Raw genomic sequence first — 57,671 nt, 5'->3', positions numbered from 1 at the left:
TGGGGTCAACGAGTACAAATTTGAGTTGAGAAGGATGCTTTTTATATAATAATGATGTTAGAATCACATTCAAACCTACCGATTTACCTTGTCCGGTTGCTCCAGCCATGAGTAAGTGAGGCATTTTAGCTAAATCTATTACAAAAATTTCGTTTGTAACAGTTTTTCCAAATACTATGGGCAAATCCATGGTGCTATTCTTGAATTTCTCATGAGCAATGAGACTTCGCATGGCTACAAGTTCACGTTTTTGGTTAGGAACTTCAATACCAATTGTTCCTTTCCCAGGGATAGGAGCAATAATACGAATACCCAAAGCTGCTAATGAAAGAGCAATATCATCTTCTAAATTCTTAATTTTAGAAATACGAACCCCTGCGTCTGGTACAATTTCGTAAAGTGTAACAGTAGGTCCGATAGTTGCCTTGATAGAGCCAATACCAATTCCATAATGCCCTAAAGTTTCAACAATTTTGTCTTTGTTGGCTTCAAGCTCTTCTTTGGTTACTTGGACGGCGTTTTGAGTTGGTTCTCGGAGTAACTCAAGTGTTGGATAGACATATCTACTCAAATCGAGTGTTGGGTCATAATTTGTCGAAAATCCAGTTTCCAAATCACTACTTTCATCATCTTCATCAACATTCTCTATTTCTACATCAGGCATAACTACATTTGTTGGAATAGGAGTGATGTTTTCTATCTCTAAAGAAATTTCTTTATTTTTTGATGTGTCTTTTGTTTCAACTCTTCTTTCTTTTATTTCTAGTTCAAGAGACTCTTCTTTGGCTACATCTTTAAGATTTATAGGTGTTTCCCATTCTTTTTCGTTGAGTAAATCATCTTCATCCAAAGCATCTGTATTTTCTTCTATTCTGCGTTCTTCAACAAGAGGTTCTTTAATTATAGTATTTTCTACTTTATCTTTTTTGGAAATGAGTTTAATACCCATTTTCTCTAGTTCATCATCTATTTTATTTTTATCCTGTAGAATATCACTAGAAATTTTAGCCTCATCTACTTCTATTTCAATAGGTTCTGTATTTTGTAAATTACTTGATTCTTCTTTGATAGATTTCCTTTTAACTTTTTCGGTTTCTTTAGGTGCAGTGATAGGCTCTTCTTCAGCGGTATTATTTATCTTATTGCTTTTCAAAGAGGTGACATTGAAAAAATAAATCACAAAGGCTAATAAGCAGAAAATCAGTAATAAAATTGTTCCCCAACCCAAAAGAGCTTTGACTGTAAGGGCTATCTCAAAACCTGTAACTCCTGTAATACCATGTAGCCATGTATTTTCGGGCAGATTAGAGGCTAAATAGCCAAGCAACGTACTAAGCCATAATACTATAAAAATACCTAGGCCCCAAACTTTTCCTGCTGGTAGTAAGTGAACTCTAAAAACAATCCTAAACCCATAAAGAAAAAGTAACATAACCAGTAGAAACGCCCCTATTCCAAACCAACGATAGATAAAGTAATAAGAGAAAATGGCTCCATAAATACCCAGCCAATTTTCTACTTCATCACCAGCTTCACGTGTTCCAGTGTCATGAAATGCTTCAACAATACTTTGATCTGCTTGTGCAGTAAACAAATAAGATGTAAATGCAGTAAAGAGATAGATAGAAAAAAATATAAAAAAGAAACCAATAATTAACTGAACCCTACGGTCTTGAAGAGGCTTGAAAATTAATTTCTTCTTTTTTTTCTTTTCTGTGGAAATAGGTTTGTTTTGAATATAGGTATTCTCTGCCATGTATCAGATATAAATTTGGGTAATTATGCAAAAATACGCAATTTCTGAAAAATACTATAATTTTAAGATGCCTTTCCCAATTTTCATAACCAAAATAGCTTTTTTTTGCTCATATAGTTCCTTTGTAGCCCTTGTAATGGTAGACATTACTTCATCTATATCACCAAATATTTGTGTACTCATACCATTCGTAATAACTTCAAGGCTTGAGTTTTTTTTGAGAGATTCAATAAAATCTAAAACGATTTGTATGTAATCATTATCCAAAGGATATAAACTTAATTCGGCACTAATTTTCATGATTTTAAAAGTTTGGTTTATTTTTTGTATATTTTTTTTTGCAGTCTTGCAACCCTTCAGAAAAATCGAGGGTCTTGTATATAGAAATGTTAAATCTTAAACGAAATGAAAATTTCATTATCTACTAATCATCAAAAGTCTATGACTATGAAAAAAATATTAGATTTTGTAGAAGTAGCTTTATTATTGGCTATTGGCTTTACAATGATGTCATTTTTGCCCTCATAAAATAATTTTATAGAGGAAACTTTTGTTAGCCTAATTCCTAAACTTTTGGTTTGGGAATTTTTTGCGTTTTTAAGCTTGCTCCCAAAAAGCGACTAATGGAAGTAGATAGTAAAAATAATAACAAGCCTAAGGGCTTGACAATCAATGCACCTTGTCCCCCACTAGCATAGATATCTATAAAATTGCGAGTAAAGTCATTAGATACAGAATCCATAATTCTTTGTCCAACACGTTCATCATAAATATCACCAATATAAATACCCATTCCAATAAAACTTAAAATAGTTCCAATTAAAAAAAATGGAAAAATTATATCAAATATTTTATTGAGTAAGGGTAGAGGAGGAGACTGCTTTTTTCTGAGTATATAAAAAAGTATAATTTGAGCAAGAGCAAGAACTCCAAAAAGAATTCCAAAAATTAAAGACTCTACTTCAAACTTACTGCCTACAAAATTGTAGTCTAACCAAACAGCCAATATGTAAGATGATAATAATGAAGCTATTACATCAAAAATGATTTTTTTCCACATAAATAAAATTATATTATTAGATTTCTGACAAAAGAAGGCATTTTTTGTGAATTTTATTTTAAAAAAGTTTATAATCTTATTTTTTTTTTTTAAGATTGTGTAACCTTTAACCACTAAATATCGTAACACCATTTAAGGAATTCTAAATCTTTGTTTATTATGTCTTGGTTAAACATCTTCCGCAGCAATAACGCTAATGGTAAAAATCAAACACGTAGTCATTTGCAAAATTTAATTGAAATGGCTAAGGCTGATGGTTATTATGATCAAGTGGAAAAGGATTATTTGCTCAAAATTGCAAAAAGCTATAACATCTCTGCAAAAAACATGGATGAAATAGAGAAATTCTCAGGGCAAATAGCTATGGCTCAATCTGGCAATGCAGATATGATATACAGACAATTATATGAATTGGTAGGAATGATGCTTGCAGATGGAATTGTACATAATAATGAGATTGAATTGTGTGTTCGCTTTGCTGAAGAAATGGGAGTGGCACAAGGCAATGGCTCTCTTTTTATTGGTAAATTGGTAAAAGCTATTGAACAAGGTGCAAACGAAGCCGATGTAAAGAAAATTTTTGCATAATATAAATATAAAAGACAATATAAAGAAAAAGCCTTCTAAATTTTTAGAAGGCTTTTTCTTTATTGTACTAAGCTTCTAGTTTTGAAGCATTTTAATGTCATTGATATTATCCATAATAATAATATAACGGTTATTACTCATACCAATACCCAAAGATCCAGCAGAAATTTTAACAAGTAATTCATCTCCACTTTTGGCTTTGATAGTAGTCATACCACTCCAATATTCCCCTCTGCTCAAATTAACTTTCATTTCCTCAAATTTAGCATCAGAATAAAATACCTCTGTCATGTTTAAACCTTCAAACTCATTAGGAGCATAGTATAAAAGTTGAGAAGCAAGTTCATTAGCAGAATTAATAGTAAATTTCCTACTTAAGTAGAAAATCAAGTTGTTGGCATTGAGCAAGGCATCTTTTTCAAGAGCAACAATTTGTGAACGTTCCATCTCTTCTTGTGTTGCCTGCAACTCTTCCATGTTTTGAATCATTTCTTCTTCTTGAGCTTTCATTTGTTCTGTAAGCATTTTAGATTCTTCAAGAAGTTTGGCAGTTTGCTCAGTGTTTTTCACAGTTGCAATGGTAGAGGCGATGGATTCAGCTACACGCTCAACGAATTGTATTTGATAATTTTCTATTTCTGAGATACTTGCAATTTCCACAACTCCAAATACTTCATCATTTACTTTGAGAGGTACAATCAGAATACTACGTGGATTGGTTTTTCCTAAACCTGATGTAATAGTGATGTAATCATTGGGAACTTCAGTAAGATAAATGGTAGCTTGTTCTTGCCATGCTTGTCCTGTAAGCCCATCACCTAAATACACTTTTTGTTCCAAATATTTCTTTTTATCCCAAGCATAACAAGCCTCCATTTTCAAATATTCCTCACTTCCATCTTCATCTTTATTTACAATAAATAATCCTCCTTGGTTTGCATTAAGCTTTTTAACGAGTTCGGAGATAATTACATCTGCAAGGCGATTGATATCATCATTGTTTTTACGTAAAATATCACCAAATGTGGCAAGACCTTCTGTAGCCCAGTTACGAATACGGTCTTCATAATCTACTTTTTCCAAGTTGTCCCTCATCTCTATCAAGGCATTTCCTAATACGTCGTTTTCAGAAAGAGGCTTATACTCTGCATTATAAATACCACGACCAATACTTTCGGCAAACTGAGATGTAGAGCGTAAACCATTAATTAGGTTATCCACTGAAGAAGCAATTTGCCCAATTTCATCTCGTCTAAATTTCGTTTTCTTGTCTTCAGGTAATTCTCCTTTACCAAGTTGGGAGATAACCTTATTGATATAATTAATAGGTTGTACAATGTTATTGGTAAGCGTGAAGGCAATGGAAATACCAAGCAAGATAACCAAACCAATTAAGATGATAATTTGAAATTTCAAGCTACCAAATGATTTGATAATACTAATCTGAGCTCTATCTTTTTCTGTTCTTTTGAAGTCTTCAATTTTATCAAGTTTTTCGATAATATTCTTTGCTGTAGGGTTGATATCAGTTTCAGCCACGTTATTCATCTCCAAAAGTTTTTGTACCCTATCTTCCTCAGTAATAATCTCTTCCATTACTTTTTTCTTCTGGTTTTTTATAAAATCCTCAAATTGTGTAAATACACTATCTACTTTTGCTTTTTGTGTAGTATCAGTCCACTTTGTCATCAAACCTTTTAAATTCTCCTTGAGCTTAGGATATTGTATATCCTGAATTTCTTTTAACTTTTCTTTATCTTCTGTGAGAATAGATGAAAACGCCCATGCAATTGTAAGCCTTTGAGAGCCTTCAACCATGAGTTTGAAATCTTTGATTACATCAAAAGAAGGGTCAATAATTACTTGAGTATTTTCAATACTTTTTTCATTATTGTTGATGATATAAATGTTATAAACACCGTATCCTGCAAATATCAAAATCAAGGCAAAGAAGCCAAGAAGGATTTTCAGACGGATGGTAAGACCACGTTTCATAAGAATTTACACATTAGTTTCGGATAAAAATATACAATAAAGATGAAAAAAAAAAATGTATCAGAATATTTGTTCATCTTCAAAATATTCTAAAACCTGATTTTTAAGTAGTTTTTCTTGTTCGAGCAAATCAAATTGGGGTAAAGGCTTTGCAAGCTCCCAATGAGGCCAACCCTCTTGATCTGTTCCTACAAGTGTATAAAAACCCAATTTGCTCAATACTCTGCAAATTGCAATGTGCATCAGGTCTTGTTTTTCTTCTTTAGTAAAGTTTTTATGTCCTTTACCAAGTTCTTGAACACCTATTAAAAAAAGAACACCGTTTAAATCTTTGGGTCTTTGCCCAACAGTCTTTTGTATTTTATTTAACAATTGTCCCCATCTAAACTCTAGCTCTAAATCTTCTGGGTTTACTTTATTTGCATTCATCTTTTAAGCTGCTCCTTTAGTCATGGTTCTGAATATAAAAACAGTCGCATAAAATGCTGAAAAAACGATATGTAGGTCATCAAGAATTTTCTTATCCAAGACCTGAATATCATATTCATAAGCCCATTTACTCCACTTAAAACTTGGATTAAATTCTAATAAAGGCTCTTTTTTACTATCAAAAAGAACAAATTTAGAATTCCAGAAGCCTTTATGTTTAATAGAATACTCAATACCATTGTTGGTTTTGATAGATACCCCGCCCATCCAATTCATAGAAATAGAAGCTAAATGCTTACTATTTTCTTGTACTTCAATGCTTGTACCCCAAAAACCTTCGGGCTTGAAATAAAGAAGGTTATTGTCAAATGTTGCTTGGGCTTTCTGAGAAAACCAACCCTCATAACTAAGTGTTCCAATGGATTTTCCAGCATTATCTAACAACGAATACTTTTTATTACCAATAGATTCTGCTCTCATAAAAATAGAATTATTCTGTACTCAAAAATACAAAATAATTCCATTTGATGATTAAAAAAGCAATATTAAATAGCGTTACTAAAAACTTTTGCATTTTCTTGTTTCGCCCAATAACGTTTATCTATTTGTAGTGCAATGTTTCTCAAAAACATTTTACCCAAATCTGTTACCTGTAAATGAGGGTGTTTGTAAACAATCAAATGGTTTTTTATCAAATCATCAAGATACTCTTCTAACTCTTTTTCATCCATTTCTTTTCCAAAGGTAGTCTGGTAAGAACACATAATATCTAAAATATATTGACGAATCAGTTTATCTTCTTGAGTAAGCAAATGCCCTTTGAAAATCGCAAATTGTTTTTGCTCAATAGCCTTTTGATAAGCCTCAATTTCTTTGATATTTTGCATGAAAGCATCACCTGTATCACTGATGGATGAAGCCCCTAAGCCAATCAGTAAATTACCTGTTTGGGTAGTGTAGCCCATAAAGTTCCTGTGTAAAGTACCATTTAAAGACGCTTGATAGAGTGTGTCTTGTGGGAGAGAAAAATGGTCTAAACCTATATCTACATAACCAGACTCTTTGAGTAAGTCTCTGCCCAATTCGTATAAGGCTTGTTTTTCTTGTGCTTGAGGCAAATCATCTTCTGTATAACGCCTTTGGGCTGGTATTTTCCAAGGAACATGAGCATAACTATAAAATGCAATGCGTTCGGGTTTCAAAATCTTGATGTATTCAATAGTTTTTTCAATGGTTTGAAGACTTTGAGCTGGTAAGCCATAAATAATATCAGCATTGATAGATGTATAGCCGATTTTTCGGGCTTCTTCAAATATGGTTTGAGTTTGCTTAAAACTTTGTGGGCGATTGATTAAAAATTGAACCTTTTCGTCAAAATCTTGAATACCTACACTCAAACGCCTGAAACCTACATCATAAAGTGCTTGTAACTGCTTAGAATTGGTATAGTTGGGGTGAACTTCTACACTCAATTCTGCCTCAGGAGCTAAATAAACAGATTCTAAAATGGTTAAAATTAGGTAACTTAAGTTTTCTGCTGAGAAAAAAGTGGGTGTACCACCTCCCAAATGAATTTCCTTGATAATGGGTTTTTCAGGAAATAAAGCCAAATACATTTGCCATTCTTGCAAAAGAGTTTCTATATAAGGAAGTTCTACAGCATGGTTCTTTGTAATACGTTTATTGCAACCACAATATGTACACAAACTTTCACAAAAAGGTAAATGGACATATAAACTGATACCTTCATCTTTCTTAAAATTGTTTTGAATAGAATTTATCCAAGTATTTTGATTCAAATTATCTTCCCAATAAGGTACAGTTGGATAGCTCGTATAGCGAGGTACTGCTACATTGTATTTGCTGATAAGTTCTGAAATAGGATTCATGATTTAATATTTTTCAAAAAAAGTATAATATTTTAAAATTTAATATGATTAAAATCAATGATTTGCATAATTTTTGATATATGTATTGCCTCTATGAAACAACTTATTAAATTTATTTAAACTGAAAATTAACTCAATATGAACACACCTATAAAAATACAATTTGTAGTCAATCCAATTTCTGGAGGAAAATCTAAGAAAAAGGTAGTAGATTTGATCGAAAGCCAATTTCCTAAAAATCAATTTGATGCATCAGTTTCTTTTACTGAAAGGGAAAATCATGCAACTGAACTTACTCTCAAAGCTGTAGAAGAAGGTAAAGATTGTGTGGTAGCAGTAGGAGGAGATGGAACTATCAATGAAGTAGCTCAAGCTCTGATAGGAACTCAAACAGCCTTAGGTATTATTCCTTATGGTTCGGGAAATGGCTTGGCAAGGCACCTCAACCTGTATCAATCGCCTGCAAAAGCAATTGAAAGAATTAAAACTTTTAAGAAAGAAATTATAGATACTTGTCTTATCAATGAAAAACCATTTTTTTGTACGTCAGGAGTGGGTTTTGATGCTTATGTAAGTAGTCTTTTTGCACAAGCAGGCAAAAGAGGATTTAAAACTTATGTAGAAAGCACTTTGAAAGCATTTTTTGGCTACAAACCAGAAAGATATATTTTAGAAACAGATGAAGGTAAAATGGAATTAGAAGCATTTTCTATTACATTTGCCAATGCTTCCCAATATGGAAATAATGCTTATATTGCCCCACAAGCTGATATTCAGGATGGCTATATAGATGTATGTATCTTACAACCTTTTCCTAAATGGCAAATGCCAAAAATAGGCTTAGACTTATTTTTGAAACAGCTTCCTAAAACAAAATACTACCAAACATTTAGAACTAAAAAAGTGAGTTTAGAGCGTAAGAAATCGGGTTCAGTACATTTAGATGGTGAAAATTTTTCTTTGGGAGAAAAGCTCAATGTATCTATTCAGCCAAGTAGTTTGTACGTTTTGGCAGGATAATTAAAAACGCCAAGCATAATGCTTGGCGTTTTTATATTTAAACAGATTTTATTTATTGAGAATCTGTGCAGGGTCGTTTTCTTTGTGTAAATGCTGATTACGAAGTTGAACAGGTGCAACAGCTTTCTTTCTTAAACGCATATTGACAGCCTCAATCAAAATTGCAAATGCCATCGCAAAATAGATATAATCTTTATCTACATGAACATCAAAGGCCTCAACCATGAGTAAGAATCCAATCATGATCAGGAATGCCAAAGCCAAAATTTTAAATGTTGGATGGCGATTGATGAAATCGTTGATGGACTTTGCAAAAATAAACATGATAGCTGTTGAAATAACTACAGAGGCTACCATAATCGGAATCTCTTTTACCAAACCAATGGCTGTCAGGATACTATCAAAAGAAAAAACTAAGTTGATTAGTACAATCTGAATTAAAATCCATGTAAATACTCCAGATGCTTTGGATGTTTTTTCTTGATCCATTTCAACAGCTTCCAATTTTCCATGAATTTCAGAAGTGCTTTTTGCCATCAAAAATAAGCCTCCAATAATCAAAATAATATCCTTGCCATCCAAGTTGTGCCCCCAAAGCGAAAAGAGGGTTTTATCCATTTTGATAATCCAAGAAATACAGCCCAATAAAGCCAACCTAAGAATAGCAGCCAAAATGAGTCCCCAATTTCGGGCTTTTGCTTCCTGACTTTTGGGGAGTTTTCCTGCTAGTATTGAAATGAAAATAACATTATCAATACCTAATACAATTTCTAAAACAGAAAGTGTGAGTAAACTGATAAGATTTTCGAGAGATAGTAAGTCTTCCATACAAAAAGGATAATTTTAATAGTAAAACTATCTTTTTTGAAAAATGTTTATAAATGTTATTTTTTATTTATATTCTGAAATATATTGTTGATTAATCCTCTCGATACTCCAATATATCACCAGGTTGACAGTTTAGTACTTTACAAATAGCCTCAAGAGTGCTGAAGCGAATAGCTTTGGCTTTTCCCGTTTTGAGAATAGAAAGATTGGCAAGCGTTAAATCTACTTTTTCTGAAAGTTCATTCAATGACATTTTGCGTTTTGCCATCATCACATCAAGATTTACGATTATAGGCATAATTTAGACAGTTAATTCGTTTTCACTTTGTAATTCGAGTCCTTTCTGGAAAATTTGAGCAATGATAAAAAGAATTGCAGCCATCATCAAAAATGCTGCACTATCATTCCAATATTTTTCTATGATATCCACATCATACCCTCGATGAATAAACCTTTTGGTAAACTGATGAGCAATAATGCCTAAAATACCCACTGAAAAGGCATGATAACTCATTTTAGAAATTAAAGACGCAATTTTTTCACTAAAAGGTTTAACCATATTGAGCTTTAAAAAAATTTCGATAATTAGGTAAAATATAAAAGCTTTAAGCCCTGAAATAATGATAGCAAAACTAAAGAAGGCTGTATATGTAATTTTGTTTTCTCTGTAAATCTCTGAAAGATTAAGCCCCATATATGAGTGCTTGGCTATAATGGGTTTAAATAAACTATAAACATAATTAAATGTAAGACCTCCTGTTTCTATACAAAGACCAATAAAGATAATCCAAGAAACAACATGCAATACCTTGATGATAAAATCTGTTTTTAAAGACATAATTTTAAAGTTTAGAATTATGTCGTAAAGATAAATAATTTATTGATAAACAATAAATTTTTATTGAAAATTATTTTTGAAATAAATAATATTGATTGATTTTTATTTTTAAAATAATAATATTTAGTAAGACTACAAGAATAAGCCACAATACATACCCCAGCATTGTAAATTTCCAAAAAGTTTTCCATCTATTAAAATGCCCTTTTAAAACAAACCCATTGAAAAATATGAAAAAAGTGAACACAAGAATGATATGAAAAAATGGTGCAAATATGGTTATTAAAACCGTTCGAAAGAATGTAAGGTCATTAAACGAATAAGTTAAATGGTGATATTCTTCTTCCAGCGTCTTTTTATCTTCTGATGAAAATTTTCTTCGCCTGAATTCCTGAATCACTTGTTCTTTTACATCTGATGATAAACGTTTGTTTTGATACAAAGTATAAACCTGAAAATCAGATAATTCTTTTAATTTCATGGTATTATTAGATTTACAAAATAAATGCCTCTCCAATATTTAATACTTTTAAATTCCCTTGAATTTGCTTTTGTTCTTCAAGGTTTTTAATGATTTCTAAAGGTTTGTATAGAGGCTCATCAGCCAAATCGAAAGTTCCATAGTGCATAGGAATCATGGTTTTGGCTTTCAAATCGTGGAAGGCTTGCACAGCTTCGTCTGGGGCTGTATGGCTTTGTCGCATAAACCAACGAGGCTCATAAGCCCCAATGCCTAAAATGGCATAATCAATATTTGGAAAAAGGCTTGCAGCTTCTTTAAAATGCTCATCATAACCACTATCACCACCAAAATAAATGGTAATATTCTGATATTGAATGATAAAAGCTCCCCAAAGCATTTTATTCAAATCCCATGTGTAACGAATAGCCCAATGGCGAGTAGGAAGATAGTAGATTTTCAAATCGGCAGTATCATTGAATAACTGATACCAACCTGCCATTTGTATAGATTGCTTGTTAAGCCAAGGTGTAAGTAAAATATCATTTTTAAGTCCTGTAAGAACTTGCATACGAGGATTTTGCTTGCTAATAAGTTTGATAGACTGCTCATCAGCATGGTCTCTATGGTTATGAGAAATTAACAAATAATCAATATCTCTGAATTTTTCAGGGCTACAAGGTAGCTCCGAAAATTTTTTCATCAGAGGTAAAGGATACAAAATGGGGTCAATGAGTAATCTTTTACCGCCTAAACACATCAAAAATGAAGCATGCCCAAGCCAAGTGATGGAATTAACCTGATTATCAAAAAAATCTTCATTCTTTTTGACTTCTAACCTCCATGTAGAAGATTTTTTTTCTTTTTTATGGGGATTGGCAGTCGTTTGCCACTTCAAAACATCTAAAAATGAATATCTGAAAAGTGTATGTAAATTTATAAATCTGTCTTGAGAGTTAAGAGGTGTTCCTTTCCAGTCATCAGGTGCAAATGTTTCTAAATCAGGGTTTTGTATGTAGGACATAGGAGAATGATAAGTTATGAATGATGAATGATAAGTTTATTGGTTGTGAAAATTATAAAAAGGTATAATATTTTAAAGCCCAATGGCGAATCAATAACATAAAAATAATACTTTTTACAAAAAAATATTATTTTTGCGTATCTGCTTTCAACAAGTTATGGCTTTTTTACTGATTGTATTACTTACACCTTTTTTTACATTTCTTACACTTTTCTTAAACCAGAAGAAAACTCAAAAATGGGCAGCATTGGCAAGCCATGTTTCATTTTTAGTAAGTTTGCTAACAGCAGGTTATATCTTTTTATTTATCTCAAAACCATTTTATGAAGTTTTTGAGTGGGTAAGCCTTTCAAAAATACGTTTGGGTTTTGAAATCAAGAATTTAGAGAGCTTGATGCTACTCTTGGTGCTTTTTGTAGCATTGATGGTAAGCATTTTTTCGAGTGTGTATATGGCTCAAGAGAAAAATTTGAGTCGTTATTTTGCTTATTTACAATTGTTTACGTTTGCAATGCTCGCCTTGATAGTATCTTCTAATTTACTCCAAACATATGTTTTTTGGGAAATAGTGGGTTTTACATCTTATTTACTTATTGGTTTCTGGCAAGAACGCCCCGAAGCTGTTTGGGCATCTAGAAAAGCGTTTTTAGTGAATAGAATAGGAGATATTGGTTTTTTGATAGGTTTGATACTTATTTTTACAAATTTTAAAACCCTCTCATTTTCAGATTTATTTACACTAAAATTCACTACTGAGCAACACACATTACAAACTTGGATTGGGATATGTATATTTTTGGGAGCTATGGCAAAATCAGCACAGTTTCCATTGCATATTTGGCTACCCAATGCTATGGAAGGGCCTACGCCTATTTCAGCACTCATACATGCAGCTACCATGGTTGCAGCAGGTGTGTTTTTGATGGCTAAAATGTCTTTCTTTTTAACTCCTGAAACCAAAACTTTTATAGCTATCATTGGAGCAATAAGTATGTTTTTAGGGGCTTATTGGGCTGTATTCCAAAAAGATATTAAAAAGGTACTTGCTTATTCTACGATTTCGCAATTAGGTTTGATGATACTTGGAATAGGGGTAGGAGGTTATGAAGCAAGCTTGTTACACTTATTTACACATGCATTTTTCAAAGCAGGGCTTTTTTTGTGTGCTGGAGTGATTATTCATCAATTACATCAAGTAGAAAAACAATATCATCTTCATTTTGATGTTCAAGACATGCATAATATGGGTGGTTTGAAACAAAAAATGCCTTTTGTATTTGTGATTTATACTCTTTGTATGTTTGCTCTTGCAGGGTTACCACTTTTTTCAGGATTTCTGTCAAAAGATGCTATTTTTATACATATTTTTCAATACAATGCAATGTATAAGAACTTTTTAAGTTGGGTGCTTTTGATTCTGCCTTTGCTTGCATCTTTTCTGACAGCATTTTATATGGCTCGTCAGTGGGCGTTGGTGTTTTTTGGAGAATTTAGATTAGAAAAGTCTCAAAATGAAACTATTGAATTTGAAAAAACGCCATTAAATTTTAAAATTCCATTGTTGTTTTTAAGTATAGGAACATTAGGCATATTTTTTTCATTGAACCCTTTTGTTGCTGAAAAAAGCTGGTTGTGGGAACTCTTGAAATCTAATTTACCGCAACCCAATCAAGTTTCTCATATTGAAGTGGCTCTCATCACATCTTTTTTAGCTGTTTTAGGAATTCTATTAGGTTTTTGGCAAAAAACATCTGTAGCAATCACACAAATATTGAAAATATCATTTGAGATACCTCCTATTATTTTTAGAATACCAAGAACTATAGCTCAATTCCTTTTTAAAAACTATCAAATCCAAAGGATAGAAGGTATAAGTATGCTCATTGAGCCTATTATGTGGCTTGCTCATGTTAGTACACATATTGAAAAGAAAATAGATAGCTTTATCAATTTTATACCTAAATTGAAAGTGGTTTTAGCTCATATCATTGCTTGGATAGATAAAATAATTGTAGATGGACTCATTCATTTTATATTATGGATTGGGAAATTTTTGGGAGGGATTTTAAGAGAAACGCAAGGAAAGTACATTCAGGCTTATTTTGGGTTTACCATTTTAGCTGTCTTAGCGTTATTATTTTTTGTAATTCACTATTTCAATTAAATACACAATGAAACTTTTAGATATTGTTTTGCTTTCAGCCTCTGTGGGCTTTCTAATTATTGGGATTTATGAAGTAATGAAAGGTAATTTTGCTAATAATTATTGGATACTCATGATGATGTTGATATGTTTGTTTGTTTATGGGTATCGTAAAAATTTGCGATTAGAGCAAGAAGGAAAAAACAAAAAACAACCCCAAACACCTAAAAAAAATATCAAAAAATAAGTTTTAAAACTATTTGTAAATGTTATTTTTTTAAGTATTTTTCTGAAAATTTATTCACTTTAAAAACGTTATCATTATGTTCGACTTAAATGACATTGCAGGACAAGCTATTAAAAAACAAGTAGAAGAAGCTATTTCAGATAAAATTGACAATTTGGAAGTAATTGTCAATGGCACAGAAGTGACAGTTAGAGGTGAAGTCGAAACAGCAGACGATAAAGAAGAAGCACTTGCTCTGGTACAAGACATACCAGGCATTTCTAAAATTATCTCTGGAATAACTGTAAATGAAGAAGAAGAAGAGGAGGAAGAAGAAGAAGGGGACGGAGATGTATATGTAGTGCAACCTGGTGATACTCTTTGGGGAATAGCTCAAGAGCAATTGGGTAATGGTGCATTATATATGGAAATCTATAATGCCAATAAATCAGTTATTGGCTCTAATCCTGACCTTATCAAAGTAGGTATGGAATTAGTAATCCCTAAATAATCTTAAATTCAATAACTTTTTACTAGAACTTATTATTTTTGTGAAACTCTTTGTAAAGCTTTTATAAAGAGTTTCTCTATTTTACCTATGTTATGAAAAAAATACTTATTAGCGGTCTGTTTATTCACCCAGGAAGAGTAGGAGGGGCTGAACAATATTTTTACAATATCTTAAAAGGAATACAAAAACAAACAGATACATCAGTATTTACAATACTTCTAAATTCTGAATACAAATCTGACTATGATGAAATTATCAATAAATATAATATAGAATGGGTTGAGATGAAGCGTAATAGAGCATTGTATGATTACGCTTTAGTCATGAAAAACTATCATAGAGATGCTCAAACAATTTTTAATCCTAATTATATTACACCTTTACAGTTTTCAAGTAAACCATCGCATATTACTACTATACATGATTTACAATATCTGAATTATCCTGAGTTTTTTTCAAAAACTAAACGCCTTTTTCAATATTTATCGCATCAATACACACTATTCAGAGCAAAAAATGTAGTATGTATTTCAGAATTTGTACGCCAAGATATTATCAAACATTTTGGTAAAAAATATGAAGCTAAACTTGCAAAAATTCATGTTCCTGTAGAGTTTTCACATCTAGAACAAGAAACCCAGCCTTTCTACCCATTTGAATACATTTTATCTGTAAGTGCTTGGTTTCCACATAAGAACTTAATGACATTGGTAAAAGCTTTTCAGCTATTTCAAAAAGAAACCAACAGCAATTTAAAACTAGTACTTGTAGGGCAAAACAAAAACTTACAAGGAGGGCAATATGGCGAATATCAGGAAAAATTAAAGGCTGAAATCAGTAAAACTGAGAATGTATTATTTACAGGTTATGTATCTGATAAAGACTTAGGAATGTTATACCAACATTGTTCTTATTTTGTATTTCCATCTTTGTTTGAAGGTTTTGGTATACCTGTCATAGAAGCTATGGGCTTTGGGAAGCCGACCATTACCACTCGTTGTGGTTCTTTGGAAGAAGTAAGTATGGGGAAAGCAATTTATGTGGAAGAGCCTAAAAATGAAAGAGAATTAGCAGAGAAAATGATAGATACTTATCAAAACATGGCTAATCAAAAACAATATTTTCAAGGTTTAAAAAATGAGGTTAGAGAGCAATACAGTCCTGTCAAAATCGCATCTCAATACTTAAACTTGTTCTAAAGACTTTTTGCGTTTTTCTATTGCTTGAGCTACTAAACCTAACCCCATCCAATATAATGAAGCTCCTGTAGGGCTTTCAAGTACCAAATTGAATAATCCTACAATGCTTACAGATAAAAAACTAATTATGAGCCAGTAATCACCAATATTTTGGTTGTAATAAGAACGATATTTGTAGAAGTCTTTGAAAACGGAACGATACATGTATATCAGGAATATCCAAAATAAAATCCCCATACGAGTAGCAACTGTTAGGTATGTATTATGGCAACCCATCACATGAATGTCATGTTCATCATCAAAATCACTTTCAACAGAGTCTGCACCTTTTTTATATGCTAGGAGAGGTGTTCCAAATCCAATTCCTACAACATTTTGCGGGAAATTTTCAACAGTTATTCTATACCAAAAAACAGCTCGCCAAGTAGAATTACCGTCTAATCTCAGTAAAAAATGTTGATCTGATACTTGTCTAATACTTCCAAATAATGAATAATGACTAGTTTCATATTTTTTGAAGGCAGGAATAAATGCAATGAAAAATATTAAAAAACAGGTAGTAACAGCAATAGAAAAGGCTTTAAAGTATGTATAGTTAGGTATAAAAATGAGAATCAGAAGTAAGAATGTTACAATTACTACAGTAAGCGATTCGTAACGAATAGCGAGTAAAATGTCTAAAATTACCAGTAAAATAAGGCTTATAAAGCGTTTGTTGGTAAACCAGAAAGGGAAAAAAACTGTTCCCATAAAACGCTCAAGCAAAAGAATAGAAGGAAATATCAAGGCATAAGACATGTAAAGAATTAATAAACGTCTAATTTTAATAATAAAACCTTCTAAATATGGGTATAAATAAAAACCAACAAAGAATGAAAAAATAGAATAGAAAATAACACTACTTCTAAAATAAAAATACCAGTTGGTTTTGGTAAAAATGGAAATAAGTAAGTGGAAACAACCCAATAAAATGGTATAAACAATTAACTTATAAATAGGAGAAGTTGGAATCCTGATAACCCCATTCTGTTGCTTAAAAAGGACTTCTTTTGCAAAAAAAATTACTCCTAACAAAGATAAGATTTCATTAAAAAAGAATTGCCTCTCAAAAATGAAATTATCAAGTCCATACACAAAAAACATCAATAAAATAGTATATGCAATATGTTTTTTATGAATCTTCATACATGCGTTTAGGGTTAAATAAAATTTTCAGAAGCATGGGGATTCTATTAAATTGCTTTCTGCGAACTCTATTCAGTAAAATAAATATAAAACTCAGATAAACAGTCATCAAACACAAACCTTTATGAAATTTTTTAGTAAAAATGACTTTGCTACGAGCATAATAAAAATCCGATAAAGCATTGATACTATTGACTGCAAGCTGGTTACCCCCAACAGTACTACCTTCTTTATGATAAATAATAGCTTTGTGAGTATAACCCAAATGAAACCCTTTTCTTTTTCCTCTCTCAGCCCAGTCTTGTTCTTCAAAATATAAAAAATAATCTTCTCCTAAAAAACCAACTTTTTCTATAAAATTTCGACTCACAAATGTACAAGCCCCAATCACTAAATCAAATTTAAAATCTTGATTATCAAATTGTCCTATATCTTTTTGTCCATTTCCTATTTGTCTGCTATGTGCAAGCCACTTATTATAAGTTGCACCTGCTGCACATTGTAGTGTATCAGGTTGTTGATAATAACGCACTTTTCCGCCTAAAATCCCTAAACCTGTACTCTTATGTACCTCATAATATTCTACCAAAGCCTTTAAACTATCTTTTTCTACAACAGTATCATTGTTAAGTATCCATACATACTCAAAATCAGCTTGTTGCATACAATAGTCTAAGGCAATATTATTTCCTTTGGCAAATCCTTTATTTTCTTGAGCCTGAATCAGTATCAGATTGGAGGAACCATTCCCTTGAGCCTTTTTTTCTTCAATATCTTGTTGAGTAAAGTATTGAAAAGATATGGGCTTTTGAATAGACGGGCTACTCAAATATGATAGAGCATTTTGAGGAAAATCAACAGATAAAGAGCCTTCTGCCCACTGACGTATATGAACAAGAGAATCGTTGGCTGGTTTGGTAGGATTATCTACAACAATTACCTGATAATTAGGATAATCCAATTTATACAAACTCTCCAAACACTCAATTGTATCTTTCCAAATTTTATAATTTAAGAGTATGATATATACTTTAGGAGGCATCAATTAGCTGTTTTTTTAGAAATTACGAGATGTTGGAATGTAAGGAAATTTTGAAATAGTCCTAATGTAAGCATATTCATAATTTTTCTGCTTTTTTGGCTAGGATTATATTTAAAACTGGGACAGTTATAAACTGGCTTTAATTTGGCAGTTGTAAGTAAATTCAGAATATTTTTCTTGCAAAAAAACCTCAAATGTGTTTTATCCAAAACACCACCTTCTTCTTTGTATCTAAAGTCGCCCAACATAGCAATTTTGATGAGTGTATTCATCTCTCGAACATTCGGAAGGCTGGCAATCATGACTCCACCTACCTTTAAATATTTAGTAAGTTTTTCTACGACAGCCCAAGGGTCTATCAAGTGTTCTAAAACATCACCACAAATAATTACATCAAAATAATTTTCCTCAGCAGGAACGTCCATTTGCTCTATATTTCCTAGAACAAATTTATCAATGGCAGGATTGGATTGATTTGAATTGGGAATTTCAAAAAGCTCCAAACCCATTACTTCTTTTGCTAAATTATTTTTTTTGATGTAGGTAATAGTATCACCGCCACCAGCTCCAATCTCAAGAACTTTTTGTTCAGGATTATTAGGCAATAGCTGAATTAAATCTATACGAGTACCAGTAAAATAATCTTTGTCTTTGATGTCGTAGTAATGCATATTGTAAGAGCGTGTTGAAAATTTTGCCAAAAATACATAAAAAAATTACAAAAATACATTTTAAGCAAATAACCTTTCTTTTGGATGATTTTTGTGCAAAATCCAATGCAAGCCTATTGTAATAAAAGTTTCTGTAATGATAATAGAAATAGCTGTACCATCTGCCTGAAATGCCCAAGATAAACCCAAATTTAGAAATACACTCAATAGAGAGCCTAAACTTAAAATCATCATATAGCTTTTTTGATGTTCATAAGCGAGTAATGTTTGGTATGCAGGAATATTAAGCCCCACAATAAAAGGAGTAAAACACAATAATCGTAAAAGATGAGTTGCTTCAGGAATGTGTTTTTTTGCTAGAATAAAAACTGTAAAATCAGCAAATAAAAATACTGAACAAGAAAAAACTAAGTATAATCCAAAAAAAGGAATAAAAAGTTTTTTATAAAAATTTCTTAAGCCTTGATGCGATTCTTGGGCAAACTGACATATTTTGGGATAAATAGCTTGTGATAAGACAACTAGAATTTGTCGCATGGCAAGAACTGTTTTTTCAGCAATACTATAAATTCCTAGAATATAGTCGTTAGCAAATAGACTTAAGATCAGTAAATTGCTGTGAATGTAGCTCATAATCGAAAAATTAGCAACAAATAAATGCCAACCATCTTTTAGTTCTTTTTGGATAATAGTTTTGGAGGGTAATTTGAGAGAAGGTTTTTCTAATTGTTTGTAAGCAAGTAAAATACCTAAAATGCCAGATACAATATTTCCCAGTCCAAAAAACAGCAAAACCAGTAGATAATCGTCTGGCTGTTTGACAAATACAAAAATAAGAATGGTAAAAACAATTTTAGCAATTACATTCAGATAGGTGAGATACTTCATCTTCTCGATACCCTGAAAAAACCAGACAGGTAATAAAACTTGACCCAATACTATCGAAAAGCCTAAGATATAACCCCAAAAATCTTTGTAAAATTTAGGAATAAGTAAAGCAAGTATCATTAAAACAATGAAGGCAACCAAACACAATAAAAGTTTGATAACAATCACTTTGTTGAAAATAAAGGCAGTATGTTCTGCATTATTTTTATGAATGGATATTTCACGAGTTGCAGATAGATTAAATCCAAAATCGGTAAATGTCCCCAAAAAAATCATCACCGTTTGGATGAGACTTACTACCCCAAACCTATCAATACCAATAGAACTATTGAGATAAGGCATTAAAATTAAAGGTAATAAAAAATTAGTACCCTGAATAATAGCCAACGCCAAGAAATTTTGAATTAAGGTTTTTCTTCCTGATGCTGAAAGCATGAATAAACTATTTACAAATGAGTGCAAATGTAGAAATTAAATTACTCTCCTTGTATAAAAAATTAGATGAACTTCATAAAATACTAAATTTTAAGCTATATTTCGCCAAAAAACAAAAGCGTTTTATGCGTTCATATCGTTTTCAGGCTGTTTTTGCTTCTTTGGTAGCTGTGATTATCAGTATTATTTATATGTTGTATCGAAAAGGTTTTGATACAGATAGTATAGCTATATTAAGAATCTTGGGGGTATCTCTATTTATTCAGTTCACATCATTGTTTGTACTTGCTAAAAAGAAAGAAAGAAACTGGTGGCAAACAGATAATTTAATAGTCATCTATACACTTTTAGGGGTTGGTTTAGTAGGCTTTTTAGTACGTTTTTTACCTTTTACACAAATACTAGTTTGGGGCGTAGCTGGTTTGGGTTATCTGATGGCGTTATGGGTTTATAAAGATTTTTTCAAAGAAGCTAAACGTTCTCAAATACTAATATGTTTGGTGGCTTCGATTCTGATAGGAGCATATTTTATCAATGAACATTATGCAAAAATTGGCTATACACATGCTTTTCAGGAATCCATTGCAATTGGTTCACAAAAATATAAGTTTGAAACCATAGATATTAGTTACCATTCTGTATTATCCAAAATGTATCAAACTTACCAAACACCTACAACAGGAGTAGATGGAGTGTTTTTTATGCACTATAATACTGCAACCCATTGGCTAACAGCAAATTTATCGCTATTACTTGATATACCAACATGGTTGTTTTATAACTTGGCTTATCAAGTGATTTTTTTTAGTTTGTTTTTCAGATTGTTATCTTCTTTGGCTTCTGACCTACAATATTATTTTGCAATCAAGAAAAACATACAACCAAGTTTTGGGATTGACTCATGGCAGTTTTGGCTTTTGGTCATTATTTTGTTTGTTCCTGTACCCAACAATATGTATATGGCAGGCTTATTAGGGTATCACTTTGTAATGAGTTCACCTTATACTATAGCATTGTGTTTGGTTTGGGCTTTTTTGACAAGTGTTATCAGATTTGCAGAAACAAAAAACTATCAAAACCTATTTTTCTTTCTATATCTTCCCATTATGCTATTTATAATGGGCTTTAGTCATGTAGCTACCATAGTCATATTTACAGCTTGTATTGGGTATTATTTCCTTCGTTTTGAGTGGTATAAAAAAATGCAAGGATGGATGGTTATGGTTATGACAATTACAATTTTATTTAGTTGTTATATGCTAACAGCCGAAACAACCTTTACAGGACGACAACACTCTTATGAAGGTTCTTGGGGCTGGTTCTTTTTCTTTAAACAACATGAAGCTCAGTATTTTACATTGATATTTATTTTCTATGCTGTCTTGTATACAGCAACATTTTTATACCTTAAAAATGAAGGGCTAACAATCAAAAATGTTATTTATGAAAAAAAGGCTTTTGTTGTAGAATGGTTGTGGATAGCTGCATTGGCTGGTTTAGCTCCCAACATAATTTTACAATTGTATGGCTCTACAGGAATGTATTTCTTGGGTTTGCATAAATGGCTTTGTGCTGCTTTTATATTGGGTTATGTTCCTTTTGTAAGAATCAATTATGAAAAGTATTCATGGGTAAAATATGTAAGAGTAGGAGCGATTGGAGTGGTTATATTTATTTTCCTAGGGAAGTTTTATAAAAATGTAGAAGCTACCTTCCAAAAAGATTTAACACTCAGAAGTGCTATTTTGGGAATTGATAAAATGGATTGGAAACTTCACCATTTTATCACAAAATTTACTTGTTGCCAAGAAAACTGGAATACTTTTAATACAATGTATAGCTCTAAAATCCAAGAAAAACTAAATCAAAATGAATTTTATCAAATTATTAAAAGTTGGGAAAAATTAGATAAACAACCTGTAAGTATCAAGAAAGAATCACTTTTATATATTGCCTATAAAGATGTAAGTATTTTTAGAAATCCCATTTTTAGTCAAGGAGAAATCTTAATGATAGCCCCCTATACCACTGGTATTGCTACCATTAGGGGTTTGCCACCTTCCGAATCAGCTATTGGAGCTTACGGGTATTCCTACTTCGACCATTCCTCAAGAGAAAAAACATGGAAAGAAGGCTACTCAGTAGAAGAGTTGAAGCAAATAGCCAGAGCCCAGAATGCTAAATATCTGTGGATATACTCTTTTAAAACCAAAGATTTTGAAAAAATAACGCTATAATCTACACGATTATAGCGTTTTATATCTTACTTCTAAAACTTCTATTACATTCTTTCAGGTACATCAATACCTAATAAAAGCATTCCTTTTTTAATGGTTTTAGCGACTTCTTTAGACAATACTAAACGGAAATTTCCAGCCTCCAAACTCTCAGCTTTGAGAATAGAACACTCTGCATAAAAACTGCTAAATGTTTTACTCAAATCATAAATGTATTGTGTAAGAATATAAGGAGCGAATCTTTCAGTAGCTAACTCTATAGTTTTGTTGTATTGACTAAGCAAGTTAATCAGAGATAATTCTAAAGGATGTAGCGTTTTATAACCATTTTGCCAATCTGCCTTTTCTATTTCAGAACCTTTTCTGATAACAGAACAAATACGAGCATGCGTATATTGAATAAACGGAGCAGCATCACCTTCAAAACTTACAGATTCATCTGGATTGTAAAGCATTTTTTTCTGAGGGTCTATTTTAAGCAGGAAATACTTCAATGCTCCTAAACCTATCATTTCATAAAGCTGTTCTTTTTCTTCTTCACTAAAAAGCTCAAAAGCTCCTGAAGCCTTCAGTTTTTCAATACTTTTCTCTTTAGCTATTTCAATCACCTCTTCCACCAAATCATCTGCATCTACAACAGTACCCTCTCTCGATTTCATTTTACCCGAAGGAAGTTCCACCATGCCATAACTCAAATGATGTAAGCCTTCTGCATAACTTCTGCCAAGTTTTTTGAGAATCAAAAATAAAACTTTAAAATGATAATCTTGTTCATTACCAACCACATACACCATTTTTTGCATTTGTTGGTCTTTAAAACGCAATTCGGCTGTGCCCAAATCTTGAGTGATATATACAGATGTTCCATCTGAACGCAAGACCAATTTATTATCTAAACCATCTTCTGTAAGGTCTATCCACACAGAACCATCTTCTTTTTTGTAAAAAACACCTTTTTGTAAACCTTCTTCCACAATGTCTTTTCCCAGAAGATAGGTGTTGGATTCGTAGTATTTTGAATCAAAACTTACACCAATTTTTTTGTAGGTGGCATCAAAACCCTCATATACCCAACCATTCATTTTTTTCCAAAGAGCAACTATTTTTTCATCTCCACTTTCCCAGTCCAAAAGCATTTTTTGTGCTTCTTGAATTGCTGGTGCTTGTTTTTCAGCATCTTCTTGACTTACACCTTTGCTTTTAAGAGCATCAATTTGTGATTTGTATAAGTTATTGAATTCCACATAATATTTACCCACCAGTTTATCACCCTTCAAGCCACTACTTTCAGGGGTTTCTCCATTGCCAAATTTTTCGTAGGCAAGCATCGATTTACAGATATGAATACCTCTATCATTGATAATCTGTGTTTTATGGACTTCATAACCAGCCTCTTCAAGAATCTGAGCTACTGAATAACCTAAAAAGTTATTTCTCAAATGCCCCAAATGCAGAGGTTTATTAGTATTAGGAGAGGAGTATTCTACCACAACCTTCTGATTTTTAGTAGCTTTGGGTGTTTCTTGAAGAAGTGTATCAAAGAACTGAATCCATGTTTCAGCTTTGATAGAAAGATTCAAAAAACCTTGTACAACATTAAATTTTTCGACAATTGGGCAATTTTGAGCCAAATATTCTCCAATTTTTTGAGCAATATCAGCAGGTTTTTGCCCTAATTCTTTGGTATATGGAAAAACTACAAATGTATGTGAACCTTCAAACTCTTTTTTGGTTTCTTGTAAAGCTATATTTGAAATATTTTTGTTAAAAACCGATTCAAAGGCTTTTTCGATGTATTCAATAAGTGTATTTTCTATATGCGACATAGTTGGCAAAGGTTGATTTGAGCCTGCAAAAGTACAAAAAAAAGAGGATGCTCAAAAATTTTCTTGAATGCTTTGTTTTTTTGTAAAAAAATTAAAAATATTACAGCATCATTTAACAAAAAATTAACAATTAAAAAAAATTAGCAAGGAATTTGCTTGTAATCTATGCAAAAGGATTTGACCTTTCGTATATCTATGAAAAATTATAACCCAAATAGATTGTATTATTTCGTGGCATCTCTAACAGTGCTGATAGCAGTTGTTGGAGCTTTTTTATATATTGATAGAAACGAGCAAGTAGCAACACTCCATGAGCCAAATAAATTAGATTCTACAAATGCTTACTATTACAATACAGAAACAACCTCTGCCACTGCACCTATATCACCTACAACCATTACAGATTTGAGAGGAGTTAAAACAAAAACTTCTATCATTGCAGACTGGCAGGTAAAAGGCTGGAAGTTAAATTGCTCCATCGAACCATTACTCAATGCTTCTGAACGAGGTAAAGTTGTTTTCAAAGTTAAAATTGATGACAATGGACATCTAGTAGCTTTAGAGCATCTTCCTAATTTATCAAATCTTTCTGAAGAAAGTGTGCAAAGTTTTAAAACTAATATTGAGCTTCAATTAGAATCTTGTTTAGAAAGAAAAAATGTAAAAGTAGAATCTATTTCAAGTGGTACGGTTACTTTTTTTGTAAACAAACTCTAAAAAAATAGAAATTTCTTGATTTTTCCTCCAAAAAAATAGTACTTGCAATGTTTTTCGCAAGTACTATGTCCAAATTATTTTTAATTACACCCGTTCTTTTCAGTTTTATTTTATTGTCTTGTAGTACCCCAACCAAGAAAGGAAAAGAACAAGTTGTCAAAAAAGATGACTCAACAATAGTCATATTAGATACACTAACTCCCACTATAGGTTCACCAATTGTAGAAGAGGAGTTATTCAGAATCAATTTCCCTGAACCTCCTGAAAAAGATGTAGATACAACAGACCAAGCTGTACAATACATTGTTTCACAACAAGGAGATTCAGTTCGTTATATGCTCTATTATAGAGACTATGAGCCAGGGAAAATTCAAAAATATGGAGAGAAAAAATTCCTCGAAAATCAAGAAAAACAAGTAATAGACACCCATAAATTTACAGAAAAACAAATTATTGAAAACAAAGATATTACATTAGGTAGTTATAAGGGTATATCTTTAAAAGCAGGAGCTTCTGGCAATTTTTATTTAGTATATAGAATTTATTTGGTAGAAAACAGAGCCTATCAAATGAGTATATCCAGCGTGAAGGGATATCCTTCTGAAAAAGATATTAAATTATTTTTTGAATCATTTCAACTTAAAAGTCCACCTAAAAAGACTGTAAAATCGTAATAATTATTATGCAAACTGAACTTTCGGCACCTAAAATTTTTAACAAAACGATTATCAATATCCTTTCTGTTGCCATTCCTGTTGTAGTGGGTATTTTATTGGGTATTAGGGTAAAAGTAAATTTGGGTGAATGGACAAAAATGTTACCTCATGTAAATGCTGTAATTAATTCACTTACAGCTATTTTATTGATATTGGGCTTGGTTTTCATCAAACAGAAAAATATTAAAGCTCACCAAAATACCATGCTTGCAGCCTTTTCATTAGGAAGTTTGTTTTTGGTAACGTATGTGTTATATCACTTTTCTAATGAAAGTACCAAATATCCTGAAAATGGCTATAGAATGATTTATCTTTCAATTCTTGTAAGTCATATTTTACTTTCAATGGTAGTGGTACGTTTTGTGTTGCTATCCTTGTATTATGCTCTTAATAAGGATTTTGTGAGTCACAAAAAGATGACCAAAATAGCTTTTCCTATTTGGTTGTATGTTTCTATAACAGGTGTAATTGTGTATCTCATGATTAGCCCTTATTATACTTAAAACTTTAAAATTGATTTGTATGAATATTCTCAACATCATGGGCAAAGTGAAAGAAATGCAGTCTAAACTGAAAGAAGCCCAAGACGAACTCAAAAATATTACAGCAACTGCCGAAGCAGGAGCAGGTATGGTAAAAGCTACTGTCAATGGCAAAAAGCAAGTCATTAAAATAGAGGTAGATAGCGATATTATAAAGCCTGAGGATAAAGAAGTTATGCAAGACTTGATTGTAGCTGCTATCAACAAAGCCATAGAAGAAGTAGATGAAAAAGCTGCTGCTCACATGCAAAAAATTACAGGAGGTATCATGCCTGATATCCCTGGGTTAGATTTTAGTAAGTTTGGTTTATAAAATACAATGCCACAAATAGACGTTTGCCTTTCGCCAGAATTATTACATTTATATCAATTAGAAAATACAATTGTTGTTGTAAATGATATTTTAAGAGCTACCTCATGTATGGTTACAGCACTAGTTCATGGAGTAGCATCCATTGTTCCTATTAGAGAGCTTGAAGATTGCCTGAAAATGCGAGAAAAAGGCTATTTGATTGCTGCTGAACGAGATGGGAAAATGGTAGAAGGTTTCGATTTAGGAAACTCTCCTTTTAGTTATATGGAACAGGCTGTGAAAGGAAAAAAAATAGCTTTGACAACTACCAATGGTACACAAGCCATCAAACTCTCAGAAAAAGCTGATGAAATACTCGTAGGAGCTTTTTTGAATAAACAAAGTGTTATTGATTATCTAAAAGAGACCCAAAAAGATGTATTAATAGTTTGTTCGGGTTGGAAAGGTAAAGTGAATTTAGAAGATACCCTTTTTGCAGGAGCAGTAGTAGATGGACTTTCTGATATCTTTGAAATCAGTAATGACTCAGCACTGATTTCAAAAGTCTTGTATCGAGATAGTAAACCTAAAATGCTTGAAACCGTTCTGCAATGCTCCCATGTCCAAAGGCTTAAAAAGCTTGGAATTGAAAAAGATATAGAGTTCTGTTTGACAGAAAACCTGTATAATGTCTTACCTAAAATGCAAGGAGAGGAATTGGTGAATGTATTATGATAAAAAAACTATTCTATATTATTCTTTTTCTTTTGGCAAATGTAGTTTGTTTGGCTCAAGAAGATAGCGTAGTTATTCAGAAAGATACTTTTAATAATTATCGTTTACATAAATTGTGGGAAATAGGAGTAAGTGCAAATTCGTACAAGGGCGACTTGTCCAATTCGTATGGTTTGTGGAGTTCTTCGGTGCATTTAGGGCTTAAATTTGCGAAAAAAAAACGCTGGAACGGACATTTTAATCTAAGTGTCGGCAATGTACGAGGTGAAAATTATACCTACGAATTTTCTAATACTACTACCCCCAATCAGTTTTTTAGAACCAATTTGGTTACTTTTCAATTTGATTTACAATATAATTTTCTCAGAAAAAAACACTGGATAGCTCATATCAGTCAGGGAATCGGTTTTTTGCGTTTCTTACCAAAAACTGAAACAGGAGAGCGTTTGCAAAACGAACTCCAAACACGAGCAATATCTGAAACGTATGGCAATGTTTCGGCTATTTTTCCAACATCTTTGGCTATAACTTACTTGCTCAAAAATGGTTATGGTTTAGGAATAAACACAACTCTTTTAAGACCAACTTCCGATTATATTGATAATATTTCTTTGTGGGGACTTAAAGAAAGCAAAGACCAAGTACTTATAGTGAAGTTTTATATCAGCATTCCTGCTTGGAAAATTAGAAAATTCTTGTTTCAAGAAGATACAACGAAACCCAGTTCTCGATAAATTTTTATAAAAAACTTACATCATACAGAAATTTGTAAAAACAACACTTGTAACTTCTTGACTATTAGCGTAAATTGTAAAAAATTTTACTATGTTGGAAAGCAGTTTATTTTACGAAACCGAAAACTATACACTCTATAGTGAACAAAATAGCTACCTAAAAATAGATTGGAAAACCAAAGTAGCGTCAGAACAAATTCGTCAGGGTTTACAAGAAGCATTGGAAGTCATGCAGGCAAGTGGTATCAAAAAGCTTGTTAGCAATACAATCCAGTGTAGTAGCTCTTGGACAAGTTCTAATGAATGGATAGCTTCTACATGGTTACCACAGGCTCTACAAAATGGACTCCAAAGAGTAGCTTTTGTTACTTCTGATGATGTGATGCAAAAAATTTCTATTGATAATCTCAAAACTAAACTTCAAAAAAAGTATCGATTTATTTATCGTTATTTTCAAGTATTTCAACAAGAAAAAAATGCCTTAGATTGGCTTTCAGAATCTTAAAAATATTTATTAAAAAAGTCTTTAGAGCAATATATCTAAGGACTTTTTTGTTATATTAAAAATAACAGATTTGCATTTAAACTATTTTGTATTTTATTTTGTCTTAGCAAAACGCAAACTTATTAATATTAATTTACTATGAAGCCCTTAAAAATCACACTTATAATCATTGCATTTGTTAGTTTCTGGTCTTGCAAAAAGACTGAAAACTATCAGGTAGGAGTAGACCTTAGAGATAGTGTTTATATTTACTCCAAAGAATTGTATCTATGGACTGATAGAATGCCTGATATATTTGACTTTAAACCCAAAAATTATTCTACAGCAGAAGATGTTATTTCTGTAGTGAAGACTTATAGTCCTGTTCTTAATGGAAAATATGTTGATAGATTCTCGTTTGTTCAAAGAAAATCTGAATGGGATAATGTTTCAGCTGGCAATAGAGTTGATTATGGTTGTGGATATCGCTTTATTTCCGAAAATGATTTACGAATATCGTTTGTGTATGCCAACTCAGCAGCAGGTAAACAAGGAATACAACGTGGTTGGCGTTTGTTAAAAGTAAATGATATTGTACCAGATAATAGTACAACTACTGTAAGTCAGTTAAATACAGCTTTATTTAATAGCACAAACATAACCATTTTATTTCGTAAAAATGATGGTTCAGAGGTAACCATTACACTAACTCCCCAAACCTACACAGCTAATTTTATTTTAGATAAAAGAGTAATTGATAACAATGGTAAGAAAGTAGCTTATCTAATGTTTAATAGCTTTTTAGGAGGAAATGGAGGTAAAGATACTGAAGCAGAATTGACTCAAGCCTTTGATTTTTTTGCTTCTCAAGGGGCAACAGAACTAGTAGTGGATTTACGATATAACGGAGGAGGATATGTTTTTTTAGCTAAATATCTGTGTAATTTAATTGCTCCAGCCTCAGCAAAAGGGAAAGTAATGTTTACAGAACGCTGGAATAGTCGTTATAGTGAATTTGATGAGACTTCATATTTTGATAATTCTTCAGGCAAACTGAATCTCTCAAGAGTGGTATTTATTACTACTTCTTCGACAGCATCCGCCAGTGAGTTGACTATCAATAGTTTAAAACCTTATTTGGATGTGAAAATAATAGGTTCGGCTACTGCTGGTAAGCCAGTGGGTTTTCCTGTATTGCCCATTATTATGGATAGAACCAATGCCAATGCCAATTATGTAGTTGCTCCAGTAGCTTTTCAGAGTTTCAATGCCAATAATTTTGGAGACTATTTTGAAGGCTTAACTCCTGATAAACTACAAATTGACGATGTAAGCAGAAATTTTGGGGATGTTAATGAAGCATGTTTAAAAGATGCATTAAACTTCTTAACTACAGGTGTTTTACAAAGAAATATTGAAAATACACAAGAGCTTTTTGTAACCAAAGAAGCCAACGAGGTATTCAATAAAGAGCATCATGGAACAATAAAATTAATGAATCCTAAAATTTTTATAAAAAAATAATTATTTTGCAAAATCATTCAAATCATTAGTTATGGAAATCAATCAAGAAGATTTTGAGTTTTTGCAAAATAAAATAACAGAAATACGCTACGAGCTTACACCTTACATGAATTCTCGTAATTTATTATTTAACGCAGAGCAAATGTTAGAACTTTTAGTAGCCTTACCCGTTGCTATTGGTATTAATTTAGATCAACAAATAGATTTTTTTGAAGAGCGTGTATTAGAACATGCAGCAAAAACAGCTGCTCAGTTTTATAACGAACAGCTCAATGACGATACACACGCCATTTTTAGAAAAATTGCAGAGCCAGATGGCACTATGAATGATACAGTGTTTGTTCAGGACTTCAAACACGAATTGCGTTTTATTATTTCGAGTTTTTCAACCTACCAAGACCAATGGCTAAAAGCCTTAAAAAGCTTTTGGGAGTTAGAGCCATTACTAAAAAAATACAATCCTTTTATCAAACCACTTCAAAAAAGCTTCGTAGAAACTATGTATATGATTCTCTTGGCAAATAGTGGAGATGATACAATAGAAACAGAACAAATGCTTAAAATATTAGATAAATTGCAGATTTCAGCAAGTGCAGAAGAACTAGAACAAATCAAGAAATCTGTGAAACCTTAAATCTTTGTCATTACCAATTAATTCATTTCAAAATGTCTTCTACATCTAAATTTTTGATAGGCTTAATCATGTTGATGGTGGGCTTGTACGTGCTTTTGAAGTCTATTCATATAAGTAATAGTTTTTCAATGGGTTATCGTTTTGGATATGGTTCTGTAGGTGTTCCTGCTGGAGTATTATTTTTGGGTTTTATTATAGGAGTAGGAATGTTGTTTTTTAATTCTAAAAACCCAATAGGCTGGCTCATTATGGGTGGTTCAGTGGTAATGTTGATTGTAGGAGTTATCATGAATTTGCATGTGTCATTGGCACACATGGATGCTTTTAGCTTACTTACTATTTTTGGATTGGTAGGAGGTGGAGGAGGGCTTTTACTCGGTTCTATGAGAAAATAAATTAAAAAAATAAACTTGCTACAAAATAAAAGAGGAGGGTGATTGTAGCAGTTAATAATTGTATGAGAAGAAATTATAAATTGGAAAAATTGCAGGCAGGAGAAACAATTATTACAAGTGAGAAAGGTAATTCGATGGTTCCTCTAATCAAATCAGGACAAGAACATGTACTTGCTCCCATTATGCTTGAAGAAGTAGAAATAGGTGATATTGTGTATTGTAAAGTTAAAGGAAATTACTACACACACCTTGTAAAAGCCATAGACCAAAACAAAGGTTGCCTAATTGGTAACAACAGAGGTGGCATCAATGGTTGGACAAAACAAGTTTATGGCAAAGTCATAGAAATTTTGTAGAAAAATAGTAATATTATTAAACAGTTAATTTTCAGTTTTGCACACACAAATACAATCTTTTTTAGAGAAGATTTTTAAACAAACAAGCTATTTATTGCCTGAGCTTATTCTTGTTTTGGGCTTGGTTATTCTGCTAATTTTAGCAATTCTCAAAAAAAAAAATACACTGTTTAGTACAATCACTTATGGTGTAATACTTGTTACAAGTATTATAGTAAGTTTTTATTTGCCCCAAGAAAATGTGGTTTTTCTGAATTTTAAAAGGCTTATTTTAATAAGTGCTTTATGTATTCCTATTGTTTTCCCTAAACCTTCATTTTTGGAAAAAACATCAGAACATCCTGAATGGCTTTTTCTGATGCTTTCAAGTAGTTTAGGATTACTTATGATGATTTCTGCAACAGATTGGATAACATTGTTTGTCGCTTTAGAGCTTGCAGCCATTGCTTCTTATATTTTAGTGATACTTTCTTGGAAAAAAGAGAGTTATGAAGGAGCTATCAAATATCTTTTATTTGGGGTGTTCTCATCTGCGATTATGGTGTATGGGGTGTCATGGTTGTATGGTTTTGTAGGAACATTTTTATTAGAATCTTTATTAACACTTCATTTTAAGAATGATGTATTGTTGTATGTTGCATTTTTTATGGCAATTGCAGGTTTACTCATGAAGATTTCGGCTGTTCCTTGGCATATCTGGACTCCAGATGCTTATCAGGTTGCACCAGTTCCTGTGGTGGCATTTTTATCTGTAGCTCCTAAAATAGCGGGTCTCATAGCTCTTTATAAAATAATACAAGCTTATGGAACTTTGATAAATGATATAGAAACCATTGTAGGAGTAGTAGCCATGATCAGTATCATTTGGGGTAATTTGGTGGCTTTTTGGCAAAAAAATATCAAAAGAATGTTGGCTTATTCTTCTATAGCACAAATTGGTTATATGCTGATTGGATCTGTTATGGGTAATGTTGCTTTAGAATCACTTTTCTTTTATTTGGTGGTATATGTGCTGGCAAATTTTTTGGTGTTTGCTTTGATAGAGCATTACGAAAAACAATATCAAATCACAGAAATGACTGATTTTAAGGGGATAGGGCAACAAGATATTTGGGGAATGGGTACAATCATGATAGGTTTAATCACTTTAGCAGGATTGCCCCCAACAGCAGGTTTTATGGCTAAAATCTTGATTTTCTCTGTATTATGGGAAAGTTATAATCTGAAAACTTCCGATATAAGTCTGTGGTGGTTGGTAGTAGGTTTGATAAATACAATAGTAGGCTTATTTTATTACCTCAAGATACCTTATTATGCTTTCTTAAAGAAAGAAGAAAAACAAGTTTCACCAATTCCCAAGTATTTGATGTGGATTTGTATCGTAATCTCCTTTTTATTAATTACACTCTTTATAAAACCAAGTATTATTTTAGGCTAATAGTTCATCTTCTGTACTCCAAAATATTTTGTGTAAGGTGTATTTGATAGACATGAAAAGAATAGGATATGCCATTAAGAAAACAGTTGCAAAAGCAATGATAGTTTCTTTGAAATGAAAAGTTCCTGAGTTCCAGTTTGATATTTTATGAATACCGTTTGCTACATCCGATATGCTAATCATAAATCTAAACAAAGATAAAAAAGCTATAGAAACGATACTGCCACAAACTAAACCTGTAATGAGTGTTCGAATAAATACACGCCATACCAACAAACCACTGCCTATTTTACTCAAAGCAAAAATTAGTGAAGCAAAAATAATTACAATAACTCCATTAATTACAAAAAGAGCATATGTATTTAATTGAGTAAGCAATTTGTAAGGTAAATATTTTTCTATAATCGTATATGTTCCGATTACCAAACCAAAGGAAAGAAGGCTATACAAAAGCCCTTCTAAGAATAGCATAGGAAAAGACATTTCCTTCGATTCTTGTTTACCCTTTAACATTTCAATTTCTTCTTCAGGAGTCATAGTAATGGTTTGATTAATTCTATAAAGCACAGGTTCAATACATTCAAAAATAGAAAAACTTTGTAAAAAAAGAAATGTTGAAGCATTTTTTCTTAAAAAATATTGATTGTAGAACAACTAAAAAATATAATACCTTGATAAACAAGCCTCATAACTGTTTATGAAAGATAAGCAATTTTTCGATGCTTCTTTGGGATTATATTATGAAAATCTTTAATTTTACAACTATTCAATTTTTGAGTTATACTTATGCACGAACTTATATCATTTGGATTGTTGTGTTTTACATCATTTTTTACACTGATAAACCCTTTAGGAACAATGCCCGTATATATGACCATGACGGCTTCATTAGATGAAAGGGCCAGAGCCAAAACAGCTCGAAAAGCTTCTATTGTGGCATTTGCAACTATTATTTTATTTGCATTTTCAGGGGAATTGTTATTTCATTTTTTTGGTATTTCAGTGAATAGCTTCCGAGTAGTGGGGGGAATTATCTTTTTTTTGATGGGAATGGATATGCTACAAGCCCGATTAGCTAAAACCAAGATTAGTGATTCGGAAGTTAAAAGTTATGTAAATGATATTTCGATTACACCACTAGCTATACCTATGATATGTGGACCAGGAGCTATAACCAATGCCATTGTACTCATGGAAAAGGCTATAAGTATTGAGCAAAAAGTAGTTCTGATATCTGCTATATTTATAGTTATGTTATTGACTTATATAATTTTGTATAGTTCATCCAAAATTATTAAGATATTGGGAGAAACAGGTAACAATGTAATGATGAGGCTTATGGGACTTATCGTAATGGTCATTGCTGTTGAATTCTTTTTCAGTGGACTTAAACCAATTATACAAGATATTATAAAGTAAAAGTATATGGAAGAAGCTATCAAAGTTTACAACGAGAAAGCAGAGGAGGGATTAAATGAAGAAAATATTTCTCAAACTTCTGAAACAAAAGAAACACAACCTGAAATTTCTCAGGAAAGTGCCCCTGTTGTAATAGAAGCAGAGGTATTGAAACAACCTGTCATTATAGACTTGTTTGAAGAAGCTATTGAAAAGAATGAAAACTATCAATCTGGTTTTTGGAATGGTTACTTTGGACTTTCTAAAGGAAACTATGAAAGTTATTTGATTGAAAAATCTAGATTCAATGCTTTGGTGGATGATTTAACACACTATCAAGAAGAAATCCAAGAGGTGGAATATAAAATAACTGAAAATAGAAAGCATTATAATGCACTCTTTACAGAACTGACCAACATTCATCATACACTTGATAACCAAATTAATTTAAAACAACGTAGAGATGCAGACCTTCAGGAAACTAATAATCAAATAGAATCATCTAAAAAAGAAATAGCAAGCCTGAGAAATAATAATTCTTTTTTGGGAGGTATCTTATTTTTAATAGCAGCATTTGTATTTATTATAGGCGATTTGGTTATTTCACATGAAATTGTAGCATATGCTTTAAATATCAAGAATAATATAGAAGCATGGAGCTTTGCAGTAGGTTTGGCGATGGTTTCTGTACTTCTAAAACCTGCTTACGATAGACTAATTGAATATCCCTATACACAAGACAATACACTGAAATCGAAACGTATTTACTTGGTATTTAAAATATTGGTAGTAGTGTTCACAATTGTTACACTTTGTATTTTAGGATATTTCCGTTATGAAGCTTATCGAACAGACCAACTCAAATCAAATATCAATAATAATATTGTTTCTCTGCAAGAAGAAGAAAATATTCAAACACTAAAAATGGTAGAAGCTCTTACCAAAAAATCGGAAGATTTGAGCCAAAGCCTTGTCAATAGTAGTTCAGGTATGCTTGCTTTTGTACTTTCAGGTGTTATGTTTGCGGTGGCGGGTGCAATTTGCTTGGGCATAGCTTTTCCTATTTTGGTAGCATACATTCGTATTTGGTTTCAGATACCGATGAAACTCAAAAAAATGCACAAAATTCGTCAAAAGCAATTAGATATTATTGAAATTATTGAAAAAGAAGTTAGTTTGCAAATGGCTGTAGAAGAAGCCCAAAAGAATAAATTAGATAGTCTTGGCGACTATGATATTTTTTTAGAGAGAAAAGATGCTTTACAAAAATCTATCTTAAATTGTAAAAAACAATTGCATAAAATAGATGTAGAAGTGAAAATTTATGAGGTTTCTATGGGACATGAGAAAGGTAAGCTTGCTCTTGAAAAAGAAGAAATCAAAAAAATAGAAGAAATAAAAGCATTAGAGGAAGCCCAAGCCCTTGCTGAAAAAGAACGAATAGCCAAAGAAGAAGAAAAAGCTTTTGAACAAGAGAAAAAAGTAAAAAAAGTATTAAGAAAAGAAAAACAAACAGAATCTAATGAAAATAATGGAGCATTTGTAGAAAATGAAGTTCTTGACAATACTTCAATAACAGAAGAATCTGAAAACCTAGAAAATACAAGTACAGAAGAAAATGAAATAGTAGAAAACTCAGAAGAGTCTTCTGTTTCAAAAACAAGTACCATCAGTAGTAAAGTAAAAAATAAAATCAAGAAAAAATAGTGCTTAAACATCCTAAAATATCCATGTTACAAAGAATTTTATATTTGTTTGTTTTGATAGCATTTGTAGGATGCCAAGGAGGAGAAGATAAAAAATCGGCAGTGACTACAAAACCTCAGTCTAATACATATTCTCTCATATTCTTAGACAAAACCGTGAGTGTAAGTCCAAAAGATACTTTCACAAGACAAAAGTACGAAAAAGCTCTTGAACAAATCATCAACGAAAATATTCGTCGGAAAGATGATAAAATAGAAGTGTATTTTATCCACGAAAACACCTCACAGGCGAAAGTATTTGCACAAACTTGTAAATCTGAAATGAAAGATACTACAAGCTTGAATCCCACTGACATCAAGGCTATCAAAAATGCGTATCAAATCTCTTTGAAAAAAGAACGTAACAAGATGTTTAACAAGTGTTTGGAGGCTCTTTTAGACCAAAATACAACAGATACACGCAAATACACCGATATTTGGGCTGCTTTGCATATTATAGATAAGAAAAATGGCAAAAAGAAAGAGAATACAGTGTTTAAAACGTATTTATTTAGTGATATGGTCGAAAGTATGGCAGGTTCTGATAGAAGGGATTTCCACACCCGACCGCCATTTAGCAATGCAGAAGCAGAACAATGGGCAGAAGCTGATGCAAAAAAATTCATAGGGCTTGAACTAGAAGAAGTAGAAATGTTTTATCTGCTCCCATTTTCGCCCTTAAGTGCCACTAACGAAAACAACCCCAAAGTGTTATTGTATTGGAACAGACTTCTAGGAAAATTGGGTGTAGAAGAATTAAAAGAATTAGGAAATGATTAGTGATAAAGAAGCATTAAAACTGGGAAAATTTTTGAGCCTTGTTCTCAGACATCAACCTGAAATAATAGGTATTAAATTAGATGAGAATGGCTGGGCTGATGTAGATCAACTCATTGCGGGCTGTAATAAAAAGGGGAATAGGATTGATTTTGAGAAGCTCAAATACATTGTAGAAAACAACAATAAAAAACGATATGCTTTTAATGAAGATTGTACAAAAATCAGAGCAAGTCAAGGGCATTCCATCGAAGTAGAATTGGGTTATACTGCTCAAGAGCCACCCGAAATGTTGTATCATGGTACTGCTGAGCAACATATAGAGTCTATTTTTAAAACAGGTCTTGAAAAACGTCAAAGACAGCATGTACACCTTAGTGCTGATACTCAAACAGCCACCAAAGTTGGGCAAAGGCATGGAAAATTGGTGATTTTAGAAGTAAAAGCTCTACAAATGCATCAAGATGGTTTTGAATTTTTTATTTCTGATAATGGCGTTTGGCTGACAGACCATGTTCCTACCAAATATTTTCAAATAGTTGAAAAATAATGGGTTTACATATGATAATGAAATTTTTATAAAAGAAATAAAAGCTTAGAACTCAAAATCCTGTGTAGCAAATTGAATTTCTTCTCTCATATAAATACACCCATGACAAGTATTGATAGTTCCTTTTTTTGATTTGATAAGTTTAATAAGTGAAAGTTGTTTAGGTGTCGGCTGATAACCTTGTTGTTTTAATTTATAGAAACCAGCCACTGCATATACTTGTATTTCGGGAATGGGTGAAGCCAACCACTGTTCCAATTCTTCAGTATTTTTTAATTCAATAAGTTTGCTCTGTTTGATTCCATATTCGGTTTTAGTACCCGCATAACCACAAGAATAGCCATAAACAATATTTGTTTTAAAAAAATCATTAATGGTAACTTTACGATTATAGGTAAGTAAATAAGCCTTCTCAAATGTTTGTATAGTTGCTTTATTTGAAAATATCTCTTCTATTTTGATATTTTTAGGTTTTTGATGATTTTCGATTTTAAAATAAATAATCTTATCATCTTTTACCAACATATAAATTTTATATGGATAAACTTTTGATATTCTTTCTATTTCAGTGGGTACAGATTCTTTAAAAAAGACTATAATTTCATAATATGATGAAATTATCTGTCTGTTTATTTCTTGGCTATACTGAGCATTGGGATTTTTTGCACAAAAATTAATCAAATAAGTATCTAGTTTTGTAAAACTCTTATTTGCAAGTATACCTTTGACTTTGTCAATATTTTGTCCAAATGCAGAAAATTGGGCAATAAGTAAGAAAAATGATAATGTACAGGTTAGAGTTTTCATAAAACTTTAAAAGTTTTAGAAATTTAAAGTATTTTCATAAAAATAACAATTATCAAAATAATAGAAAATAGAATTTCATGATGATGAATGGAAAATTAAACCTCTAATCTACCCAATACACGAGCAAGTTCTAAATAATCATCAGAACGAATAAAATTTAGATAGTTTGAAACAATTTCCTTTTCTAAATTATTCCTAATTGTATAGAAATAATCTTCAAGCAATTGCAATATTTGTGTTTCTAACGGACTTCTAATAGGTACTATCCAACCATCATAATAAATAGCTCCTGAAAGCATTTGAGGATTTTTAGAAAGTGTCCAATTATAATGTTGAAAAAATATATTAAAATCTTTATTCGTGTCTAAATTAGTACAACAGACCCCCATACTACCACCATCCATATAGGAGCCTGTATTTTTAACAATGATATTTGAAGGTAGTAGTATTTTACCTTCCTGATAAATCTTTAATATTTCTTTTTCAATATCTTGTAAATCAGATAATTCATATAGTACTAAAAAAATATCGAAAATTTGTAATTCATTGCCTAATTGGAGTAAATACTCTAAGCGTCCCTTCAGCCCACGATGAGGTAATAATAAGCCAATAAGAATTTCTTTATGTTCCAAAAAATAGGGAATAAATTCTTGAGGAGTGATTTTTCTTAAAAATACTTCTGTTAATTTTTGCTGTAATGGCATCAAACCATAGCTTTCTAATTCTTCTTTAGAAAAATCAGGAAACACAGTGTTTTTAGGAAGAATAAAAGCCATTGTTACCCCTCAAAAAACTGTAAAAGAGTATTCCAAAGAGTTTTTTTTTCTTCAACTTGGGTTTCAATCATTTCTAAGGGTTTAGATATGACGAAAGAAATATTTTTTTGTTCAAAAATCTGATATACAGGATTTTGAAGGCTTAATTGTTTGGCAATTTTTTCACTAAATACAATCACTTTTTTGAGATTAGTATCTGAAAAATTCCAATCCATATTTTTTTCTGCTACAATTTCAGTTTTGGGTATATCGCTAAGAGTGGGATATTTAGCCACAAGAGCCTGCATGAGTTTATCCAAAACCCTTTCGCCTTGTTTATTCTTAAAGTCCTTGTCTGTGGTATTTTCAAAAATAAAAAGAAGTTCTGTCTGAGTGTTTATAGTGTCAGAAAGGAGACTTTTACCTTCCTGAATCAAAAAAACAGGGGTATCTAAAAATAAAGCAATTTCTTGTAAGGTTTCCAAAATGCATCAGGGTTTGTAACAAAAATACACTTTTAAGATGAAATTCTATCAAAAAAATCTTTTTAAATTTTTTATTGCTCAAAAATATTACGGAGTAAGTAAATATCTTTACTGATGTAATTAAAACGACAATAATTATGAATAAAATCAATGTGCATTCGAGTATGTTAGCCACAGTTGGTTACGACTCTCAGGATAGGTATTTAGAAGTAGAATTTGTGAAAGGAGGAACTTATGCCTATTACAACGTCCCTGAAAATGTGTTTCAGAATTTACTGAAAGCCAAATCGTTGGGGCAGTTTATGTGGGCAAATATTATAGACCATTACGCTTACAAAAAAATCGAAAAGAAAAAAAAATCCACTAAGAAATAAGATGTATTCAAAGCGTTCTGGTAAATATCAGAACGCTTTTATTTGTGTGGTGTATGTTTCTTATATTATCTTTGAGAAATTGTTTATACCGATGTATCAACCCAAAATATCAGTCATTACTGTTACTTATAATGCAGAGTCTTATTTAGAAAAAACATTTGAAAGTGTTTTTGCTCAAACATATCCTCATATCGAATATGTGGTGATAGATGGAAAATCGAAGGATAAAACATTAGAAATTATCAAAAAATACGAATCTAAAATACATTTTTGGCTTTCTGAGCCAGATAAAGGACTTTATGATGCCATGAATAAGGCCATTAGCCATGCAACAGGCGAATACATTATATTTATGAATGCAGGCGATACTTTTTATGAACACACAACCCTTGAAAAAGTGTTTCAAAAGCCAGAAAATGCAGATATTTATTATGGTGAAGCCATGATTTTAGAAGCTGAAACCCTTAAACCTTTAGGGCTTAGAAGTGAAATAACACCTCAAAAAACACCTAAAAATCTAACATGGAAATCTTTAAGCTTAGGAATGGTGGTTTGTCATCAGGCTTTTATTGCTAAAAAAAGTATTGTGCCTTTCTACGATTTACAATATAAATACTCAGCGGATGTAAATTGGGTGATAGAATGCCTGAAAAATGCCCAAAAAATTATCAATACTGAAATTGTAATTGCTAATTTTTCTTTGGGTGGACTTACTACTCAAAAACGAAAAACTTCGTTGTGGGAGCGTTATGAGGTGCTTAAAAAACATTATGGCTTTGTTTCGAATTTATTCAATCATTTTCTGATATTTTTAAGAGGTATTTTTTTTATCTTGAAACAAAGAAAAAAATATTGGGACTAAAATTTTCAACTATAAATTTTTATTAAAATGAGAACACTGTATTTCGTATTAGGCTTATCTATAAGCCTTGTAGCTTGTAAAGAAGCTGAAAAAAAAGAAGATACACCCAAAAAAGACTCTGTGGCTACAACTACTGAGAAAGAAACTCCTAAAGAAGAAGAAAAGAAAACAGAAACACCCAAAGAAGAAAAAAAAGGCACTCAATCTGCTAAAATGCAGTTTGTCGATTTTTCCTTTGGAGATGCAGAACATAATTATTTCAAAGATGAAAAGGGTAAAGAATTTGAATTTGGTAGAAATGAAGATAAGTCTATTAATTTTTTTGTAGAGCTTCCTAAAAATGAAATTACATCAGAAAATCAGGGATTTGGAGCCAATAAAAAGCTTTTAAACAAATGGTTTATGATTGAATACACAACCAAAAGAATGCCTCTGTATCAAGATGGTCCAGATGGAGATGTGATGGTAATTACCAAAGCAACTCCCTCAGATAAATAACTCAAAGCCCCAATTCTTATGGGGCTTTTTGATTAAACTCATCCTCATCTTCAAAACTATCTTGTCCTTGAATGTAATTTACTAAAGCTTCCACGTCACTTTTGGTAAAATCAGAAAAATTTCCACAAATTATATCATATTTTTTATTCTGATAAATAAAAGTATTACCAATAAGAGTTTTTTGTGATGTTAAAAATTTAAATACCCATTCACTTGTTTTATTCCTCATGGCTTTTGTAAGTGGAGGACCAGTCATATATGAACCATTTAATTTGTGACACATTGCACAATTTTGTTCAAACAGCGTTTTTGCACCTCCTCTTATGCTAAAGGTGAATTTTTTCAAGGATAAAGGTGGGTTTTTTAATGTATCAATGTTCTTAAAAATAATACTTTTATACATCTTGAGAATCATCTCTGTTTGCTTAGACTCTGTCCAGATTGTAAATTTTGTATTCTCTTTTATTTTAGCAATATGCATAGAAATAAGTCCTTTGCCTGCTGTATCAGGGATTGTAATAGAAGCTAGAAGCCCATTTACAGTATCCTTAGCATGCCGATAGTAATTATCTTCTCTCCCAACAAAATCAACACTATACATGCCATAATCAAACCAAATGGTATTTTTATTATCACTTAAACTTCCAAAATAACTATCAAAACTTTTTTGAGGGATAATCTTCCAGCCTTGAGGGGCTTTGATTTTAAATGCACCAAAATTTAAGGTATGCCATTCGGGTTCTTTATTTTTGCATGATAAAAAAATCAATACAAACCATAATAAAAATAATTTATTCATAAACTTTTATTTTAAAACATTCTTCCATAAATCTGTTTCAGCATATTCCTTGATGGTGTTATTTCGGATAATGAGAAATTTCTTCATGTAATTTGTTAAAAAAAGCCATTCTGCAAGCCTTCCCAATATACCCAAAGGGGCTTGAAACTCAAAAATATCTTTCATAAGTGTTTTACCATTTTTTTCTTCAAAAAAGTGGTCGTGTTTGAAATACTTAAACGCTCCTTTTACCTGCTCATCTCTGAAATAAAAAGGTTTCTCATACTTAGAAATGATACTTGTAAGTTTTTGGCGTACAAATAGGTGAGTAGCCTCCCATGTAACAAATTCATCTAATTCAATCAGTCCTGAAGTTTTGCCTGCGATAGCTTTTTCGTTGGTTTTGGAGGTGGAAATCTGGTGCAAATCAATACTTCTTGAAAGGTCAAAGCATATTTCAATAGGGGCATTAACGTGTGTTTCTAAATGAATAGTAGGCATAAAGACATAGATATTTTAATCAAAAAAAGCCTTTAAAAGCATAAAATTTGCATAAAAATAATGTAAATTGCAAGCCCAAAATTTATATATTATGAGAGATTATGGCAAAGGAAAAAGAAAAAATACAGAAAACAGTCAATATTCGCAATAAACAAGCATCTTTTGAATATCATTTTTTAGAAACGTATGTAGCAGGCTTAATGCTGACAGGTACAGAAATAAAGTCTATCAGACAAAGTAAAGTACAATTACAAAATGCATATTGTTATATAGAAGATAGTGAGGTTTGGATTATACAAATGCATATTTCACCATACGGAGAGGGTACATATTATAACCATGAGCCTTTACGTAAAAGAAAATTATTGCTTAAAAAGAAGGAAATCAGAAAATTAGAAAAAGGTTTAGAAGATAAAGGGCTTACGATTATACCTGTAAGGCTTTTTATCAATGACAGAGGTTTTGCTAAAATGGAAATAGCTCTGGCGAAAGGTAAAAAACTCTATGATAAACGTGAAGACCTCAAAGCCAAAGACGCTAAAAAAGAGCTGGAAAAGACTAAATTTTAGAAAACTATGAAAATAGCAGTCATTGGTGGTGGGGCAGGAGGTTTTTTTTCAGCAATTAATATTCGTACTCATCATCCTCAAGCTCAAGTTTTTTTGTTTGAAAAAACAACTAAACTACTTTCAAAAGTGGCAGTTTCAGGTGGAGGCAGATGTAATGTGACCCATGACTGCCACAAACCCTCAGAATTGGCAAAATTTTATCCTAGAGGCTCAAAATTTTTAAAGTCATTGTTCCATGAGTTTAGTCCCACACAAATGTGTACATGGCTTGAGGAAAGAGGTGTTCGCCTTAAAGTAGAAGGAGATGGGAGAATATTTCCTGTTACAGATTCTTCTCAAACTATTATAGATTGTTTTTTAAAAGAAGCTCATAAAAACAAAGTTCAAATACAAATACAAACAGAAATAATATCTATCATACCACAAGAAAAAGGTTTTTTATTAGAGTTTAAGAATAATCCTAAAAAAATACATTTTGATAAGGTGATTGTGGCTGTTGGGGGGCAAACAAAAGTAGAGAATTTCAATTTTTTAAGTAAACTAGAATTATTGGTTGAGCCACCAGTTCCTTCTCTATTTACATTTAATATGCCTAAGAACCCCATTACAGAACTTATGGGGGTAAGCACAAAAGCATCTGTACGCATCAAAGATACAAAACTACAAGAGAAAGGGGCATTGCTCATTACACATTGGGGAATGAGTGGGCCTGTAATTTTAAGGCTTTCAGCTTGGGGAGCAAGGATACTTGCTGAAAAAAAATACCAGTTTGAAGCAGAAATAGCATGGATTGATAGTAAAGAAGATGCTTTGAGAGAACAAATCATGACTCTAAAAAATCAGAGAGGAGCAAGTTTAATTGCCAATACCAATTTTACAGAACTGCCTAAACGATTGTGGAATTTTTTACTAGCTAAAGCAGGCATTCAGGAAAATCAGAAATGGGCAGATGTAAAAAAGCAAGAAATTAATGCTTTGGTAAATGTTTTATTGTATGATAACTATGTTATAAATGGAAAAACGACTTTCAAAGAAGAGTTTGTTACTTGTGGAGGTATAAACCTTTTAGAGATGAATGCCCAAACCATGTCAAGCAAACGTTACCCTGATTTGTATTTTACTGGTGAAGTGCTTGATATAGACGGAATTACAGGAGGCTTCAATTTTCAATCAGCTTGGACAACAGCTTGGATAGCCTCACAATTGGGATGATAAAATAATTCAATGCCTACATTACTAAATAAAAAGACTCATAATTTTTATGAGTCTTTTTATTTAAAGAAAACTTCTACAAACTCCAATACTCCATGTTTTGTATTTTATTCCTGAAAATGCCTTTTACATCTACAAAAAGAGCTTTTTCTTTTGCTAAAGTGCTAAAAGCCATATCTGACAGTTGTAAATATTCTTTATGATTGACGGCTAAAACAATAGCATCATAAGTCCCTTGTGGGTTTTTAGCCAGAGAAAGCCCATATTCTTCTTCAAACTCAAGAGCATCTGCATGAGGGTCAATGGCATCTACTTGTAAACTGAATGATTGCAATTCTCTTATCACATCAGCTACTTTTGAGTTTCTAATGTCACTCACATTTTCCTTGAAAGTCACACCCATCACAAGTACACGAGTTTCGGAGGGGCTTTTACCCTGTTTAATAATTTTCTGAACAGTTTTCTTTGCAATATAAGCCCCCATGCTATCATTGATGGCTCTACCACTCAATATCACAGCAGGATTGTAGCCTAATTCTTTGGCTTTGTAAGTAAGATAATAAGGATCAACACCAATACAATGCCCACCTACAAGCCCTGGTACAAATTTCAAAAAATTCCATTTTGTTCCTGCAGCCTCCAAAACTTCATAGGTATTGATATTCATTTTATCAAAAATAAGAGAAAGTTCGTTCATCAGGGCAATGTTTAAATCCCTTTGCGTATTTTCAATGATTTTAGCAGCTTCAGCAACTTTGATAGAAGAGGCTTTGTGTACACCTGCTTTCACCACTAATTCATACATTTTGGCAATATTTTCTAAACTTTCTGCATCCGAACCCGAAACTACTTTGGTAATACTTGCCAAAGTGTGTTCTTTATCCCCAGGGTTGATGCGTTCAGGAGAATAACCTACTTTAAAATCCACACCAAATTTTAAACCTGACTCTTTTTCAAGAATAGGAATACAGTCTTCTTCAGTACAACCAGGATACACTGTGGACTCAAAAACCACATAATCACCTTTTTTCAAGGCTTTACCAACTGTTGTAGAGGCAGAAAGCAAAGGATGTAAATTGGGTTGGGTATGTTCATCAATAGGCGTAGGAACTGCTACAATAAAAAAAGTAGCTTTTTGTAAATCGGAGAGTTGATTTGTAAAAGTAATATCACAACCTTCAAATTCTGAAGAATCTAGTTCGTTACTGGGATCTTGGTTATTTTGCATCATTTTTACACGAGCCTCATTGATGTCAAAACCAATCACTTTTATTTTTCTGGCAAAAGCCAAAGCAATGGGTAAACCTACATAACCTAAACCAATTACTGCAACACTGGTATTTTTTTCAATGATATTTTGATAAATAGACATAAAAAGAATTATAAATTATGAAGTAATGAGTTATAAATAGTTTAGGCATTCAATGTTTAGTGACTACAAATCTAAAAAAAAATAAACAGTAGTAAAATTATACACTTTTTACTTGATCTATAAGGTCTTGAATTTGCCAAGCATCTTCGAGCTTAAATTCTCCAATGCGTGTTCTACACAAAGCTTTTAAATAAGCCCCAGCCCCCAAAGCTACACCTATATCACGAGCAAGACTACGAATATAAGTACCTTTTGAACAAACTACTCTAAAGTCTACTTCAGGAAAACGAGAAATATCAGTAAATTCAAGTTCTGAAATGAGAATTTTTCTTGATTTAATTTCAGTATCTTGTCCTTTACGTGCCAATTCATAAAGGCGTTTACCATCTTGCTTGATGGCTGAAAAAATAGGAGGTGTTTGGTCTATTTCGCCTACAAACTGAGGAATAATTGATGAAATATTTTCAGCATGGAGATGTGTGATGTCATATTCAGCATCAAAATCTGTTTCTAAATCTATGGAGGGGGTAGTTTTACCCAACACAAATGTTCCAGTGTATTCTTTTTCTTGAGCTTGATAAGAATCTATTTCTTTGGTTTTTTTGCCTGTGCAAAGTATCAGTAAACCAGTTGCAAGGGGGTCTAATGTGCCTGCATGTCCTATTTTTTTGATTTTTAGCTGATAACGTAATTTTTTGAGAGCCTGAAAAGATGTCCAGCCCAAAGGTTTATCTATTAACAATACTTCTCCTTTTTCAAAATCCATGATGTAATTCTATATTTCTTTAAAAAGTACAAAATTTAAGTTTATAAAATGCAAAAAAAGCATTTTTTTTAGTAAAAAAGTAAATTTTTTCGACAAAAAAATAACAATATACTCAGCATGCATATTATCTTTGTAGCAAGAAAAACACAACAATCTCCAAATCCCTACAAATATGCAAGATTTATTTAAAAAATTCATTTACACTGGTATCGGTTTTATCTCTATCACTGCTGAAACTTTAAAAAGCACAGTAGAGAAATTAGTAGAAGAAAGTAAACTTTCTGGTGATGAAGGAAAGAAACTTTTAGATGAATTTACAAAAAATACAGAATCTAAAAAGAAAGAATTTGAAGACCAATTGAGCAAATTGGTAGAAAAAGTAACTTCTCGTTTTAAGTTTGTAACAGAAAACGAATTGCAGGAAGTGTTGAAAAGAGTAGAAGCTTTAGAAGGTAAGGATAATGCCGATAAAGTAGCCACTAAGAAAACTGTGAAAGCATAATTAAAGAGCCAGAAGAAATTCTGGCTTTTATTTTTTAGATGCAACTTACTATAAAAAGTTGCATCTTTTTTGTAGTATAGTATTTTGAAATCCAAACAAAAAACGCTTATGCTGCATTTTCTCTTCTTTTTTGAATTATTGCTCAGAATCAACGAACCTCAAAGCCTTATCCCTTACAATAAAAACGGTAAATGGGGGTTTTCGGATGTTTCCAAAAAAATTATTATTCCAACCTTATATGATGAGGTAGAACATTTTATATCAGATTCAAATCTTGTCACAAAAAAAACAATCACGTTTGCCAATGTGAAATTTCAAGGTAAATGGGGGTTGATTGACCTACAAAATAAATGGCTCATTCCAGCAAAATATAAAGAACCTATGATTTGGGATAGAGAACATGGACGGTTTTATATTCAGGAAGGGAATTATGAAATAGGTAAAGGTTCTTTTATTATGCTCAATCAAGAGGGAAAAGAACTTCTTAAACTGAACGGTTTGTTCAATTGGCGAGGTTTCGATAAAAATGGAATAGCTTATGCGTCTATCAATGAAAAAACAGGTTTTATTAATAGAGATGGAAAAATACTGATTCCATTCCAATATGATATTTGGTCGCCTGTTACAGAATATTGTTATAGTGAAGGACTTTTTGGAATAGGTAAAAACGGAAAATTTGGATTTGTAAATGATAAAAACCAAGTGGTCATTCCTTTTATATTTGAACATAACCCAGGAGGTATGGGCTGTTTTGAAAATGGAAAAGCTATTGTGATAAAAAATGGACAAAGAGTTCTCATTAACAAAAAAGGACAAGTTCTTCAAAAAATGCCTTATGTTGAAGAAAACAGTAATTTTATAGAAGGTTATACTTTAAAAATGGAAAGTGCATCCAATCATGAACTCTTATATACACTCATTGATAACAAAACCCAAAAACAAGCCTTGCCAGAGAAGTTTAATAGTATTACTCCAGAAGTGAATCAACTGATTGTTTATAAAAATGAAAAATATGGTTTAATCAACCTTAAAACCTTAAAATATACTCACCCGCTTACCTTAACAGAAAAGCCAGTTTTTCTTGCTATGAATGGTAATGCTGGTTTTTGGCAAATTACCATCAATGGCTTATCTGGAATGATAGATTATGATGGAAAAATAGTAATTCCTATTGTATACAAAACCATTTACACCCAGACATTAGATAATCAAAAGGTTATCGTGAACAAAAATGATAAACTTTTGGTCATTGATATGCAAAATAATGTATTAAAAAAACTTGATTATAAAGAAGTTAAAGAGAATTATGGTTCAAAACCCATGACTTTTTCTGTTACAAATACCCAAGACTTGCAAGGGGTTATCAATGCAAAAGGAGAAGAAATAATCCCTTGCCAATACAAACGTATATCAAACTTTCATCAAATATATTTTGGTCTACAAGAAAATAAAAAACAGGTTCTTTTTGATAGTTTGGGCAAAAGAATCCACAAGGAAGAATTTGATGATTATGAATATGTAGGCTTTGGCACATTAGGAGAAAATTTTGTAAGAGTTTCTTTGAATAATAAGATTGGGGTTTTAGATAAAAAAGGAAAATTCATTATTCCTTGTCAATATGATAATATCAAAATGGATTTTTACACAGAAATATTTATTATTCAGGAAAAAGATTTATTTGGCTTAAGAAATGCTGAAAAGCAACTCATAACACCCAAATACACAGAATTTATAATAGATAATGCGAACAGATATCCTATTCAAGTAGGTAATAAACCATATTATTTAGTCAAAAAAGGAGATAAAATGGGCTTTGTTAGTTTAGATGGCACAGAGTATTTTGAGTAATTAGGGTAAAATTTCCCAATCACTCCCTTTTTTTATAAAAAAATTGCCCATAGTTGTTTGAGGATTAGGCGTAGATATAGACTCTTCTAATCGTTTTTGATAAATTCTTTGATTATCCTGAAACCAGCTATCTTCCAATTCCTTACCACTCAAACTTTCATCAGACTGGCTTGCAAGCCAGTTCTCAAAGGCTGTTTGTGATGGAAAAGTTTGTTCAATATAGAAATCATAACCATCCTGAACAAAACCATATACAAACTGCTCACGATAGTAGGCTAATGCCATACCACAATAATCTCTGTGTGTGTGGGCAATCTGATTACCTTGTAGTAAATAAGTTGCTACTTTCTTCGCTAAATCCATTCCAAATAAAATATTATTATGGTCTGTTTTGTGCCAATTATATTTTTTTCTACTCATGCTGTAATTTTAGAAAAAATGTTAAAGAATAGTAATAAAAACTAACTTAAAATCTGATTCTTAATCTTCTGACCTACAATTTGTCCGTCTAAGAGATGAATAATACCATGAGCATAATCGGCATCCTGAGAGGAGTGTGTTACAATGACAATTGTTACACCTTCTTGGTTAAGTTGCCATAAAATTTGCATAACCTCTTCTCGATTTCTTGAATCGAGATTGCCTGTAGGCTCATCTGCAAGTAATAAAGAGGGTTGAGCGACCAAAGCTCTACAAATAGCAACACGTTGTTGCTGTCCACCTGAAAGTTGTCTTGGAAAGTAAGTAGCTCTATGGCTGATTTTGAGTTTAGCCATGACATTATAAACAAGCTCCTTTCTTTCTTTGGCAGAGAGTTTGAGATAAATTAGAGGAAGTTCAATGTTTTCAAAAACAGTTAAATCATCTATCAAATTAAAATTCTGAAATACAAAACCAATATTTCTTTTCCTAAGCTCCGCTCTTTTTTTTTCGTTATAATTTAAAATTTTCTGACCTAAAAATAAAATATCCCCTTTGGTTGGGATATCAAGTAATCCCATCATATTGAGTAAAGTAGATTTTCCACAACCCGAAGGTCCCATAACAGCTAAAAAATCGCCTTTTCGAATCTCTAAATTAATACCATTGAGAGCATTGTTAGATATTTGTTCTGTGGAATATGTTTTGATCACATCACTTAATTGTAAAATTGTTTCCATATATATTGAAAAAGTTATATATTTGTAACCATATTTAGGTCAATATGCAAATAAAAATCAAAGTAATCATACTTTTTATACTCTTAGGAGCTACTACTTGTAAAAATGTTTCTTATACACTTTCAGGTTCTACGGCTTCTGGTACAATACAAGTAGTAAATTTCAATAATATAGCAGGAAATGGTCCTCCTAACTTATCTCAGAAATTAACGGAAGATTTAAAATCTTATTATCTACAAAACTCAAGATTACGAATTACAAATTCAGAAGCTGATTATATTGTGGAAGGAGATGTAGTAGGCTATCAAGTCACACCATTAGCTCCAACAGCCCAAGATCAAGCAGCCCAAACACGCATTACTATTACTGTAAAAGTTAGGTTTACAGATAATAAAGAAATTAGTAATAATTTTGAACAAAGTTTCTCCAATTATGCAGATTTTCCGCAAACAACCAGTTTAGCTGCTGCTGAAACCCAAAAAGTACAAGAGATTTTTGATAAAATAATTTTTGATATTTTTCAAAAAACAGTTGCAAATTGGTAGATTAAAAAAAATATTATAGATTAGCGTTTATGTTTTAATTTAAAATTGAATCAAGTAAAATGGATAAACAAGTGCTAGCAGGTCTTTTAGAAAATCCAAATAATCTGACAGAAGACCATTTAGAAGAATTGGAGGAAATAGTCCAAAAATATCCATATTTTCATTTGCCTCATGTATTGGTTGCACGACTTTTACAAGAAAAAAATAGTAGCTTGGCTCTTCAGAAAATTCGAAAAGCCTCTTTGTATGTTTATAATAGGTCTCTTTTGAAGAAATTTATTTTAAATGGGGCGTCCACACAACCTGTGAATGTTATGGAAGAACAGAACAATCAGGAACAAGAGCCTGTCCATAAGAAACTCTTTGAAAATATTCAACAAGAAATAGATGCTTTCGATAAAAAAATAGAAAATGCTTCTATTGAAGAATTAGACAAGGAGCTTGCAAACATCACAGAATCCTATTTGCCAAAAGATTATACTACAGAAGAAGCGAATAAAATTGTAGATGAAACACCTGTAGATAAAACAGAAGTTCAGAAAGAACAAGGTCTTTTGATTGATGAGTTTTTAAAATCAGACCTCTTCAAAAAAGAGAAAAAATTAACAGACGAAGCTCCACAGGACGAAGAATTACCAGATAATATAGAGGATATAAAAGAGGAAGTTCAAGAATCTGTTACTGAAATTGTAGAAAAGCAAGAAACTGTTAGTGAAATCCAAAATTCTTCTATGATTCAAGAATTACCAGATAACATAGAAGGTGTAAAAGAGGAAGTTCAAGAACCTGTTACTGAAATTGTAGAAAAGCAAGAAACTGTTAGTGAAATCCAAAATTTTTCTATTAATCAAGAAGTTACAGAAGAAGAAGCTATCAGGCTGTTTAATGATGGTAATACCAAAGAAGCTGTAGAAGTATATGAGAAACTCAAAGAAATATCTCCAGATAAAGCAGGCTATTATCAAAGCCAAATAGATATTTTTAAAATGGATTTTTCTGCTATCGAATTAAAAGATGAAGATACATTGCAGGATTTCTTAGAAACGCCTATCATCAAAGAAGAAGTACAAGACACAAAAATAGAAAGTGTAGAAATAAAAGAAGAAGTGGTTGAAAAACAGGAAGCTTTAGAAAAAATATTAAATTATAATGAGGAAAAAGAAGAAGAAAAAACGCCTGAACCATTTGAAAAAAATACAGAAGAAAAACTGTTTGAAGAAGTAAAACCTGAAAATGAAGTAACTGAACAACAAGCTCTTACATATTTTAATGAAGGAAAAATACCAGAGGCTGTTGAAATTTATAAACAATTGATGTTGCAAAATCCAGATAAAAAAGCGTACTTTGCATCTCAAATCGAAATTTTAGAAAGTTAAACCTAATCAATAAAAAAATATGTTAGTTGCTGTTATTGGATTGATGATGCTTGTGGCTGTATTACTCATCATTGTTATTTTACCTCAAAGCTCTAGTAAAGGTGGTGGACTTACGGGTTCTATGGCAAGTGGAGCAAATCAGCTTATTGGTGTGAAAAAAACCACAGACCTTTTAGAAAAAATTACTTGGGGTTTGATGATAGGGATTTTTGTGTTATCATTACTTACACATATTCTTTAATACCTAAAAATCTTTAAATATAAATGCCATCACTTCAAAGTGGTGGCATTTGTTGTATTAATACCATCTAACCATCATGTACAAAATATTTATACGCCCATTTTTATTTTCGATGAATGCCGAAAAGGCTCATTATTTTACCTTTTCGTGGCTTAAAACCATTCTTAAACTTCCATTTGCTAAAAGTATAGCCAAAGCCTTGTTCAATTATAAAAATGCCAAATTAGAACGTAAACTGATGGGACTTACATTCCCCAATCCTGTGGGGCTTGCAGCAGGCTTCGATAAAAATGCCATAGCCATAGACGAAATGGCTACTTTAGGCTTTGGGTTTGTAGAAATTGGTACGCTTACACCTAAACCTCAAGCAGGAAATCCACAGCCTCGTTTGTTCAGATTGCTTTCTGATGAGGCAATTATTAATAGAATGGGATTTAATAATGATGGTGTGCAGGAAGCTATCAAACACCTCAAAACAAGAAAAAGCTCTATTATTGTGGGTGGAAATATTGGTAAAAATAAAGATACCCCTAACGAACAAGCCTTAGATGATTACTTGTATGGTTTTGAGCACTTATTTGAGTATGTAGACTATTTTGTAGTGAATGTAAGTTCGCCCAATACGCCCAATCTGCGAGCATTACAAGAAAAAGAACCTCTCAAAAATATTTTGCATACACTCCAACAAAAAAATAACGAAAAGAAGAAGCCAAAGCCTATTCTACTGAAAATTGCCCCTGATTTGAATGAAAGTCAGTTAGATGACATAGTTGAAATTGTGTTAGAAACTAAAATTGCAGGTGTAATAGCTACTAACACCACATTGAGTAGAGAAAATCTAAAAAGTCCTGAGAATCAGACAAAAGAAACAGGTGGTTTAAGTGGAAAGCCTTTAGCCAAACGTTCAACAGAGGTGATAGCTTATTTAGCTCAACGTTCTCAAAAAAAGTTTGTTATTGTTGGTGTAGGAGGGATTCATAGTCCACAAGATGCATTAGATAAAATAAAAGCAGGAGCAGACCTTATACAACTCTATACAGGTTTTGTGTATGAAGGACCAAGCCTAATTAAACAAATTAATCAAGCAATTGCTAAAAATGTATAGAAATTAAATCTGGAGGGGTTGTAACCCACTGATATACATTTTTATACGTCCTAAAAATATTATAGGCAAGAATCAAAAAAGCTATTGAAAAGCCACTTATACGCCAATATAAGTGGCTTTTTTTATGAAAAAGTAAAGAAATCTGTTTCCAAAATAAAAAAATAATCAATGGGATAATAGGAGCTATGTAACGTTCACTTTCGCCCTCTACATTCATTCTTAGAAAAAGCATGATGGATAAATAACCTATTATCAAGCTTGAAAGCAGTTTTGAAATAGAGGTGTTATCTGACCATAAAATATATATCAGTACAAATAAAAATATTCCTAAAAGTATGATTTTAAATATATTGGGGAGAAAATGAGAAGGTAAGAAAATATTTAAAATAGCTTCTGAATAACCAATAAGGCTACTTTCAAAAGAAACCATAAAGATGTTTTCTATGAAATCGGGTTTATTCTGGATGAAAAAGTTTCTTGTAAACCAAACTATTAAACTCAAAGAAGCAAGAAATCCATACAGAAAAGCCTTTTTCCAAGTATGTTGTTTCCAAATCCAAATATAAAAAATAGCTATAAAAAATACTCCTGCCATGCGTTGCATGCATAAAAAATTGCTTAAGATAATCAGAATAGCCCAATCTTGAGTTTTATGCAATTTTTGTATAGATAAAATACAAGCAATCAGTAAAGCCATAAAACCTGCCTCAGACCATACAAAAAAATGAATGAGGATAAAAGTAATTCCTAAAAGTGTATGGCTATAAGCCAAAGAACTACTCCAAGTATTGAGCTGTGAATCAAAAACACTTTTATTGAGCTTAAAAAGAAGTATCAGATTGGTAATGAGTGTTATAAAAAGTGTTATTCTTATTCCTAAAACACTTAGAATTGCAGGAAATAAAGGTGTCCAGTTGGTATAATAACCATGTGGGGTTAAAAGTTCTCCTTTACTTTGGAGGCTTTGGGCTGCATACCAATACGCTTGAGCATCTACAGTACTTCCAAAGCCATTTTTGGAAACAAACCACCATAAAATGATGATTAAAAAAGCTAATGAACCGTAAAAAATACGAAAATCTTTCATTATTGATTTTTGCCTATGACAAGCCAACGAAAAGCCCATTCCCAACTGATTTGAGAATTAGTAATGTCAGCTTTTTGGAGAATATTCACCCATTCATTTTTAAGTAAAGACCTTCTCACAGAAAGAGGAGCATCATTTTTGACTAAATAAGATTTTGAAAAAAGCTGAGTTAAAAGTCCAATACTTTTACAAGCCAAAATATGCCTTTGTAAATCATTGATAATAAAGCCCATTTGTGCATTTTTCTTGCACCATTTCAAATAAAATACAAGTTGCTCATCTGATAAATGATGACAAAATAGAGCAGAGGTAATTAAATCTGATTCTATAGAAACATCTTGATAATCGGACTGAATAAATGATATTTCAGGGAAATCTTTGCTTTTTTCTTGAGCATAGGCAATACAATCATCTTTCAAATCAATACCTATCAGCTCTGCTTTGATGTGCTTTTTTCTACACCATTGAGCCATTTTTCTGAGCGTATCACCAGCTCCAGAGCCAATATCTACAATACGGACTGTTTTAGAAATATTTTTATGCAATAAAAACTTAGAAAGCCCTTTGAGAGTAATCTGATAACCACCCAAATAAGTATTAATCACTTCCAATTCGTATAGATTTCTGTACAAATCGGGGGTAGGAATATTGGGATTATCTAGTAGTTCTAATTGATAAGATCTCTGCAAGTTGATTTATTGTTTGAGGGTGTCTTTGGATACTTTTTTCTTGGGTGTTTCTGGTTTAGCGTTTGTACCACCAAATTCAGTCAAGAGTTTTTTTGTTCTTTGTAAATCAGGGATTGTATTTGCTGAAAACGAATAATGAAAAATAATCACATCTGTAATTTTATGGTCATTAATCATTTTTAGCAAATTTTTATTCCAATAGCGATAATCTACAACAAGCAGTTTTTCGAAATGAGAAGCCAAATAAGGTGAAAAAGCGTTTCCAAAAGAGTTTTTGATAATCATGGCTCTTCTGCCATTTTTTACATCTGTATCTACTTCTACCAAAGAAAAATCATCTCCAAAATAAACACTATACGCATTGGGTCCTTTGGCATATTCTACAAACAACAAAGCCCCACCCGAACGTTTATCAGGGTTTTTCTTTGCATGACTGAAAGCCGTATATTTCACTGAAGGCTTGTAATAAATCACAGAATCAATGTTTTCTTTGAGACGCTTGTCACGAGTTATCCAATACAAAGAGCCCAAAAAGCCATTGATTACTTTTTTCTCCATTTTCTCTAAAGGTACAGCATCAAAACCAGCTTTTTTACAGAATTCTTGGTAGGCATAATAAGCTCCAAGTCCTGTCCAATGGTGGTCAGTATTGAAGAAAATATATTCGTCTTTGTGTTTGTACAAAGAGCTTGTAACATCCACAGAAATGACTTTTTCGTTGAGTTGTGAATACAAATACTCAATATTTTTCTTTTCGGATGTATAACGATATTTGTGAGGTAAATAAAACTCTCCATGTGTAGGTACAACTACCGAATATACTTGAGCTTTATCTTTGAGGGTTTCTTGATAGAAATTTATTACGTCAGCACAATACTTTGCTGCTTGCTCATTACCTCCAAACATCTGAATAGCCATAGATTTGTAAATCATTACACCTTTTACAGGTGATTTATCTGCTTCACCTTCAATAATCTCATCTTCAGGACGTTTTTCTACTTCTTTGTTGGTGCTATCTGTTTTATCCATACCTCCATTGGTTACTACTTCTTGTTTGTAGAAACCTACTTCTTCATTCTTGAGACCTCTATTTTGGCTGATAACAAAATTGGTTTGTACAAAACCATCTCTAAATGGGAAATTATCAGCTACATACATATCGACATCCTTTAGGTATTTTCCACTCCAGAAATCTTTCCAATGGAATGTAGGCATTTGGGCTAATTTCCTTTTTTCATATTCAGAAATTTCTTTTTTGGGAAGAATGAAAAAAAGAACTCCAAATAAAGCCAAAGAAATAGCAAATGCGAAAGTACCAAAGCGTATGAGAAGTAATTTAGAATGCATGGAAGGGTATAATTTTTGTTTGCAAAGGTAATCAATTCAATAAAATCTTTGAAGTAAAGGCTTAGATTTATTTTAAACTTTTATCTCTTTCCATTTCCCACGTTTAAAATGATACCATGCTAAGATTGCAGCAAATGTTTCTGCCATTGGAATAGCCACATAAATGCCCACAAGCCCCCATTCCAAAGAAAGAAAATAAGCCAAAGGTATTTGAAAAAGCCAATAACTCACCAAATTGATAATAGTAGGAATTTTTGTATAACCAGCTCCATTCAGAGCTTGCATCATCACCATGCCAATTCCATAAAAAATATAACCAGAGCCAATGATTTGCAAGGCTTGAGCTCCATACTCAATAATAGGTTTTTCTTTGGAAAAAATACTCATGATGGGTACAGAAAAAAACAGAAACAACAACATCACAAATGCCATGAAAATGGCGTTGTATTTAGTAGTAAGTATCACACTTTGCTCTGCTCTCTTGAGTTCATTAGCACCTAAATTCTGCCCAACGAGTGTTGCAGCAGCATTGCTAAGCCCCCAAGCAGGTAAAATAAAGAAAATCACGTTTCTAATGGCAATCTGATAACCAGCCGAAGCAGGTGTACTGCCGATTTCAGCAACAAATTTGGTAAGAATAATCCAGCTACCACTGGCAATCATAAACTGCATGGTGGCAGGCAAAGCCACTTCTACCAGATTGGAAACAATGGTTTTGTTGAAAGTAAACTGTGGTATATGAAATTTTAAAAGCCCACTACCTTTAAACAAATGATAACATTGATACACAACACCCACACTTCGTCCTGTGGCTGTTGCCATGGCTGCTCCTTCCAAACCAAAAAAATGAATAAGAATTGGACAAAGAATGATATTTAAAATACTGGCTATCCAAAGGCTTTTCATGGCAATAGAAGCATCTCCAGCACCTCTAAATATTCCGTTAATCAAAAACAACAGCATAATAGAAATGCTACTACCCAATGAAATTCTTGTAAAATTAGCACCTTCTTTTACCACAGCATCTGTAGCTCCCATCATATCCAAAAGCTCAGGAGCATACGCAATTCCAAAAATACTCAAAACAATAGAAGCAATGACAGCAATAATTAGGGCTTGAGCTCCTGCATGAGCAGCGTCTTTATAATTTTTTTCGCCTACTCTTCGAGCTACTACTGCCGTAGCTGCTGTACTAAGCCCCATACCAATAGAGTAGATAATAGTAATAACTGCTTCTGTAAGTCCCACAGTAGCAATGGCATTTTCGCCAAGTTTACTCACAAAGAAAATATCCACCAAAGCAAAAACACTCTCCAAAGAGAGTTCTAAAATCATGGGTATGGCGAGTAGAAAAATAGCTTTTCGGATAGAACCTGTGGTATAATCTTGATGACCACCCCTGATAGCCTGTTTAAATGTTTCCCAAATAACAACTCCTTTGTTTGTAGAGTTTCCCATAGAAATAGTTGAAAAAATATAAAAAATAATAACAAATATCTTAGATA

The 57,671-nt window shown here is 32.1% G+C and carries 61 protein-coding genes and 5 pseudogenes (1 of these 66 only partly in view); 34 read left to right on the top strand and 32 right to left on the bottom strand.

Annotated elements, in window-relative coordinates; genetic code table 11:
* The 3 genes from AD998_13895 to AD998_13885 form a co-directional block, all read right to left on the bottom strand.
* On the bottom strand, positions 1 to 1,756 hold the 5' portion of the coding sequence (locus AD998_13895; protein KOY87089.1) for a cell division protein FtsK. Its footprint begins 917 nt before the window's first position; 1,756 of the gene's 2,673 nt are visible here — the first part of the coding sequence; its start codon is at positions 1,754 to 1,756; its stop codon lies off the left edge, out of view.
* A 54-nt stretch (positions 1,757 to 1,810) separates the two neighbouring features.
* Positions 1,811 to 2,056, bottom strand: coding sequence for a hypothetical protein (locus AD998_13890; protein KOY87088.1), 246 nt, complete (start codon positions 2,054 to 2,056; stop codon positions 1,811 to 1,813).
* Between the two features lie 265 nt (positions 2,057 to 2,321).
* A complete protein-coding gene (locus AD998_13885; protein KOY87087.1) occupies positions 2,322 to 2,948 on the bottom strand; it encodes a hypothetical protein in 627 nt (208 codons plus the stop codon).
* Between the two features lie 108 nt (positions 2,949 to 3,056).
* Here AD998_13885 and AD998_13880 point away from each other — a divergent pair, with 108 nt between their 5' ends.
* Entirely contained in the window at positions 3,057 to 3,404 is a 348-nt protein-coding gene (locus AD998_13880) for a hypothetical protein (protein KOY87086.1), read from the top strand.
* A gap of 75 nt (positions 3,405 to 3,479) precedes the next feature.
* Here the strand turns inward: AD998_13880 and AD998_13875 are convergent, their stop codons facing one another.
* The 4 genes from AD998_13875 to AD998_13860 form a co-directional block, all read right to left on the bottom strand.
* On the bottom strand, positions 3,480 to 5,399 hold the full coding sequence (locus tag AD998_13875) for a hypothetical protein (GenBank protein KOY87085.1): 1,920 nt from the start codon (positions 5,397 to 5,399) through the stop codon (positions 3,480 to 3,482).
* Positions 5,400 to 5,459: 60 nt separating this feature from the next.
* Positions 5,460 to 5,828 carry a hypothetical protein gene (locus AD998_13870; protein ID KOY87084.1) on the bottom strand — a complete coding sequence of 123 codons (369 nt, stop codon included), beginning with the start codon at positions 5,826 to 5,828 and terminating at the stop codon, positions 5,460 to 5,462.
* Between the two features lie 3 nt (positions 5,829 to 5,831).
* Entirely contained in the window at positions 5,832 to 6,308 is a 477-nt protein-coding gene (locus tag AD998_13865; protein ID KOY87083.1) for a hypothetical protein, read from the bottom strand.
* Positions 6,309 to 6,373: 65 nt separating this feature from the next.
* Entirely contained in the window at positions 6,374 to 7,717 is a 1,344-nt protein-coding gene (locus tag AD998_13860) for a coproporphyrinogen III oxidase (protein KOY87082.1), read from the bottom strand.
* A 138-nt stretch (positions 7,718 to 7,855) separates the two neighbouring features.
* On the opposite strand from AD998_13860, the pseudogene AD998_13855 reads away from it, so the two are divergent.
* Positions 7,856 to 8,728: pseudogene (locus tag AD998_13855) on the top strand (hypothetical protein).
* Positions 8,729 to 8,785: 57 nt separating this feature from the next.
* Here AD998_13855 and AD998_13850 read toward each other — a convergent pair.
* The 5 genes from AD998_13850 to AD998_13830 form a co-directional block, all read right to left on the bottom strand.
* On the bottom strand, positions 8,786 to 9,565 hold the full coding sequence (locus AD998_13850; protein KOY87081.1) for a hypothetical protein: 780 nt from the start codon (positions 9,563 to 9,565) through the stop codon (positions 8,786 to 8,788).
* 91 nt (positions 9,566 to 9,656) lie between these two features.
* Positions 9,657 to 9,863, bottom strand: coding sequence for an XRE family transcriptional regulator (locus tag AD998_13845; protein ID KOY87080.1), 207 nt, complete (start codon positions 9,861 to 9,863; stop codon positions 9,657 to 9,659).
* Positions 9,864 to 9,866: 3 nt separating this feature from the next.
* The gene (locus AD998_13840) at positions 9,867 to 10,403 is read right to left on the bottom strand and encodes a hypothetical protein (GenBank protein ID KOY87079.1); all 537 of its coding nucleotides are present in this window, start codon (positions 10,401 to 10,403) and stop codon (positions 9,867 to 9,869) included.
* 70 nt (positions 10,404 to 10,473) lie between these two features.
* Positions 10,474 to 10,884, bottom strand: a complete 411-nt coding sequence (locus AD998_13835; protein KOY87078.1) for a hypothetical protein — start codon at positions 10,882 to 10,884, stop codon at positions 10,474 to 10,476.
* 13 nt (positions 10,885 to 10,897) lie between these two features.
* Positions 10,898 to 11,887: a Zn-dependent hydrolase gene (locus AD998_13830; protein ID KOY87077.1), complete on the bottom strand. Its 990-nt coding sequence runs from the start codon at positions 11,885 to 11,887 to the stop codon at positions 10,898 to 10,900.
* Between the two features lie 157 nt (positions 11,888 to 12,044).
* Here AD998_13830 and AD998_13825 point away from each other — a divergent pair, with 157 nt between their 5' ends.
* The 4 genes from AD998_13825 to AD998_13810 all read left to right on the top strand — a co-directional run bounded on the left by AD998_13825 (position 12,045) and on the right by AD998_13810 (position 15,966).
* Positions 12,045 to 14,051: a hypothetical protein gene (locus tag AD998_13825; protein ID KOY87076.1), complete on the top strand. Its 2,007-nt coding sequence runs from the start codon at positions 12,045 to 12,047 to the stop codon at positions 14,049 to 14,051.
* A gap of 7 nt (positions 14,052 to 14,058) precedes the next feature.
* Positions 14,059 to 14,277: a hypothetical protein gene (locus AD998_13820; protein KOY87075.1), complete on the top strand. Its 219-nt coding sequence runs from the start codon at positions 14,059 to 14,061 to the stop codon at positions 14,275 to 14,277.
* 235 nt (positions 14,278 to 14,512) lie between these two features.
* Positions 14,513 to 14,767: a hypothetical protein gene (locus AD998_13815; GenBank protein ID KOY88210.1), complete on the top strand. Its 255-nt coding sequence runs from the start codon at positions 14,513 to 14,515 to the stop codon at positions 14,765 to 14,767.
* 92 nt (positions 14,768 to 14,859) lie between these two features.
* A complete protein-coding gene (locus AD998_13810; protein KOY87074.1) occupies positions 14,860 to 15,966 on the top strand; it encodes a hypothetical protein in 1,107 nt (368 codons plus the stop codon).
* Here the strand turns inward: AD998_13810 and AD998_13805 are convergent.
* From AD998_13805 to AD998_13790, 4 genes are read right to left on the bottom strand one after another with little or no spacing between them, the layout of a single operon-like run.
* On the bottom strand, positions 15,952 to 17,151 hold the full coding sequence (locus AD998_13805; GenBank protein ID KOY87073.1) for a hypothetical protein: 1,200 nt from the start codon (positions 17,149 to 17,151) through the stop codon (positions 15,952 to 15,954). The genes AD998_13810 and AD998_13805 overlap by 15 nt on opposite strands.
* A complete protein-coding gene (locus AD998_13800) occupies positions 17,138 to 18,193 on the bottom strand; it encodes a hypothetical protein (GenBank protein ID KOY87072.1) in 1,056 nt (351 codons plus the stop codon). The genes AD998_13805 and AD998_13800 overlap by 14 nt, the downstream gene beginning before the upstream one ends.
* Positions 18,193 to 18,864 carry a hypothetical protein gene (locus AD998_13795; protein KOY87071.1) on the bottom strand — a complete coding sequence of 224 codons (672 nt, stop codon included), beginning with the start codon at positions 18,862 to 18,864 and terminating at the stop codon, positions 18,193 to 18,195. Before AD998_13795 ends, AD998_13800 begins: the two co-directional genes overlap by 1 nt.
* A gap of 60 nt (positions 18,865 to 18,924) precedes the next feature.
* The gene (locus tag AD998_13790; GenBank protein KOY87070.1) at positions 18,925 to 20,187 is read right to left on the bottom strand and encodes a hypothetical protein; all 1,263 of its coding nucleotides are present in this window, start codon (positions 20,185 to 20,187) and stop codon (positions 18,925 to 18,927) included.
* 17 nt (positions 20,188 to 20,204) lie between these two features.
* Between AD998_13790 and AD998_13785 the strand changes: the two genes are divergently transcribed.
* Positions 20,205 to 22,424: a hypothetical protein gene (locus tag AD998_13785; protein KOY87069.1), complete on the top strand. Its 2,220-nt coding sequence runs from the start codon at positions 20,205 to 20,207 to the stop codon at positions 22,422 to 22,424.
* 44 nt (positions 22,425 to 22,468) lie between these two features.
* Here AD998_13785 and AD998_13780 read toward each other — a convergent pair whose 3' ends face one another.
* The gene (locus tag AD998_13780) at positions 22,469 to 24,250 is read right to left on the bottom strand and encodes an arginyl-tRNA synthetase (protein KOY87068.1); all 1,782 of its coding nucleotides are present in this window, start codon (positions 24,248 to 24,250) and stop codon (positions 22,469 to 22,471) included.
* Between the two features lie 165 nt (positions 24,251 to 24,415).
* On the opposite strand from AD998_13780, the gene AD998_13775 reads away from it, so the two are divergent.
* The 12 genes and pseudogenes from AD998_13775 (at position 24,416) to AD998_13720 (ending at position 32,817) form a co-directional block, all read left to right on the top strand.
* Positions 24,416 to 24,967, top strand: coding sequence for a hypothetical protein (locus AD998_13775; protein ID KOY87067.1), 552 nt, complete (start codon positions 24,416 to 24,418; stop codon positions 24,965 to 24,967).
* 65 nt (positions 24,968 to 25,032) lie between these two features.
* The gene (locus tag AD998_13770) at positions 25,033 to 25,641 is read left to right on the top strand and encodes a hypothetical protein (protein KOY87066.1); all 609 of its coding nucleotides are present in this window, start codon (positions 25,033 to 25,035) and stop codon (positions 25,639 to 25,641) included.
* Positions 25,642 to 25,649: 8 nt separating this feature from the next.
* Positions 25,650 to 26,186, top strand: coding sequence for a hypothetical protein (locus AD998_13765; GenBank protein KOY87065.1), 537 nt, complete (start codon positions 25,650 to 25,652; stop codon positions 26,184 to 26,186).
* Positions 26,187 to 26,205: 19 nt separating this feature from the next.
* Positions 26,206 to 26,538, top strand: a complete 333-nt coding sequence (locus AD998_13760; GenBank protein KOY87064.1) for a DNA-binding protein — start codon at positions 26,206 to 26,208, stop codon at positions 26,536 to 26,538.
* Positions 26,539 to 26,544: 6 nt separating this feature from the next.
* Positions 26,545 to 27,252 carry a 2-phosphosulfolactate phosphatase gene (locus AD998_13755; protein ID KOY87063.1) on the top strand — a complete coding sequence of 236 codons (708 nt, stop codon included), beginning with the start codon at positions 26,545 to 26,547 and terminating at the stop codon, positions 27,250 to 27,252.
* Between the two features lie 140 nt (positions 27,253 to 27,392).
* Positions 27,393 to 27,986: pseudogene (locus AD998_13750) on the top strand (hypothetical protein).
* Positions 27,987 to 28,077: 91 nt separating this feature from the next.
* Positions 28,078 to 28,491 carry a hypothetical protein gene (locus AD998_13745; GenBank protein KOY87062.1) on the top strand — a complete coding sequence of 138 codons (414 nt, stop codon included), beginning with the start codon at positions 28,078 to 28,080 and terminating at the stop codon, positions 28,489 to 28,491.
* Between the two features lie 138 nt (positions 28,492 to 28,629).
* The gene (locus AD998_13740) at positions 28,630 to 29,994 is read left to right on the top strand and encodes a hypothetical protein (protein KOY87061.1); all 1,365 of its coding nucleotides are present in this window, start codon (positions 28,630 to 28,632) and stop codon (positions 29,992 to 29,994) included.
* 31 nt (positions 29,995 to 30,025) lie between these two features.
* A complete protein-coding gene (locus tag AD998_13735; protein KOY87060.1) occupies positions 30,026 to 30,628 on the top strand; it encodes a hypothetical protein in 603 nt (200 codons plus the stop codon).
* A gap of 32 nt (positions 30,629 to 30,660) precedes the next feature.
* Positions 30,661 to 31,023 carry a hypothetical protein gene (locus AD998_13730; protein KOY87059.1) on the top strand — a complete coding sequence of 121 codons (363 nt, stop codon included), beginning with the start codon at positions 30,661 to 30,663 and terminating at the stop codon, positions 31,021 to 31,023.
* A gap of 62 nt (positions 31,024 to 31,085) precedes the next feature.
* The gene (locus tag AD998_13725) at positions 31,086 to 31,379 is read left to right on the top strand and encodes a hypothetical protein (protein KOY88209.1); all 294 of its coding nucleotides are present in this window, start codon (positions 31,086 to 31,088) and stop codon (positions 31,377 to 31,379) included.
* Between the two features lie 37 nt (positions 31,380 to 31,416).
* A complete protein-coding gene (locus tag AD998_13720; protein KOY87058.1) occupies positions 31,417 to 32,817 on the top strand; it encodes a hypothetical protein in 1,401 nt (466 codons plus the stop codon).
* Here the strand turns inward: AD998_13720 and AD998_13715 are convergent.
* Positions 32,809 to 33,471, bottom strand: coding sequence for a hypothetical protein (locus AD998_13715; protein KOY87057.1), 663 nt, complete (start codon positions 33,469 to 33,471; stop codon positions 32,809 to 32,811). The genes AD998_13720 and AD998_13715 overlap by 9 nt on opposite strands.
* Before the next feature lie 132 nt (positions 33,472 to 33,603).
* Here AD998_13715 and AD998_13710 point away from each other — a divergent pair, with 132 nt between their 5' ends.
* The 4 genes and pseudogenes from AD998_13710 (at position 33,604) to AD998_13695 (ending at position 37,287) form a co-directional block, all read left to right on the top strand.
* Complete coding sequence (locus tag AD998_13710) at positions 33,604 to 34,236, top strand: antibiotic resistance protein MarC (protein ID KOY87056.1); 633 nt, start codon at positions 33,604 to 33,606, stop codon at positions 34,234 to 34,236.
* A gap of 186 nt (positions 34,237 to 34,422) precedes the next feature.
* Positions 34,423 to 35,532: pseudogene (locus tag AD998_13705) on the top strand (hypothetical protein).
* 413 nt (positions 35,533 to 35,945) lie between these two features.
* Complete coding sequence (locus tag AD998_13700) at positions 35,946 to 36,740, top strand: hypothetical protein (GenBank protein KOY87055.1); 795 nt, start codon at positions 35,946 to 35,948, stop codon at positions 36,738 to 36,740.
* Complete coding sequence (locus tag AD998_13695; GenBank protein KOY88208.1) at positions 36,736 to 37,287, top strand: RNA 2'-phosphotransferase; 552 nt, start codon at positions 36,736 to 36,738, stop codon at positions 37,285 to 37,287. The genes AD998_13700 and AD998_13695 overlap by 5 nt, the downstream gene beginning before the upstream one ends.
* Positions 37,288 to 37,332: 45 nt before the next feature.
* Here AD998_13695 and AD998_13690 read toward each other — a convergent pair whose 3' ends face one another.
* The 3 genes from AD998_13690 to AD998_13680 form a co-directional block, all read right to left on the bottom strand.
* Positions 37,333 to 38,094 carry a hypothetical protein gene (locus AD998_13690; protein ID KOY87054.1) on the bottom strand — a complete coding sequence of 254 codons (762 nt, stop codon included), beginning with the start codon at positions 38,092 to 38,094 and terminating at the stop codon, positions 37,333 to 37,335.
* Positions 38,095 to 38,189: 95 nt separating this feature from the next.
* Positions 38,190 to 38,870: a hypothetical protein gene (locus tag AD998_13685; GenBank protein KOY87053.1), complete on the bottom strand. Its 681-nt coding sequence runs from the start codon at positions 38,868 to 38,870 to the stop codon at positions 38,190 to 38,192.
* A 2-nt stretch (positions 38,871 to 38,872) separates the two neighbouring features.
* Positions 38,873 to 39,334 (bottom strand): hypothetical protein, encoded by a 462-nt coding sequence (locus AD998_13680; protein ID KOY87052.1) that lies wholly within the window; start codon positions 39,332 to 39,334, stop codon positions 38,873 to 38,875.
* Positions 39,335 to 39,471: 137 nt separating this feature from the next.
* Between AD998_13680 and AD998_13675 the strand changes: the two genes are divergently transcribed.
* From AD998_13675 to AD998_13665, 3 genes are all read left to right on the top strand, one after another.
* Positions 39,472 to 39,708, top strand: a complete 237-nt coding sequence (locus tag AD998_13675) for a hypothetical protein (protein KOY87051.1) — start codon at positions 39,472 to 39,474, stop codon at positions 39,706 to 39,708.
* A 91-nt stretch (positions 39,709 to 39,799) separates the two neighbouring features.
* The gene (locus AD998_13670; GenBank protein KOY88207.1) at positions 39,800 to 40,570 is read left to right on the top strand and encodes a glycosyl transferase family 2; all 771 of its coding nucleotides are present in this window, start codon (positions 39,800 to 39,802) and stop codon (positions 40,568 to 40,570) included.
* A 27-nt stretch (positions 40,571 to 40,597) separates the two neighbouring features.
* Positions 40,598 to 41,068 carry a hypothetical protein gene (locus AD998_13665; protein ID KOY87050.1) on the top strand — a complete coding sequence of 157 codons (471 nt, stop codon included), beginning with the start codon at positions 40,598 to 40,600 and terminating at the stop codon, positions 41,066 to 41,068.
* Positions 41,069 to 41,084: 16 nt separating this feature from the next.
* Here the strand turns inward: AD998_13665 and AD998_13660 are convergent, their stop codons facing one another.
* Positions 41,085 to 41,867 (bottom strand): hypothetical protein, encoded by a 783-nt coding sequence (locus AD998_13660; protein KOY87049.1) that lies wholly within the window; start codon positions 41,865 to 41,867, stop codon positions 41,085 to 41,087.
* Between the two features lie 6 nt (positions 41,868 to 41,873).
* Positions 41,874 to 42,347 carry a cell division protein gene (locus AD998_13655; protein KOY87048.1) on the bottom strand — a complete coding sequence of 158 codons (474 nt, stop codon included), beginning with the start codon at positions 42,345 to 42,347 and terminating at the stop codon, positions 41,874 to 41,876.
* 101 nt (positions 42,348 to 42,448) lie between these two features.
* Between AD998_13655 and AD998_13650 the strand changes: the two genes are divergently transcribed.
* Together AD998_13650 and AD998_13645 are read left to right on the top strand one after the other, a co-directional pair.
* On the top strand, positions 42,449 to 42,916 hold the full coding sequence (locus AD998_13650; protein ID KOY87047.1) for an SsrA-binding protein: 468 nt from the start codon (positions 42,449 to 42,451) through the stop codon (positions 42,914 to 42,916).
* A 6-nt stretch (positions 42,917 to 42,922) separates the two neighbouring features.
* A complete protein-coding gene (locus tag AD998_13645; protein KOY87046.1) occupies positions 42,923 to 44,128 on the top strand; it encodes a flavoprotein in 1,206 nt (401 codons plus the stop codon).
* Between the two features lie 76 nt (positions 44,129 to 44,204).
* Here AD998_13645 and AD998_13640 read toward each other — a convergent pair whose 3' ends face one another.
* From AD998_13640 to AD998_13630, 3 genes are all read right to left on the bottom strand, one after another.
* Complete coding sequence (locus AD998_13640; GenBank protein KOY88206.1) at positions 44,205 to 45,494, bottom strand: UDP-N-acetyl-D-galactosamine dehydrogenase; 1,290 nt, start codon at positions 45,492 to 45,494, stop codon at positions 44,205 to 44,207.
* Between the two features lie 103 nt (positions 45,495 to 45,597).
* A complete protein-coding gene (locus AD998_13635) occupies positions 45,598 to 46,266 on the bottom strand; it encodes a pseudouridine synthase (GenBank protein ID KOY87045.1) in 669 nt (222 codons plus the stop codon).
* Between the two features lie 9 nt (positions 46,267 to 46,275).
* Positions 46,276 to 46,464: a hypothetical protein gene (locus tag AD998_13630; GenBank protein ID KOY87044.1), complete on the bottom strand. Its 189-nt coding sequence runs from the start codon at positions 46,462 to 46,464 to the stop codon at positions 46,276 to 46,278.
* Here AD998_13630 and AD998_13625 point away from each other — a divergent pair.
* Positions 46,439 to 46,768 (top strand): hypothetical protein, encoded by a 330-nt coding sequence (locus AD998_13625; GenBank protein KOY87043.1) that lies wholly within the window; start codon positions 46,439 to 46,441, stop codon positions 46,766 to 46,768. The genes AD998_13630 and AD998_13625 overlap by 26 nt on opposite strands.
* A gap of 108 nt (positions 46,769 to 46,876) precedes the next feature.
* The gene (locus AD998_13620; protein KOY87042.1) at positions 46,877 to 48,616 is read left to right on the top strand and encodes a hypothetical protein; all 1,740 of its coding nucleotides are present in this window, start codon (positions 46,877 to 46,879) and stop codon (positions 48,614 to 48,616) included.
* On the opposite strand, the gene AD998_13615 is transcribed toward AD998_13620, so the two are convergent.
* Entirely contained in the window at positions 48,617 to 49,036 is a 420-nt protein-coding gene (locus tag AD998_13615) for a hypothetical protein (GenBank protein KOY87041.1), read from the bottom strand.
* A gap of 41 nt (positions 49,037 to 49,077) precedes the next feature.
* Positions 49,078 to 49,776 carry a phosphonate ABC transporter ATP-binding protein gene (locus AD998_13610; protein ID KOY87040.1) on the bottom strand — a complete coding sequence of 233 codons (699 nt, stop codon included), beginning with the start codon at positions 49,774 to 49,776 and terminating at the stop codon, positions 49,078 to 49,080.
* Between the two features lie 44 nt (positions 49,777 to 49,820).
* On the opposite strand from AD998_13610, the gene AD998_13605 reads away from it, so the two are divergent.
* The 4 genes and pseudogenes from AD998_13605 to AD998_13590 all read left to right on the top strand — a co-directional run bounded on the left by AD998_13605 (position 49,821) and on the right by AD998_13590 (position 53,043).
* Positions 49,821 to 50,321: a hypothetical protein gene (locus AD998_13605; protein ID KOY87039.1), complete on the top strand. Its 501-nt coding sequence runs from the start codon at positions 49,821 to 49,823 to the stop codon at positions 50,319 to 50,321.
* Between the two features lie 59 nt (positions 50,322 to 50,380).
* Positions 50,381 to 51,697: a hypothetical protein gene (locus AD998_13600; protein KOY87038.1), complete on the top strand. Its 1,317-nt coding sequence runs from the start codon at positions 50,381 to 50,383 to the stop codon at positions 51,695 to 51,697.
* Between the two features lie 19 nt (positions 51,698 to 51,716).
* A pseudogene (locus AD998_13595) lies at positions 51,717 to 51,935 on the top strand (preprotein translocase subunit SecG).
* A 79-nt stretch (positions 51,936 to 52,014) separates the two neighbouring features.
* Complete coding sequence (locus tag AD998_13590) at positions 52,015 to 53,043, top strand: dihydroorotate dehydrogenase (quinone) (GenBank protein KOY87037.1); 1,029 nt, start codon at positions 52,015 to 52,017, stop codon at positions 53,041 to 53,043.
* On the opposite strand, the gene AD998_13585 is transcribed toward AD998_13590, so the two are convergent.
* The 4 genes and pseudogenes from AD998_13585 to AD998_13570 form a co-directional block, all read right to left on the bottom strand.
* Positions 53,030 to 54,130, bottom strand: a complete 1,101-nt coding sequence (locus tag AD998_13585; GenBank protein ID KOY87036.1) for a hypothetical protein — start codon at positions 54,128 to 54,130, stop codon at positions 53,030 to 53,032. The two genes, AD998_13590 and AD998_13585, sit on opposite strands and share 14 nt — an antisense overlap.
* The gene (locus tag AD998_13580) at positions 54,130 to 54,825 is read right to left on the bottom strand and encodes a hypothetical protein (protein ID KOY87035.1); all 696 of its coding nucleotides are present in this window, start codon (positions 54,823 to 54,825) and stop codon (positions 54,130 to 54,132) included. The genes AD998_13585 and AD998_13580 overlap by 1 nt, the downstream gene beginning before the upstream one ends.
* Before the next feature lie 63 nt (positions 54,826 to 54,888).
* Positions 54,889 to 56,166 (bottom strand): annotated as a pseudogene (locus AD998_13575) (hypothetical protein).
* Positions 56,167 to 56,238: 72 nt separating this feature from the next.
* On the bottom strand, positions 56,239 to 57,624 hold the full coding sequence (locus AD998_13570) for an MATE family efflux transporter (GenBank protein ID KOY87034.1): 1,386 nt from the start codon (positions 57,622 to 57,624) through the stop codon (positions 56,239 to 56,241).
* Positions 57,625 to 57,671 lie beyond the last annotated feature (47 nt).

This window comes from bacterium 336/3, from assembly GCA_001281695.1.
In the GTDB taxonomy this organism is placed as follows: Bacteria; Bacteroidota; Bacteroidia; order Cytophagales; family Thermonemataceae; genus Raineya.
The sequence above is the reverse complement of the archived record's forward strand: the minus strand, read 5'-3'. Positions and strand labels throughout refer to the sequence as shown.

Coding starts and splice junctions, on each gene's coding strand:
- AD998_13890 (KOY87088.1), bottom strand. CDS start 2,056: ATGAAAATTAGTGCCGAATTAAGTTTATATCCTTTGGATAATGATTAC.
- AD998_13885 (KOY87087.1), bottom strand. CDS start 2,948: ATGGTGTTACGATATTTAGTGGTTAAAGGTTACACAATCTTAAAAAAA.
- AD998_13880 (KOY87086.1), top strand. CDS start 3,057: ATGGCTAAGGCTGATGGTTATTATGATCAAGTGGAAAAGGATTATTTG.
- AD998_13875 (KOY87085.1), bottom strand. CDS start 5,399: ATGAAACGTGGTCTTACCATCCGTCTGAAAATCCTTCTTGGCTTCTTT.
- AD998_13870 (KOY87084.1), bottom strand. CDS start 5,828: ATGAATGCAAATAAAGTAAACCCAGAAGATTTAGAGCTAGAGTTTAGA.
- AD998_13865 (KOY87083.1), bottom strand. CDS start 6,308: ATGAGAGCAGAATCTATTGGTAATAAAAAGTATTCGTTGTTAGATAAT.
- AD998_13860 (KOY87082.1), bottom strand. CDS start 7,717: ATGAATCCTATTTCAGAACTTATCAGCAAATACAATGTAGCAGTACCT.
- AD998_13850 (KOY87081.1), bottom strand. CDS start 9,565: ATGGAAGACTTACTATCTCTCGAAAATCTTATCAGTTTACTCACACTT.
- AD998_13845 (KOY87080.1), bottom strand. CDS start 9,863: ATGCCTATAATCGTAAATCTTGATGTGATGATGGCAAAACGCAAAATG.
- AD998_13840 (KOY87079.1), bottom strand. CDS start 10,403: ATGTCTTTAAAAACAGATTTTATCATCAAGGTATTGCATGTTGTTTCT.
- AD998_13835 (KOY87078.1), bottom strand. CDS start 10,884: ATGAAATTAAAAGAATTATCTGATTTTCAGGTTTATACTTTGTATCAA.
- AD998_13830 (KOY87077.1), bottom strand. CDS start 11,887: ATGTCCTACATACAAAACCCTGATTTAGAAACATTTGCACCTGATGAC.
- AD998_13825 (KOY87076.1), top strand. CDS start 12,045: ATGGCTTTTTTACTGATTGTATTACTTACACCTTTTTTTACATTTCTT.
- AD998_13820 (KOY87075.1), top strand. CDS start 14,059: ATGAAACTTTTAGATATTGTTTTGCTTTCAGCCTCTGTGGGCTTTCTA.
- AD998_13810 (KOY87074.1), top strand. CDS start 14,860: ATGAAAAAAATACTTATTAGCGGTCTGTTTATTCACCCAGGAAGAGTA.
- AD998_13805 (KOY87073.1), bottom strand. CDS start 17,151: ATGAAGATTCATAAAAAACATATTGCATATACTATTTTATTGATGTTT.
- AD998_13800 (KOY87072.1), bottom strand. CDS start 18,193: ATGCCTCCTAAAGTATATATCATACTCTTAAATTATAAAATTTGGAAA.
- AD998_13795 (KOY87071.1), bottom strand. CDS start 18,864: ATGCATTACTACGACATCAAAGACAAAGATTATTTTACTGGTACTCGT.
- AD998_13790 (KOY87070.1), bottom strand. CDS start 20,187: ATGCTTTCAGCATCAGGAAGAAAAACCTTAATTCAAAATTTCTTGGCG.
- AD998_13785 (KOY87069.1), top strand. CDS start 20,205: ATGAGTGCAAATGTAGAAATTAAATTACTCTCCTTGTATAAAAAATTA.
- AD998_13780 (KOY87068.1), bottom strand. CDS start 24,250: ATGTCGCATATAGAAAATACACTTATTGAATACATCGAAAAAGCCTTT.
- AD998_13775 (KOY87067.1), top strand. CDS start 24,416: ATGCAAAAGGATTTGACCTTTCGTATATCTATGAAAAATTATAACCCA.
- AD998_13770 (KOY87066.1), top strand. CDS start 25,033: ATGTCCAAATTATTTTTAATTACACCCGTTCTTTTCAGTTTTATTTTA.
- AD998_13765 (KOY87065.1), top strand. CDS start 25,650: ATGCAAACTGAACTTTCGGCACCTAAAATTTTTAACAAAACGATTATC.
- AD998_13760 (KOY87064.1), top strand. CDS start 26,206: ATGAATATTCTCAACATCATGGGCAAAGTGAAAGAAATGCAGTCTAAA.
- AD998_13755 (KOY87063.1), top strand. CDS start 26,545: ATGCCACAAATAGACGTTTGCCTTTCGCCAGAATTATTACATTTATAT.
- AD998_13745 (KOY87062.1), top strand. CDS start 28,078: ATGTTGGAAAGCAGTTTATTTTACGAAACCGAAAACTATACACTCTAT.
- AD998_13740 (KOY87061.1), top strand. CDS start 28,630: ATGAAGCCCTTAAAAATCACACTTATAATCATTGCATTTGTTAGTTTC.
- AD998_13735 (KOY87060.1), top strand. CDS start 30,026: ATGGAAATCAATCAAGAAGATTTTGAGTTTTTGCAAAATAAAATAACA.
- AD998_13730 (KOY87059.1), top strand. CDS start 30,661: ATGTCTTCTACATCTAAATTTTTGATAGGCTTAATCATGTTGATGGTG.
- AD998_13725 (KOY88209.1), top strand. CDS start 31,086: ATGAGAAGAAATTATAAATTGGAAAAATTGCAGGCAGGAGAAACAATT.
- AD998_13710 (KOY87056.1), top strand. CDS start 33,604: ATGCACGAACTTATATCATTTGGATTGTTGTGTTTTACATCATTTTTT.
- AD998_13700 (KOY87055.1), top strand. CDS start 35,946: ATGTTACAAAGAATTTTATATTTGTTTGTTTTGATAGCATTTGTAGGA.
- AD998_13690 (KOY87054.1), bottom strand. CDS start 38,094: ATGAAAACTCTAACCTGTACATTATCATTTTTCTTACTTATTGCCCAA.
- AD998_13685 (KOY87053.1), bottom strand. CDS start 38,870: ATGGCTTTTATTCTTCCTAAAAACACTGTGTTTCCTGATTTTTCTAAA.
- AD998_13675 (KOY87051.1), top strand. CDS start 39,472: ATGAATAAAATCAATGTGCATTCGAGTATGTTAGCCACAGTTGGTTAC.
- AD998_13670 (KOY88207.1), top strand. CDS start 39,800: ATGTATCAACCCAAAATATCAGTCATTACTGTTACTTATAATGCAGAG.
- AD998_13665 (KOY87050.1), top strand. CDS start 40,598: ATGAGAACACTGTATTTCGTATTAGGCTTATCTATAAGCCTTGTAGCT.
- AD998_13660 (KOY87049.1), bottom strand. CDS start 41,867: ATGAATAAATTATTTTTATTATGGTTTGTATTGATTTTTTTATCATGC.
- AD998_13655 (KOY87048.1), bottom strand. CDS start 42,347: ATGCCTACTATTCATTTAGAAACACACGTTAATGCCCCTATTGAAATA.
- AD998_13650 (KOY87047.1), top strand. CDS start 42,449: ATGGCAAAGGAAAAAGAAAAAATACAGAAAACAGTCAATATTCGCAAT.
- AD998_13645 (KOY87046.1), top strand. CDS start 42,923: ATGAAAATAGCAGTCATTGGTGGTGGGGCAGGAGGTTTTTTTTCAGCA.
- AD998_13635 (KOY87045.1), bottom strand. CDS start 46,266: ATGGATTTTGAAAAAGGAGAAGTATTGTTAATAGATAAACCTTTGGGC.
- AD998_13625 (KOY87043.1), top strand. CDS start 46,439: ATGCAAGATTTATTTAAAAAATTCATTTACACTGGTATCGGTTTTATC.
- AD998_13630 (KOY87044.1), bottom strand. CDS start 46,464: ATGAATTTTTTAAATAAATCTTGCATATTTGTAGGGATTTGGAGATTG.
- AD998_13620 (KOY87042.1), top strand. CDS start 46,877: ATGCTGCATTTTCTCTTCTTTTTTGAATTATTGCTCAGAATCAACGAA.
- AD998_13615 (KOY87041.1), bottom strand. CDS start 49,036: ATGAGTAGAAAAAAATATAATTGGCACAAAACAGACCATAATAATATT.
- AD998_13610 (KOY87040.1), bottom strand. CDS start 49,776: ATGGAAACAATTTTACAATTAAGTGATGTGATCAAAACATATTCCACA.
- AD998_13605 (KOY87039.1), top strand. CDS start 49,821: ATGCAAATAAAAATCAAAGTAATCATACTTTTTATACTCTTAGGAGCT.
- AD998_13600 (KOY87038.1), top strand. CDS start 50,381: ATGGATAAACAAGTGCTAGCAGGTCTTTTAGAAAATCCAAATAATCTG.
- AD998_13590 (KOY87037.1), top strand. CDS start 52,015: ATGTACAAAATATTTATACGCCCATTTTTATTTTCGATGAATGCCGAA.
- AD998_13585 (KOY87036.1), bottom strand. CDS start 54,130: ATGAAAGATTTTCGTATTTTTTACGGTTCATTAGCTTTTTTAATCATC.
- AD998_13570 (KOY87034.1), bottom strand. CDS start 57,624: ATGGGAAACTCTACAAACAAAGGAGTTGTTATTTGGGAAACATTTAAA.